The sequence below is a fragment of the Nostoc sp. DedQUE02 genome (genome assembly GCF_034531035.1).
Lineage (GTDB): Bacteria > Cyanobacteriota > Cyanobacteriia > Cyanobacteriales > Nostocaceae > Nostoc.
This window is the reverse complement of the sequence record NZ_JAVRBY020000057.1, coordinates 1-43,178: the sequence shown is the minus strand read 5'-3', so window position 1 is coordinate 43,178 and position 43,178 is coordinate 1. Positions and strand designations below refer to the sequence as shown.

The 43,178-nt window shown below is 41.9% G+C and carries 24 protein-coding genes and 2 pseudogenes; 21 read left to right on the top strand and 5 right to left on the bottom strand.

Features of this window, described 5'->3' with window-relative positions; translation table 11 throughout:
* The 4 genes and pseudogenes from RMX98_RS29155 to RMX98_RS29140 all read left to right on the top strand — a co-directional run.
* Nucleotides 1-333: pseudogene (locus tag RMX98_RS29155) on the top strand (NAD(P)-dependent oxidoreductase); the annotation flags it as partial.
* Between the two features lie 106 nt (nt 334-439).
* Nucleotides 440-1,753: a phthiocerol/phthiodiolone dimycocerosyl transferase family protein gene (locus RMX98_RS29150; protein WP_409881722.1), complete on the top strand. Its 1,314-nt coding sequence runs from the start codon at nt 440-442 to the stop codon at nt 1,751-1,753.
* A gap of 88 nt (nt 1,754-1,841) precedes the next feature.
* Nucleotides 1,842-2,249: a hypothetical protein gene (locus tag RMX98_RS29145; RefSeq protein WP_409881720.1), complete on the top strand. Its 408-nt coding sequence runs from the start codon at nt 1,842-1,844 to the stop codon at nt 2,247-2,249.
* Nucleotides 2,250-2,384: 135 nt separating this feature from the next.
* The gene (locus RMX98_RS29140; protein ID WP_409881719.1) at nt 2,385-3,440 is read left to right on the top strand and encodes a catalase family protein; all 1,056 of its coding nucleotides are present in this window, start codon (nt 2,385-2,387) and stop codon (nt 3,438-3,440) included.
* A 161-nt stretch (nt 3,441-3,601) separates the two neighbouring features.
* Here the strand turns inward: RMX98_RS29140 and RMX98_RS29135 are convergent, their stop codons facing one another.
* The gene (locus RMX98_RS29135) at nt 3,602-3,769 is read right to left on the bottom strand and encodes a hypothetical protein (protein WP_409881718.1); all 168 of its coding nucleotides are present in this window, start codon (nt 3,767-3,769) and stop codon (nt 3,602-3,604) included.
* A 36-nt stretch (nt 3,770-3,805) separates the two neighbouring features.
* Between RMX98_RS29135 and RMX98_RS29130 the strand changes: the two genes are divergently transcribed.
* From RMX98_RS29130 to RMX98_RS29060, 15 genes are all read left to right on the top strand, one after another.
* The gene (locus RMX98_RS29130) at nt 3,806-5,365 is read left to right on the top strand and encodes a GMC family oxidoreductase (protein ID WP_409881717.1); all 1,560 of its coding nucleotides are present in this window, start codon (nt 3,806-3,808) and stop codon (nt 5,363-5,365) included.
* 59 nt (nt 5,366-5,424) lie between these two features.
* The gene (locus tag RMX98_RS29125) at nt 5,425-6,249 is read left to right on the top strand and encodes an MIP/aquaporin family protein (RefSeq protein WP_409881716.1); all 825 of its coding nucleotides are present in this window, start codon (nt 5,425-5,427) and stop codon (nt 6,247-6,249) included.
* Nucleotides 6,250-6,350: 101 nt separating this feature from the next.
* Nucleotides 6,351-6,815, top strand: a complete 465-nt coding sequence (locus RMX98_RS29120) for a DUF1622 domain-containing protein (protein WP_409881714.1) — start codon at nt 6,351-6,353, stop codon at nt 6,813-6,815.
* Nucleotides 6,812-7,117 carry an alternative oxidase gene (locus RMX98_RS29115; protein ID WP_409881713.1) on the top strand — a complete coding sequence of 102 codons (306 nt, stop codon included), beginning with the start codon at nt 6,812-6,814 and terminating at the stop codon, nt 7,115-7,117. The genes RMX98_RS29120 and RMX98_RS29115 overlap by 4 nt, the downstream gene beginning before the upstream one ends.
* Before the next feature lie 380 nt (nt 7,118-7,497).
* A complete protein-coding gene (locus tag RMX98_RS29110; RefSeq protein ID WP_409881712.1) occupies nt 7,498-8,283 on the top strand; it encodes a DUF3102 domain-containing protein in 786 nt (261 codons plus the stop codon).
* Between the two features lie 1,034 nt (nt 8,284-9,317).
* Nucleotides 9,318-20,750, top strand: coding sequence for a non-ribosomal peptide synthetase/type I polyketide synthase (locus RMX98_RS29105; protein WP_322682120.1), 11,433 nt, complete (start codon nt 9,318-9,320; stop codon nt 20,748-20,750).
* A complete protein-coding gene (locus RMX98_RS29100; protein WP_322682119.1) occupies nt 20,737-24,042 on the top strand; it encodes an amino acid adenylation domain-containing protein in 3,306 nt (1,101 codons plus the stop codon). The genes RMX98_RS29105 and RMX98_RS29100 overlap by 14 nt, the downstream gene beginning before the upstream one ends.
* A gap of 63 nt (nt 24,043-24,105) precedes the next feature.
* Nucleotides 24,106-25,221, top strand: a complete 1,116-nt coding sequence (gene blsG / locus RMX98_RS29095) for an arginine 2,3-aminomutase (protein WP_322682118.1) — start codon at nt 24,106-24,108, stop codon at nt 25,219-25,221.
* Between the two features lie 270 nt (nt 25,222-25,491).
* Entirely contained in the window at nt 25,492-26,889 is a 1,398-nt protein-coding gene (locus RMX98_RS29090) for a KamA family radical SAM protein (RefSeq protein WP_322682117.1), read from the top strand.
* A 138-nt stretch (nt 26,890-27,027) separates the two neighbouring features.
* Nucleotides 27,028-32,235, top strand: coding sequence for a non-ribosomal peptide synthetase (locus tag RMX98_RS29085; protein ID WP_322682116.1), 5,208 nt, complete (start codon nt 27,028-27,030; stop codon nt 32,233-32,235).
* Between the two features lies 1 nt (nt 32,236).
* A complete protein-coding gene (locus RMX98_RS29080) occupies nt 32,237-33,550 on the top strand; it encodes an MFS transporter (RefSeq protein ID WP_322682115.1) in 1,314 nt (437 codons plus the stop codon).
* Nucleotides 33,551-33,571: 21 nt separating this feature from the next.
* On the top strand, nt 33,572-34,762 hold the full coding sequence (locus RMX98_RS29075) for an ABC exporter membrane fusion protein (protein WP_322682114.1): 1,191 nt from the start codon (nt 33,572-33,574) through the stop codon (nt 34,760-34,762).
* Between the two features lie 21 nt (nt 34,763-34,783).
* Entirely contained in the window at nt 34,784-35,956 is a 1,173-nt protein-coding gene (devC, locus tag RMX98_RS29070) for an ABC transporter permease DevC (RefSeq protein ID WP_322682113.1), read from the top strand.
* A 69-nt stretch (nt 35,957-36,025) separates the two neighbouring features.
* Nucleotides 36,026-36,700: a DevA family ABC transporter ATP-binding protein gene (locus RMX98_RS29065; protein ID WP_322682112.1), complete on the top strand. Its 675-nt coding sequence runs from the start codon at nt 36,026-36,028 to the stop codon at nt 36,698-36,700.
* Nucleotides 36,701-37,605: 905 nt separating this feature from the next.
* Nucleotides 37,606-39,567 (top strand): DUF4157 domain-containing protein, encoded by a 1,962-nt coding sequence (locus RMX98_RS29060; protein WP_322682111.1) that lies wholly within the window; start codon nt 37,606-37,608, stop codon nt 39,565-39,567.
* A gap of 109 nt (nt 39,568-39,676) precedes the next feature.
* On the opposite strand, the gene RMX98_RS29055 is transcribed toward RMX98_RS29060, so the two are convergent.
* Complete coding sequence (locus RMX98_RS29055) at nt 39,677-39,844, bottom strand: hypothetical protein (RefSeq protein WP_322682110.1); 168 nt, start codon at nt 39,842-39,844, stop codon at nt 39,677-39,679.
* Between the two features lie 247 nt (nt 39,845-40,091).
* Between RMX98_RS29055 and RMX98_RS29050 the strand changes: the two genes are divergently transcribed.
* Entirely contained in the window at nt 40,092-40,724 is a 633-nt protein-coding gene (locus RMX98_RS29050; protein ID WP_322682109.1) for a MarC family protein, read from the top strand.
* Nucleotides 40,725-41,016: 292 nt separating this feature from the next.
* Here the strand turns inward: RMX98_RS29050 and RMX98_RS29045 are convergent.
* From RMX98_RS29045 to RMX98_RS29035, 3 genes and pseudogenes are all read right to left on the bottom strand, one after another.
* Nucleotides 41,017-41,547: pseudogene (locus RMX98_RS29045) on the bottom strand (glycogen/starch/alpha-glucan phosphorylase); the annotation flags it as partial.
* 91 nt (nt 41,548-41,638) lie between these two features.
* A complete protein-coding gene (locus RMX98_RS29040; RefSeq protein WP_322682108.1) occupies nt 41,639-42,187 on the bottom strand; it encodes a hypothetical protein in 549 nt (182 codons plus the stop codon).
* A 97-nt stretch (nt 42,188-42,284) separates the two neighbouring features.
* Nucleotides 42,285-42,638 carry a hypothetical protein gene (locus RMX98_RS29035; RefSeq protein WP_322682107.1) on the bottom strand — a complete coding sequence of 118 codons (354 nt, stop codon included), beginning with the start codon at nt 42,636-42,638 and terminating at the stop codon, nt 42,285-42,287.
* A gap of 314 nt (nt 42,639-42,952) precedes the next feature.
* Here RMX98_RS29035 and RMX98_RS29030 point away from each other — a divergent pair, with 314 nt between their 5' ends.
* Nucleotides 42,953-43,111 (top strand): hypothetical protein, encoded by a 159-nt coding sequence (locus tag RMX98_RS29030; RefSeq protein ID WP_322682106.1) that lies wholly within the window; start codon nt 42,953-42,955, stop codon nt 43,109-43,111.
* Nucleotides 43,112-43,178 lie beyond the last annotated feature (67 nt).

Below are 43,178 nucleotides of genomic sequence, written 5' to 3'. Positions count from 1 at the left end.
AATGGCAAAGGTGTATGGTCGTGGTTACATGTTGAAGATGCAGCGATCGCCACAGTTGCAGCAGCAGAGCGAGGCAATCCTGGTATTTACCTGATTGCGGGCGATCGCCCCTTAGAAGTGCGCGAGTGGCTCCCGGCTTTTGCTCGTTGGCTCAATGCTCCACCGCCACCGCAGATATCGGTTGCAGATGCTCTGCAAATCGGTGGTGCAGATGCTGTCTACTACGGTACTCAGATGCGAGGCGCATCGAATGCCTTGGCAAAACGCGAATTAAATTTTCAGCCGCGACCTTTGGAATGGCTGGTGGGAAATGCTGTGCGAAGTGCAAGCTAACTCACAAATGATTTACGATCCTAAACTATGTCGCTGTCATAGAGTCGCTTCTAGCTCACAAAAATATCTGGATAAATATTCCGAATAGTAGTTAGAGATTAAATATATGCAATCTGTCGATGTCTATCGCCCTCTGGGAGCCGGAGAGCAAATTTTTTGGCTCCACGATCTAGCTCATCCTTTACATTTCGTCCTCACTGCCCAAATCAAAGGAAAATTCACGGTTGCTCAACTTCAGCAAGCACTTTACCTCGTACAGCAAAGGCATCCACTCCTGCGAGTTCGGATTGCTCTAGATGAATCAAACCACCCTTGGTTTGTCCAACACCCTGCTGACATTCCACTGCGGGTTGTGCAACGGCAATCCGAACAACACTGGCAGCGAGAAGTTGAGCAAGAAATCGCAACACCCTTTGTTTGGTCGCAAGCTCCGTTAGTGCGGGTTGTCTTGGTTTGCTCAAGCAATAATGTAGAATTATCAGAATTGATTGTGATATGTCATCACTCGATCGCAGATGGAATTTCTTTGACTTACTTAATTCGAGATATTTTGCAGGCGATTGCTACGCCCACTGCCTTTAAACAGTCTTTATTTGCTCCTCCGTCACTAGAGGACTTAATTATTGAGAAAGCTCCTGAAAGGGTTTCTTTGTTAAAGCCGCTCCCTAAGTTCATGAGCGATTCTTTCTTGCTTGAGCAACGTGCGAAGCAAAATAACCGTTCATTTGTCAGTTCTGGTTCCCTCTCACCCGAAACAACGCGGTTACTCATAGCTCGCTGTCGGCAAGAGCAGACGAGTGTTCATGCTGCGATTTGTGCCGCCTTTCTCTTAGCAGTCCGCCAGCAAAATCATTCACAACAGCCGCAGAACATCAATTGTTCATCACCAATTAATCTCAGACCCTACTTAACATCTGCAAACCAGGAAGATGTCAGTTTTTGTATAACTGCCGAACGGACATTTCACTTGTTAAGTTCTGATGCCAATTTCTGGGAAGTTGCCCGTTCTGTTAAACAGCAGCTCAAGCAAAGTATGACCTCTAACAAACTGTTTGAGAAGATTTGCCAACTTCAAGAATGGCTGTCTACCGATCCCAGTCCTGATGATGCTTTACAAGTTTTTAAAGACCAGTTGGACTATGATATAGCCGTTAGCAATCTCACGAGATTGACGATCGCGCAACAGTTTGGAGAGCTAGAACTTCAGGCAGTATATGGGCCTGTTGTCACAACAGGTGTGAAAAACGATCGCTTAGTTGGCGTGGCAACTTTGGGAGATCGACTATTCTTCACGCTCGTGTGTTCCGAACGGGTGATGCTGCGATCCCAGACGGAAACACTTCACAAGGAAGCTATACATTTACTGAATGAGGCGATCGCATCTAACTTTGTTGCATTCCATCGCCTGAAGTTTAGTTAAGCTAATCAGAATTGCATATTTGCGGTTGCGCTCCCACTGCCATCAATGAATGATATCTGTTGAAGTTTTCTACTCAGGAGAAATTAAGATGAAGATTGCTCAATATGGAACAGCGATCGCGGTTCTTCATGCGATCGCCAACGGAATGCATGGTTTAGCACATGTGGAAATCCCTGTTGGCTTATCTTTGCTTCAGAGTTCATTCGTGGTTATTGTAATTTTTCTGACTCCCATCATTGCAGCCTTTTTACTTTGGACGCAGTTCTACCGCCTTGGTAGCTGGCTATTGCTCTTTTCAATAGCAGGATCGCTCCTTTTTGGAATTTACAATCATTTGATCGTAATTAGTCCCGATCATCTTTCTCAAGTTTCTTGGCAAGGTTGGGGTCTGCTTTTCCAAATCACAGCCATCCTCATATTAATAGTAGATGGATTGGGATGTTGGATTGGTATACGGGCATTGAAAACAATCCAGCAACCAGAGGAGGTCTTATGAGTTAGTAACTATCATCATTCCCATAAATCGCAACACTTTGCATTTTTCTTTCTTTTGCCTTTTAACTTTTACCTTGTTTAGTAACCCTCATTCTCTCAGTCTTGAAACACTCACAATCAATAAGGAGAAAGAACCATGAGCCAATCTAATCTATCCACTGCTACCCAAGAAACGGCTACTGATACCATCCTGGACACTGCTGCCCAAGAAGCAGCTACCGATACCATCGTGGACATCGATCTCAAAGTTCAAGCCGAGAAAGGCCCAGACCTGCGAAAGGATCATCCTAAAGGTCACGGCTTGGTTTGGGGAGAGTTCAAAGTTGAGGACAATATTCCTGAATCGTTGAAGGTGGGTGTCTTTGCCCAGCCCAAGACTTACCCGATTTGGGTTAGACCCTCCAATGCTTCCCCAGCACACAAACGCGGTCAGCTAACATCGGATCTTGTACCCGATGTTCGGGCACTCGCCATCAAACTTCTACAGGTAGAGGGTGAAAAAGTGCTGGATGATGAGCAGGAAACCCAAGACTTTTTGCTGATTAATCATCCGGTGTTCTTTGTCCGCGATGCCCAAGGATTTGCCAATCTGACGAAGGCTGGCGTTGGTCAGGCAAATGAAGAAGAGTTGCGATCGCTACAACCCACGTTTGAAATTCTCAAAACGATTACCAGCAAACAAGTTGCAAATCCTCTGCTAATCCAGTATTGGAGTGCGACTCCCTTTCGGCTTGGCTCACTGGCGATCAAGTTTTCTGTCAAGCCTCATCAGCAAGATACACTAGGTGCAACCCCTACTTCAGATACTTACTTGCGTGAGGCAGTCGTCAAATACCTAACACAGGAGGGTAAGGATGCCGCCTTTAACTTCCTGGTGCAGCTTTATGTCAATGATGAGAAAACGCCGATTGAGAATCCGATGCAGGAGTGGAAAGAGGAAGACTCACCGTATATCAAACTGGCAACCATCAAAATTCCCGCTCAGAAATTTGACTTCGAGGAACGGAAGCGGTTGGATGAGGGATTATCATTCATGGCTTGGCACACCTTGCCCGAACACGAACCTCTGGGTAGCGTCAACTTAGCTCGCAAGAAGGTGTATCAGGAAATCGTTAAGGCTCGACGGAAGTACGCACAACACCGTATCCAAGAGCCACAAGCATACAGTTCAGTTTTAGACGATCCTCAATAACCATAACCATTGTAGGTTGGATTAAGCAAAGCGCAACCCAACAAGCCACGAAAATGTTGGGTTTCGTTCCTCAAACGCCACGTGCTTCAAGTCGGGGAACCCTTTCGGCAGTTCCTCTTGGGGGAAACCCCCAAGACCGGACTGCCGACGCTCCTACGTCGCTAACGCTGCGCTAACACCAACGCAGTGGCTCCCCAACCTACACATTTCAAAGTTTTTGGCACTAACCCAAGGGTATTGGGTTCTGTATGGGCAAGCACTGAAATCGATTCGACACTCAGAAGCGATTCCGGCAGATGGTGGCGTAGCACAGATTTGATGTGTTCCAAAAATCTATGACAGACAATAAAGCAGGAGAAAGAATCATGACTAACTATGATTACATTGTGATTGGTGCGGGTTCGGCAGGTTGCGTGGTTGCTAATCGTCTGACAGAAGACCCTGATACAAATGTGCTATTGCTAGAAGCGGGTAATCCCGATACGAAACCAGAGATTCACATCCCGTTAGACTGCACAACCCTACCGGGTACGGAGGTGGACTGGGGCTACTTCTCTGAGCCAGAACCGTATCTGGGCGATCGCAGAATCTTTTGTCCGCGTGGTAAAGTTCTGGGTGGCAGCAGTTCGATTAATTTCCTGGTGTATCTCCGGGGCAATGCTGCCGATTACGATCGCTGGCAAGAACTCGGAAATCCTGGTTGGAGTTATCAGGATGTCTTGCCTTATTTCAAGAAATCCGAACACTCCTCACGCGGATCTGATGCATATCACGGAGTTGACGGCGAGTTGAGCATCACTGATGTTGCTTCTCCTGCGCCCATCTCTCAACGCTTTGTAGACGCAGCCCTAGCACTCGGATATGACTACAACCCTGATTTCAACGGCAAGCAGCAGGAAGGAGCAGGCCCTATCCAGTTGACCGTCAAAGATGGCAAACGACACAGTGCTGCGGCTGCATTCTTAGTGCCGATTCTCGATCGCCCGAACTTAACGGTGCAAACAAGTGCGTTAGTAACACGTTTGTTGTTTGAGGGCACTCGCGCCGTTGGTGTGGAATATCTGCATGAGGGTATGTTTCATCAGGTTAGGGTCAACCAGGAAGTAATTTTAAGTGCAGGTTCGTTCGACTCGCCCAAGCTATTGATGCTTTCCGGCATTGGAGATAAAGCACAATTACAGGCAATGGGCATTCCAGTGGTCGCGGATTTGCCAGGTGTAGGTCAGAACCTACAAGACCACATTCTCATTCCAGTGCCCTACGAGGCAAATCAGGATTTACATACGGCAATCACCAGCAATGGCTGTGCTGAAGCTGGATTGTTTGTGCATAGCGAGATAAATCAGGGGATTGCACCAGATTTAGAATTAATCTTCGGCCCGATTATGTGGGCGCCTCCTGGCTATCTTAATTCTGGTGTCGGCTTTACGGGTCTGATCGCGTTGGTTCATCCTGAAAACATTGGTAGTGTCAGTTTGCGATCGTCCGATCCTAAAGATACCCCCGTGATTCGATTGAACTATCTACAAAGTCAATCCGATGTGCAGAAGTTTGTTGCTGGGATTAAACTAATGCGCCAATTGTTTCAAACTAGTGCTTTTGATGAATTTCGCGGTCGGGAAGTTGCTCCTGGCGCGGATGTGACTGAAGATACAGCCATTGAAGCTTACGTTCGAGAAAATTGCGGTACGGTGTTTCACCCGATCGGCACCTGCAAAATGGGTACTGATCCAATGGCGGTTGTAGACCCCGAACTACGGGTACATGGAATTGAAGGGTTGCGTGTCGTCGATGCATCGATTATGCCAACTCTCAACACAGGACATACGAACGCGCCCGCCATTATGATCGGTGAAAAAGCAACCGACTTAATTAAAGCAGCTCTTTGCGTTTCAAAGCAATCACAGAGAGCAATTGCCCAGTAACTCGCTCACCTTGGCGATCGCTTTATCGAAAACAAAATTGTTGACAAATCTTACTAACTATGCACTCAAGCATTCAGAATCATTGGCATTGGCGTGAATACTTTGCAGAATTCCTGGGAGCCACTTTCAATATTTTCATCGGCTTGAGTGCAATTGTCTTTAACTTTGGACACGGTTTGCCAATAGAACAGTTTGTGCCTGATTCAAGCATTCGGCGGTTGATTACGGGACTAATTTTTGCTGGAAGTGGAGCGATTGTAGCTGTTTCTCCAATCGGTAAACTGAGTGGTTCTCACATCAATCCTGCTGTCTCACTCGCATTTTGGATACATGGCAAAATGCACCTGAGAGATTTTGTTGGCTTTATGATTGGACAGTTTCTCGGAGCGATCGCTGCTGTGTTACTGCTCGTGACCCTGTGGGGAGATTATGCCAGAAGCGTTAGTAACGGCATGACGTTACCTGGATTGAATTATCCACTGTGGATTGTATTTTTATCAGAAATCACGATTACATTTTTGTTGGTGTTGACGATTTTTATCTTTGTCAGTCATCATCGGCTGATGCGCTGGACACCTTTGGTAGTTTGGCTGTTAATTGCCGGGATGGTGTGGCAAGAAGCTCCAATTTCGGGAACAAGTCTCAATCCGGCGCGGAGTTTTGCTCCGGCACTGGTAACAGGAAATTGGCATCATCAGTGGATTTATGGGATTGCTCCGCCAATGGGTGCGGCGATCGCGGTGGGGGCGTTTCGGCTGATTGCACTAGGCGAAAGGGATGTCCTAACGGGGAAGCTCTATCACGCTTTTGATTACCCCAGTATTTTCAAAAATGTCAAACTCCCTTATTTCCAGCATCACTCACACTCGAAAAAACGAGCCTAGATGGGTGTCGGCTTATACTAATTGTCTAGCTACTACCTTAGACTCTAGTAGTTCGCCAAGGAAACTTGGCTCTTTAAAGGGCAAGGGGTAAAGGGACTCATATGTTTACTCCTTTAACCTTTAACCTTTCCCCTTTTCCCAACCTCCACCTAACAATTTTGGGGTGGCAGACTACTAGTGCAGAACACACCTCTGGATTGACGCTTTTGGCAGAAGGATTATTGCAAGAATTTGCGATGTTTTTGAAAGTTTTTCTGGAAGGCATTGCAATTTTAACAGTTGCGATCGCTATCATTCTCACACTCCGAAAAATCTTGCGTTTTTGGAGACGCGATCGGGTTCTCCAAGAAACAATTCGTTTAGAACTTGGAGTGGTGTTAGCTTTAGCACTGGAATTTCTATTAGCTGCCGATATCGTCGGTACAGCTATTTCCCCCTCGTGGGATGCAGTGGCCAAACTTGCAGCGATTACTGGAATTCGTACCTTCCTCAACTTCTTTTTACAACGAGAAGTACGAGAATTACGAGAAACAGCCCGCCCTCTTGATAGCAACTGCAAACTTTGAGGAAAAATTCAGAACTCAGAATTCAGAATGAGGAATGCACTGTGAAAGTTTTGATTAGAGCGATAGTCAGTTTTTTCGTATTCGTTGTCGATGTCGTTTACGGAAATCGTTCCTACCCTCGGTTTTATGCACTGGAAACCATCGCCCGCGTTCCTTACTTTTCCTATCTATCGGTACTGCATCTTTACGAGACGCTGGGTTTTTGGCGCAGAACTGACTTATTGAAAGTTCACTTTGCTGAAACTTGGAACGAATTAGATCATCTATTGATTATGGAATCGTTGGGGGGCGTAGACGCGTAGCGGCTTGTCGTCAGACATCGCTATTGGATCGATCGCTTTATCGCTCAACAAGCAATTGTGATTGGTGCAAGCATGGGCGGACTGCTGGCAGCGAGGGTATTAGCAGATTATTACCAGCAGGTAATACCAGTTCCCGATTTATGAATGCCACAGTTAATTGATAACTGCATTAACCAAGTAATTATTTGTATAACAATCTTAACGCTAAAAAACATATACGAAAATTTGCTAAACTGTTGACTTTTGTAAAGGTTTTAGTAAATATTGCGTAAAGCTATTAGCTTGACACTGATTAACTAATACAGGTTTGCTTTAAACGTGAAATAACAGAATTAAAACACTGTTGAGTAAAAATACAAATATTGGTAGGACTGTACTGTATGGAAACTAGTAATATCGAGTCAGTAACTTTTCCTATAGAAGCCAAGGTAATATCTACCGAACCAGAAGTAACACTGAAGGCTGATTCAGTACTTAAAAGCAAATCAGACTTTAAGACTCAACAACAGAAACAAGAACGCCTAGCTGCTTTAGCACAAGACACACGATGTAGGCTTAAACGAAGTGCTATGGATATTTATTGCATCGGTCTTAACTTACTAGAAGCTCAAAATATTATAGAGCATGGCGAGTTTCTGCCTTGGTTACGACAAGAGTTTGGAATGGGTAAGACTTCAGCTTATGAGTTTATGAATATTGCTAAAGCATTTGAATCCAAATTTCCGATAATCGGAAATTTGATTAACAATATTACTCCTACTGCTCTCTGTAAGCTGGCAGCTCCTAGTACTTCGCAAGCAGCTAGAGATGAAGCAATAGATATTTTGGAGGCAGGAGAAGTAGTAGATGCAGATGTTGCTAAAAAACTCATCAACAAATACAAAACTCTTAAAAAAGCCAAAAAACAGCAACAAAAAGTATCTTCAACTAGCCAACAGAGCGATCTAAATAAAGTAGAGGTTAGTCAGATAGAACAAATCGCTAATGATTCTATACCACTTTTTTTTGCGCCTCAAAAAGATGAACTACAGAAATTGATAGTCGAGCGTGATACCTATAAAACTAAATTAGAAGTATTACAGATAACGAATGAGCAACTTCAGGCAGATATTACTAAACTTCGTTCTAAATTAAATTTATTACAAAATATTAATAAAACAAAGTAGTTTGATAAAACTTACCGTAACAGACTTAGTTTTAAAAATTATTTCATCGTTCGGTGATGCATTTTTTCTATACGTGTAAATTTTCATAACTGATTTAAGATTGCTATAACTTCGTTAACGCATTAACTAAGCGATCATAAGTTTGAAAGAAGAAAATGGACACAAATCCACATTAATACTACTCATGGCCAACTTTTCCCTTTAAGAGGATGTCTGAAAACTTTTTGGTGTTGTATTTGAGACTTGTAGATCCCCCTAAATCCCCCGATAAATTGGGGGACTTTGATTCCGGTTCCCCTCTTTTTAAGGGGAGCTAGGAAGGATCAAGTGAAATATTTAATACTTCTCAGACATCCTCTAAGCGGATTTCTCACAAGCGTTGTGTAGCTTGCCGCCGTAGGCATCCCTATTGCCAAAACCTTTATCTTGTATACAGGCATAAAGCTTGAGCAGTTTAGTTTTCCTTAATGTTATCTTTTGGACGTTTTTGCCAATTAAATTTGGACAAACTGTCCGAAATCTTTTTCAAGTCACACTTGCTCTCTACTGCTATTTTTTAGTTTGATTAAATTCACATCACTGCACCAATTTTTGATTTAAATATAGCTCGATTTTTAAACTTAAAAAGTCTTATTCTCTTCCTTATGGATGATTTTATAATCTACTTTTAGATAGTTTTTTTAATGTGATAAAAGCAAATATAGTCTTACTAAGAAAAGAAAGCACTTTTTTGCTTCGTCAGCATATAAGTATTAAGTAGTTTTCTTGAATAGTTCTTGGACTGTCATAAATTAAGTTGAGTATAATCAACAGTCCACCTGATTTAGTTATTAACAGCCATCTTAATTTCATTATTCAAATACGAATTTTGTTAAATTTTATTGATTTAGCTGATGAGTTTCTAGAATTAATTGAAACTTGAACATGAGAGCTTTCCAATCAAAATAGGGTTTTCTAGCTTTAAAAGTTATATTTATATAACTTTTAAAACAGCCTTTATAAAAAAGATTTGCCAGATTGTTGGAGATATTTAAATGATTAATAATCAGAATTCAACCTTTAATAGTTTTTATCCAGTTAATATTACTACTTTAGTAGATATTTTGTGTCACAGATCGCTACATCAGCCCGACCAAAAAGCTTTCATTTTTCTACAAGATGGAGAAATAGAATCAGACAGTTTGACATATAAACAGTTGGAGCAACAGGCACAAGCGATCGCCATCCAACTTCAAAGCCTAAATGCAACTGACTCCTGTGCTTTGCTAGTCTACCCACCTGGGTTGGAATTTATTGCTGCTTTTTTTGGATGTTTGTATGCACGAGTAGTGGCTGTTCCTGTTTATCCACCTAGACGGAATCAAAAAATATCTAGGCTACAAGCGATCATAGATGATTCTCAAGCGAAGATAATTCTCACAACAAAAGAACTATTAATCAACATAGAGAATCACTTTGCTGAACATGATCTAGCCTTGACAAGATTCAACTGCATAACAACAGATAATATTGCTACTAATCAGGTTAAAACTTGGTACAAACCAGCAATCAATAGTGAAACACTTGCTTTTCTCCAGTACACTTCTGGCTCTACAGGAATGCCAAAAGGGGTAATGGTAAGTCATAGGAATTTGTTACAAAATTCAGAATACATTAAGCAAGCTTTTGAATTAACACAAGACAGTGTTTCTGTCACTTGGCTACCCAGTTTTCACGATATGGGACTAATCGACGGAATTCTTCAACCTTTATATACGGGTTTTTTAGGTGTCTTAATGCCACCAACAGCTTTTGTACAACAACCTATTAGATGGTTAAAAGCGATTTCACACTATAAAGCAAACCATTCTGGTAGTCCTAATTTTGGCTACGAATTATGCGTAAAAAATACTACTCCAGAACAACAAAAAAATCTTGATTTAAGCAGATGGTGCAGTGCTTACAGTGGTGCAGAGCCAGTTCGTAAAGAAACTTTAGAGCGGTTTGCAGATACATTCCGTCCCTATGGTTTCAGTCTTAGCTCCTTTTATCCTTGTTACGGTATGGCTGAATCTACTCTGATGATTTCAGGTGGCACTGTCAAAAATGAGCCGATTTACTGCGCGGTTGAGGCAGACGCACTAGAACAGAATAGGGTAGTTAAGACTTCTTTTAACAAACAAAATACCAGACATTTAGTAGGATGTGGAGGTTCATGGTTAGATACAAAAATAGTAATTGCTGATCCTGAATCATTAACACAATGTCCTAGTAACCAAATAGGAGAAATTTGGGTATCAGGTTCGAGCGTCACTCAGGGTTATTGGAATCGACCTGAGCAAACACAACAAACATTTCAAGCTTATTTAGTAGATACTGGGGAAGGGCATTTTCTGCGGACAGGAGACTTAGGATTTTTGTTGGATGGTGAACTTTTTATCACAGGCCGATTGAAAGATTTAATTATTATTTTGGGACGTAATCATTATCCACAAGATATTGAACAAACTGTAGAACAGTGTCATCCAGCTTTGCGAGTAAATTGTGGGGCGGCATTTTCGGTAGATATCAATGGCGAAGAAAAGTTAGTAATTGCTCAAGAGATAGAGCGGACTTATCTGCGGAAGCTAAACGCTAGTGAAGTGATTGAGGCAATTCGTCAAGCAGTGGCACAGCAACACGATCTAGAAATTTATGCTGTGCTGTTACTTAAGACTGCCACCCTACCAAAAACTTCTAGTGGCAAGCTTCAACGCAGTGCTTGTCGGGCTGGATTTCTATCTGGAAGCCTAGATATAGTTGCAGATTGGTGTGCGAATCCTCAAAACAAAACAAAATTCCGAGATTTACAAACACAAGTAGAATCGCTATTGCAACAAGTACAAATAACGACACTGCCATTGAGTTTAGAAAGTAAAAATTCTCATCAAACAGCTATCCCAGAGAAATCTTTTAGTCAACAAGAGATTGCTGCTTGGTTAATTTCAAAAGTTGCCCAAGAACTGCAACTAGTTCCAGAAAATATAGATATTCGCCAACCGTTAGCTGATTATGGTTTGAGTTCTTTGAAAATTGTCAGGTTTTCTGGTGAATTACAGGAATTTATAGGACGACAGCTTTCTCCTGACATATTTTATGATTATCCCTCCATTGAAGCTCTATCCCAGTTTTTAGGAGCAAAAACTCCGATTGACCAGCGAGAAATACCAAATACTACCACTTTACGTCAAACACAAACTGAGGCGATCGCAATTATTGGTATTGGTTGCCGTTTTCCAGGAGCTAATGAACCAGAAAGTTTTTGGCAACTTCTACATGATGGGGTTGATGCTATCCAACAAGTACCTGCGTCACGTTGGAACATCGATGCCTTTTATCACCCTACGTCAACGTATCCTGGCAAGATGAACACTCGTTGGGGTGGTTTCCTTGAACAAGTGGATCGATTCGAGCCAGAATTTTTTGGAGTTTCTCCACGAGAAGCGGAGACAATGGATCCCCAACAACGACTTTTATTAGAAGTTAGCTGGGAAGCTTTAGAAAATGCTGGACAGATACCAGAGCAATTAGCAGGAAGTAAAACAGGGGTATTTATTGGCATCAGCAACTATGATTACTCACGGTTGTTGTCTGATCATGCTGCGAGTACGGATGCTTACTATGGTACTGGCAACGCTTTAAGTATCGCTGCTAACCGCTTGTCCTATCTGCTAGATTTGCAAGGGCCTAGCTGGGCCGTAGACACAGCCTGCTCTTCATCGTTAGTAGCAGTTCATCAAGCTTGCCAAAGTTTACGTCAAGAGGAATGCCAATTAGCCATAGCTGGCGGTGTAAATTTAATTTTGTCTCCCCAATTGACAATAACTTTCTCTCAAACACGAATGATGGCAGGTGATGGTCGCTGCAAAACATTTGATTCCAGTGCTGATGGTTATGTACGTGGTGAAGGTTGCGGAGTAGTAATTCTCAAGCGTCTTTCTGATGCGATCGCCAATGGAGACAATATCTTGGCATTGATCAAAGGCTCGGCCGTTAACCAAGATGGTCGCAGCAATGGACTTACAGCTCCTAATGGTCATGCACAGCAGGCAGTAATTTCTCAAGCTTTAGCAAACGCTAATGTCACACCAGCAGAGATTGATTATGTAGAAGCCCACGGCACCGGCACTTTATTGGGAGACACTATCGAACTCAATTCCCTTAAAGCAGTGCTGATACCAGGGCGATCGCCAGAGCAAAACTGTAGAATTGGCTCTGTTAAAACCAATATAGGTCATTTAGAAGCTGCTGCTGGCATTGCAGGTTTAATTAAAGTCGCGCTGTCGCTACATCATGGGGAAATTCCACCTCATTTGCATTTGCGAAACCTTAATCCGCATATTTCTTTAAAAGATATGCCGTTGTCCATCGCCACCGAACCTCAGCTGTGGCCTCGTGGTACGCAACGACGGCTAGCTGGTGTATCTTCATTCGGTTTCGGGGGTACCAATGCCCATGTAATATTGGAAGAAGCACCAGCATTGCCAGCTATCAAGACCGATATTGAGCGTCCAAAACACTTACTGACTCTCTCGGCCAAAAATCAGCAAGCTTTAAGAGAATTAGCACAAAATTACGCAGTTTATCTCAGTAACAATCCTGGCGCATCACTGGCAGATATTTGTTTTACTGCGAATACTGGGCGATCGCATTTTGACCATCGGCTAGCTACCATCGCCCAAACTAAAGAACAGTTACATCAAGCGCTAAGTGCTTTCACTGCCGAGGAGCAAACTGTTGACTTAAACAGCAAACATATAAATAGCAATAAGCAACCTAAAATTGTCTTCTTATTTACCGGTCAGGGTTCCCAATATATAGATATGGGAAGGCAACTTTATGAAACTCAGCCGACCTTCCGTGCTTGCCTTGATCGTTGCAACGAGATTTTACTTCCTTACCTAGAACAACCTCTACTTTCAGTCCTCTATCCTGAAAGTGCGTTAGCGAAGCTCACCGAAGATATCGCTTCCCCCCTAGATCAAACTGCCTATACCCAACCAGCTTTATTTGCTTTGGAATATGCCTTAGCAAAATTATGGCAGTCCTGGGGTATCGAACCAGCAGCAGTAATGGGTCATAGTATAGGCGAATATGTTGCTGCTTGCGTCGCTGGGGTGTTCAGTCTTGAAGATGGGCTGAAGTTGATTAGCGAACGGGCGCGCTTAATGCAAGCACTGCCGCCTTTAGGCGAGATGGTAGCCGTGTTTGGCACTGAAGCGGAAGTCACAGCAGCTATTCAATTTTATCCTCATGAAGTATCAATTGCTGCCATTAACGCTCCTGAGAATATCGTGATTTCTGGTATGTATGAGGCAGTTGAAGCAGTCATTTTCACCTTAGAATCACAAGGGATAGAAACTAGGCGGTTAAACGTTTCCCACGCCTTTCACTCCTCCTTAATGGAGCCAATGCTGGACGTATTTGAACAACAAGCCAGCCAAATTAAATTTCAGTCTCCACGCATACCAATAGTTTCCAATTTAACAGGTAAGTTTTTGTTGCCAGAAGATATTCCTGATGCCAACTATTGGCGACGCCACACTCGCAACCCAGTGAGATTTATGGCAGGGATAAATACCTTATTGGCACAAAGCTACGAAATATTTTTAGAAATTGGGCCAAAGCCCATTCTGTCAATTCTGAGCAAACGTTGTCAGCAGCAAGAAAATGCTGTTTGGCTACCATCTTTAGCTGCTGGAAAAAATGATTGGCAAATATTGCTGGAAAGTTTATCAACCCTATATCTGGAAGGAGTAAAGATTAATTGGTCAGGATTCGAGCAAGATTACTCACGCAGTCTGCTTTCGTTACCTACTTATCCCTTCCAAAGAAAACGTTATTGGTTTGAAGCACAAGACGTAATGAATACACAAATTACTACTAACGGATTTAAATCCCCAGTTGCTGTACCTGCCAAATCAGAGCAGAGGCAAACAACACTGCAAACATTACGCTCTCTTGTAGCGAAATTACTGAAATCAGAGCCATCAAACATCAATGTTCAAGCTCCTTTTTTAGAAATGGGTGCTGATTCTATTGTTCTAGTTGATGCTGTACGAACGATTGAAAATACTTATGGAATTAAGATTTCCATTCGCCAGTTATTTGAAGAATTGACAACGCTTGATGCACTGGCAAGGTATGTAGAAGAGAATACCAAATCCGAATCTGTGGCAGCAGAAGATGTACAGGAAGAATTGCGATCGCCAGAGACAAAAACACCACCTAAAACTGTGGTAGAAGAAATTATTCAGCAACAACTTTCTCTGATGTCTCAGCAATTGCAAGTTTTGCAAGGCGGTGGTTTGTCAGCAGCAAATTTTGTTCCCTCTAACAATGGACATTCAAAATCTGCATCCCAAACAACACCCATAATTTCCAAACAGGCGGCAAAAACAACGCCTGCATCAGCGCCAAGTAAATCATCTTCCCCCCTTCCTCCCTGGCGAGTTGCAGAGATTCGTGCCAGAGGGTTGAATCCCCAACAACAACGTCACTTGGAAGACCTGATCGATTGTTACACTAAACGCACTCCTACATCCAAGCAACTGGCACAAAGCTATCGTCCAGTTTTAGCAGATAACAGAGCTTCAGCTGGTTTTCGGTTCTCCACAAAGGAAATGCTCTATCCGATAGTTGGCGATCGCTCCAGTGGTTCTAGAATTTGGGATGTAGACGGCAACGAATACATAGACATCACTATGGGATTCGGCGTAAACCTTTTCGGACACCATCCCGACTTTATCGCCGCAGCATTAGAAGTACAAATCAAACAAGGCATCCAAATTGGCCCCCAAACTAGGCTAGCTGGAGAAGTGGCGCACTTAATCTGCGAACTTACAGGGTTGGAACGAGTCAATTTCAGTAACTCTGGTACTGAAGCTGTAATGACAGCATTGCGGCTCGCACGGACAGCCACCGGACGCACCAAAATTGCAATGTTTGCTGGTTCATATCACGGTCATTTTGATGGTGTTTTGGGCATAGCTCAGGCAGACGAGAATCCAAATGCCATACCCATTGCCCCAGGAATTACACCGAAAACGGTAGAAGATATCCTAATCCTAGAGTATGGCAATCCGCAATCTCTAGAAATTATCCAAGCCCATGCACAGGAATTAGCAGCTGTTTTAGTTGAGCCTGTGCAAAGCCGCAGACCAGATTTACAACCTCAAGAGTTTCTTCATCAACTCAGACGATTAACCCGCGAAACTGGAATCGTATTGATATTTGACGAAATGATTACTGGGTTTCGGATTCATCCTGGTGGAGCGCAAGCATGGTTTGGGATTGATGCAGATATTGCTACTTATGGCAAAATCGTCGGTGGCGGAATGCCCATTGGGGTAGTTGCAGGTAAAGCTGTCTACATGGATGGAATTGACGGCGGGATGTGGAACTATGGGGATGCGTCTTATCCTCAAGCAGACACAACATTTTTTGCAGGCACGTTCTGCAAACATCCTCTGGCGATGGCTACCGCCCGCGCTGTACTTACACACATCAAGCAATGCGGTGCGGTTGTGCAACAACAGTTGAATCAGCGAACAGATCAGTTAGCTAGAAAATTAAATGCTTACTTTGAAGCTGAAAATCTCCCCATTCGCATCATCAACTTTGGTTCATTGTTCCGGTTTTCCTTCTTAGAAAATGCAGATTTACTGTTTTATCACTTGATGAACAAGGGAATTTATATTTGGGAAGGACGCAACTGTTTCCTGTCTACAGCTCATACAGACGAAGATATTAATTACTTGATTCAGGCGGTCAAAGAAAGTGTTGAGGAACTAAGAAGTGGTAGTTTTTTCCCAGACAAACCTGCAAAATCATCCTCCAAGGTTAGCAATGACACTAAAGCTGTTAGCCAGGATGTAAAGATAGTTCCCCTAACCGAAGCACAAAAGCAACTCTGGATTTTGGCACAGATAGGTGAAGATAGCTCACTCGCCTACAATGTCACGTTGAGCGTGCAATTAAAAGGTGTATTCCACTTGGAAGTCATGCGTCAAGCGGTGCAAAAACTAGTTGACCGCCATGAGGCGCTGCGTACAACTATTAGCACCAAGGGTGATTTGCAACAGATATTGCCATCACTGAAAACAGACGTTTCTTTAATTGACTTCTCTAATTTTGATAAGAATGAGTTACGAATAGCTGAGTGGTTCCAAAATGAAAGTTTGACAGCTTTTGACCTCAGTAACGGCCCTCTATTCCGCGTTCATATTTTAAAGCTACAAGAGCAGCTACATCTTTTGGTAATGACGGCGCATCACATTATCGTTGATGGTTGGTCAATGGATGTAATTCTGAAAGACTTAGCTGTTTTTTATCGCAGTGAGGATTGCCAACTCCGATCACCTATGCAATTCCAAGAATATGTGAAGTGGCAAGAACAGCAGGTTCATAGTGAAGAAATGGCTGTTCATGAATCCTATTGGTTAGAGAAATTTGCTAGTTCTATTCCAGTTTTAGACTTACCAACTGACCGTCCTCGTCCTCCAGTTAAGACATATCAAGGTAATAGACAAACAATTCAGTTAGATGCCAATCTTTATCGCCAGATCAAGCAGTTGAGCATAAGTAAGGGATGTACTCTATTTATGACGCTGTTGGCTGCCTACACAGTTTTACTACATCGGCTGACAGGACATGACGACATTGTAGTTGGTATTCCTGTGGCTGGGCGATCGCTACAGGGTAGTGAAAGACTGGTTGGTTACTGTACTCACCTCTTACCTTTAAGAAGTGGCATTAATAAAGATGCAACATTCATTGAGCATTTAGTTAACTCTAGGAGTGTTTTATTATCTGCTTATGAGCATCAAGATTATCCCTTCGCCCTGTTAATAAACAAACTGAAAAGAGACCGAGATGCTAGTCAATTTTCTATCGTCAACACAACATTTAATTTAGATCGTCCTGCAACATTGACAAGTTTATTTGATCTAGAGCCTAGCTTGTTTGATCACCCAATTAGTTTTACTGGTTCCGATCTCAGCTTTGATGTAATTGAGACTAACGGCTGTTTAGAGGTGAGATGTGATTACAACTTGGATCTATTCAATGCCACTACAATTGAGCGTCTGCTAGCAAATTTCCAAACTCTGTTGACAAGTATTGTTATCAATCCAGAGCAGAGGATCTCAGAATTGCCATTGCTGTCATCTCTTGAGCGACACAAACTGCTAATAGAGTGGAATCAGACCCAAAAGCCCTATAGCCAAGACAAGCTCATCCATGAGTTATTTGAAGCCCAAGTGGAACTGACTCCAGAGGCGCTAGCAGTTGTCTTCGAGGAACAGCAACTTACTTATCAAGCTTTGAACGAACAAGCTAACCAAGTTGCTCAGATTTTAATTAGTAAGGGTATTGGGCTAGGATCTTACGTGCCAGTTTTGATGGACAGAAGCATTGGACTAGTTGTGGCAATGCTCGCTGTAATGAAAACTGGGGCTGCTTTCTCACCATTGGATATTAATTGGCCAATAGAAAGACTCAAACAAACACTGGAAGATTTGAATTGTCAAGTTGTTTTAGTCAACGAGACGACACCTTACCAAGAAGAAGCATTGGCTTGGCCTTGTCTATTTGTGAATGGACTAGCATCGCATAAATCCACACCCAATCCCAATATTCGCATTGACCCTAGTAATCCCATCTATGTCATCTACACATCTGGTTCAACAGGTAAACCAAAAGGTGCTGTTGTGCCTCATCGGGGAATTATTAATCGCTTCTTGTGGATGAATGACTTTTTTGGTTGTGAATCAGCGATCGCAGCTTTGCAAACCACCCATCATACTTACGATAGTGCAGTTTGGCAGTTGTTCTGGCCGTTAATTAACGGTGGAAAAACCGTTCTTCCCTCCCCGAATATGGGAATCACAGCAGATAATTTAACTGCATTAATCGAAAAACATGGAGTCACAATTACAGACTTTGTTCCTTCCGTATTCAATACCTTGCTTCCACAACTTGTTGCTGAAAATCAAGTGCGACAAAAATTAAGTTCTTTGCGGACTGTGATTCTTGGTGGCGAAGAAATTACGCCAGAAACCACCCACACTTTTCGCCAGCATTTTCCTACAGTACAGGTGGTGAATTTATATGGCCCCACAGAAGCCTCCATTGGCTGCATTTGCTACCAAGTTACAGGTAAAGAAGGTAACAAAATTCCTATCGGCAAAGCGATCGCTAATGTCCATGTTCTCATCCTTGATGCTCAAAGAAATCTCGTACCCATTGGCGTACCAGGCGAAATTTACCTCTCAGGAATTTGTCTAGGGCTAGGATATCTCAACGATGAGTTAAAAACCCAAGCAGTTTTTGTGGACAATCCATTTCCAGAAATTGCCTATGACAAGCTCTATAAAACTGGGGATTTAGCTCGTTATTTACCTGATGGCAACATTGAATTTTTGGGACGGATAGATCATCAAATCAAAATTCGTGGGTTCCGCATCGAGCTAGGAGAAATTGAGGTGACGCTGATACAACATCCTGGGGTGCAGGAAACTGTCGTCACCGCTCAACAAGACCACCTGGGCAACAAACGCCTTGTCGCCTATGTCGTGCCAACTCAACAAATCACCTCTAGCAATGAACTACGCGCCTATCTGAAAACCAAACTGCCGGAGTACATGGTGCCGTCTGTCTTTGTCATGCTGGAAGCTATTCCCTTAATGGCCAGTGGTAAGGTGAACCGTCAGGCTTTGCCAATCCCCAATTTTTCCCAAAGAGAACTAGAAACCAGTGTTGTTCTGCCTCGCAATTCCATTGAAAATACATTAGTCAATCTTTGGAAAGAAGTTTTGGAAGTGGAACAAGTCGGCATCCATGATAACTTTTTTGAGTTAGGCGGAGATTCCATTCTCAGCATTCAAATTGTTGCCAGAGCCAATCAACTAGGTTTGCATTTGACTCCCAAACAGGTGTTTCAGCAACAGACCATAGCTGAGTTAGCTACTGTAGTCAGTACAAGTACCGCTATTCAAGCCGAACAAGGTTTAGTTACTGGTTCTGTACCCCTGACACCCATTCAACACAGATTCTTTGAGCAGAATCTATCTGAAGCACACTACTACAATCAATCGGTTCTCCTGGAGGTATTACCAAACATCCAGACAGATATACTCAAGCAAGTTGTGCAGCAATTGCTGATACATCACGATGGACTACGCTTGCGGTATACGGTTTCAGAGTCAGGCTGGCAGCAAATCAATACTCTCCTTAACCAGACAATACCTTTCACTGTTATAGATTTATCAGCAGTCGCAGCAGACCAACAGTTCTCAGTTCTTGAATCTACTGCAAACGTTCTCCAAGCTAGTTTGAACTTATCAAAAGGCCCAATTATTCAGGTAGCTCTGTTTCATTTTGGCATTAACAAACCAAGCCGATTGTTAATAGTGATTCATCATTTAGCCGTAGATGCAGTTTCATGGCGGATTTTATTAGAGGATTTTGCTAGAGCTTACCAACAACTCAGTCGAGGAGAAGCGGTTCAACTACCACCGAAAACAACAGCCTTCAGAGATTGGGCTAAACAATTAGTGGAGTATGGGCAATCTGAAGCTTTGGCTACTGAGTTAGATTACTGGCTGGAAGAATCTCGTTTGAATATTGCACCCTTGCCAGTAGACTATTCATCTGACAAACAGTCCAATACAGTTGGTTCAATAGATCAAGTTGCAATTGCTTTGAGTGTGGAACAGACCCAAGCTTTATTGCAAGAAGTACCCCAAGCTTACAACACGCAAATTAATGATATACTTTTGACTGCACTGTTGCAGAGCTTCGCCCAATGGACTGGTAAACGTTCTTTACTAGTCGATTTAGAAGGTCATGGACGGGAAGAACTATTTGAGAATGTTGATTTGTCTCGCACAGTCGGGTGGTTTACGACTCTATTTCCCGTTCTTCTAGAACTTGAAACAAGCGATCGCCCTGGAGAAACTTTAAAGTTAGTTAAAGAACAACTACGTCGTCTGCCAAATCGGGGCATCGGCTACGGAATTCTACGATACTTGAGCCAAGATGTAGTTACCCGCTCAAAACTCAAGTATTTTCCCCAAGCAGAAATCAGTTTTAACTATCTTGGACAGTTAGACCGGGGACTGTGGGAATCTCCACTGTTGGGGTTTGCTAAAGAAGCTAGTGGAGCAACTAATAGCCTCCTTGCCAAACGCGCTCATCTATTGGAAGTAGACGGCTTCATCACTTCAGAACGGCTGCAAGTGAATTGGACGTATAGCCAAAATATCCATAAACGAGAAACAGTTGAGCGTCTATCACAGGGATTTAAGACAGCTTTAGTATCTTTGATTACTCACTGCCAGTCTTCACAAACAAAGGGATACACTCCCTCTGATTTTGCCGGAGCCAGAATAGACCAAAAACAGCTCGATGCTTTCCTTGGAAAAATTAGACAAAATGGTAAAAGATAATTCCGTGGACGAGATTATAGATATATACGAGTTATCACCCATGCAGCAGGGTATGCTTTTTCACACCCTGTATGCTCCTAACTCAGGTGTTTACTTTGAGCAACTAATCTGTACCCTTGATGGCGATCTCCAGGTTTTGGCATTCCAGCAAGCTTGGGAGCAGGTTGTAGCTAGGCATCCGGTTTTACGGACTTCTTTTCACTGGGATGAGTTGGATAAACCTTTACAAGTTGTGCATAGCAAGGTGGATGTGCCTTGGGAACAGCAAAATTGGCTGGGGTTAACCTCAGAGGAGCAAGAAAAGCGATTAGAAGCTTTTTTAGAAAGCGATCGCCAGCTCGGTTTCGATCTCAAGCAAGCACCACTGATGCGCTTTACCTTGATTCAAGTTGCAAAAACTACTTGGCAATTCATCTGGAGCAATCATCACTTACTTCTCGATGGCTGGTGTCTGTCGATTATCTTTAAAGAAGTTTTTGCTTTCTATGAAGCCTTTAGCCAAGGTAAAGACATCTATTTAGATATCACTTCGCGTCCTTATCGAGATTATATTGCTTGGTTACAGGAAAAAAATCTTAATGAAGCCGAAACTTTCTGGCAACAAAGTCTGCGGGGGTTTAGTGTACCTACTCCTTTATTTGGCACCAAGTCCTCTAAGGGAATCTCTAGTGAGGAGCAAAAATATGATCAGCAGCACCTCTGGGTTTCAGAAACTTTGTCAAGCGCACTACAAACTCTTGCTCGCCAATATCATCTAACGATCGCTACTCTCATACAGGGAGTTTGGGCGCTGTTGTTAAGTTATTACAGTGGTGAATCGGATGTGATTTTTGGGGTTACGGTTTCTGGGCGTCCAGCAACCTTACCAGGAGTTGAGTCAATGGTCGGGCTATTCATCAATACCCTACCAGCGCGAGTGCAAGTTGCAAAGGATCTCTCCTTATTGGCATGGCTACAGCAACTACAGGCTCAACAGGTAGAGCGCGAGCAGTACTCTTATACCCCACTCATCGATATTCAAGGATGGAGTGATGTACCACGAGGCATGACTTTATTTGAGAGTATTGTTGTAGTTGAAAACTACCCGCTCAAAGTTGGTTTACAAGAGCGGTTTGGTGGTTTAAGCATTGAAAATGTTCGCAGTTTTGAACGTACAAACTATCCTCTGACTCTAGAAGCAATGCCAGGTGAGAAGTTATTCTTGGGCATTGACTACGACAGCAAACGCTTTGATGCCGCCACAATTGACAGAATACTTGTGCATTTCCAGACTTTATTGGAAAACATTGTTAATCATCCAGAACAACGGATTTCAGATTTATCCCCACTGACGGTTGCTGAACGACACGAGTTGCTGGTAGAATGGAATAATACTCAAAAAAAATATTCTCAAGATAAATGTATTCACGAGCTGTTTGAAGCTCAAGTAGAGCGAACACCGGATGCAGTGGCGGTGGTCTTTGAGGAGCAGCAGCTAACCTATCGAGAATTGAATGCCCAAGCAAATCAACTAGCACATCACTTGCAAGCCTTGGGAGTAAGACCAGAAGTTTTAGTGGGCATTTGTATAGAGCGATCGCCCTTGATGCTGGTGGGGTTGCTGGGTATTCTCAAAGCTGGCGGCGCTTATTTACCTTTAGATCCAGCTTATCCCGAAGAGCGGTTGGCTTTCATGCTCAAGGATAGTCAGGTGGCGCTGCTTTTGACGCATAAGCCACTAGTGAAGAGTCTTTTTCAGCATCAGGTGCAAGTGATCTGTCTGGATAGCGACTGGGAAACAATTGCCACAGAGAGTGTAGAAAAGCCTCCTAGCGTGGTGACACCGGAAAACTTAGCCTATGTGATATACACATCTGGGTCTACAGGAAAACCAAAAGGTGTAATGATTGAACACAAATCTTTAGTGAATTACACCCAGACCACAAATGTTAAATATGCATTTCAGCCATGCGATCGCATCTTGCAGTTTTCCTCAATTAGTTGGGATACGAGTGCAGAAGATATATATCCTTGTCTGAGCGCAGGGGCAACGCTTGTATTGCGTACACCTTCGATGCTCGATTCTGTCTCGACGTTTTTGCAAAAGTGCCAAGATTGGTCGCTAACTGTAGTAAATCTACCAACGGCATACTGGCATGAATTGACAGCACACCTTGCTTTGACTAAAGCATCAGTCTTTCCTAAATCTTTACGTTTAGTAATTATTGGTGGAGAAGGGGTGCTTCAAGAGCGGTTAATCATATGGCACAAATATGTAAGCCCAAACGTGCGGTTGGTGAATACTTACGGTTCAACAGAAACGACAGCAGTAACAACAACATACGAGTTATCGCCATCAGCCCAAGTGGATACGGCATCACAAGAGGTAGCAATTGGACGCCCTATTCATAATGTCCAAGCCTATGTCCTAAATCAATACCTACAGCCATTACCTATCGGGGTTCCGGGTGAACTGCACATCAGTGGTGCTGGTCTTGCTAGAAGCTACCTGAACCATTCAGACTTGACTAGTGAAAAATTTATACCCAATCCCTTTAGCCATGATTCAGGAAGCCGTCTCTACAAAACTGGAGATTTAGTTCGTTATCGACTTGACGGCAACATTGAATTTATCGGTCGGATTGATCATCAGGTAAAAATTCGTGGCTTCCGCATCGAACTAGAAGAAATTGAAGCCATACTAGCCCAACACCCAGAGGTGCGCGAGTCTGCGGTGGTTGTTTGCGAAGACAAACTAGGTAATAAGCGTCTTATTGCCTATGTAGTTCCCAACCAAGAAAAATTTAGCACCATTGAGGTTCGCCATTTTATTAAACAGAAACTACCTGATTACATGTTGCCAGCAGCTTTTGTGATGCTAGAGGTTTTGCCCTTGACACCCAGTGGCAAAATAGATCGCAAGGCTCTACTTATACCAGAGGTACTCGAAAACAATTTAGAACAAGAGTATATTATGCCTCGAACTCCTGAGGAAGAAGTTTTAGCTCAAATATGGGCGGAGGTTCTTGGTCTTGAGCGTGTAGGAATTTATGATAACTTCTTTGAACTGGGTGGTCACTCTCTGTTAGCAACACAATTAATATCTCGCCTCCAGCAAACCTTCGGAGTAAATCTCCCGATCCGCAGCTTGTTTGAAACTCCTAATGTTAATGGCTTAGTAAAAGCTTTGATCGAGCATGAAACTGAACCGGGAAAGGTGGCAACCACAGCTCGTTTGCGACAAAAACTTAATCAGATGTCCGATGAGGAAATCCAAGTTATGCTCCAGACAACATTAAGGTCAACAATTTAGTATGAGTATTTTGCTCGGATTAGCAATTAGTAAAAGTTAAGTCTACAAAATGAGGACAAAAACATGGAATTAAAGCAAAAAAAACATCAGCTTCTTTGGGATGATTGGCGTTCACAGCTACAACATCGCATTACAACTGTTGAGGAACTCCGAGAATGGATAAATGTCAGCGAAGATGAAGAGCAAGCGATCAAAGCGTGTGTCGGGAAATATCGCTGGAGCATTACCCCCTACTATGCATCATTAATGGATAAGAATGATCCAAAGTGCCCCATTCGGCAGCAAGCAGTACCACAAATGCAGGAATTCGCACCTTATTTGAATGCATCTCCCGATCCTGTAGGCGACACATATTACCGTAAAACTAATCGAGTTGTACACAAGTATCCAGATCGAGTGATCATGCTGGTGACAGAGGTCTGTGCAGTGTACTGTCGTCACTGTACGCGCAAGTATCATACTACAGATTTGCAAGGTACTTACTTTGAGAAAAGCGAAGCAGTCTCGTGGGAAGAAGACTTTAATTATATTGCCAGCCATCCAGAGATCCGCGATGTACTACTCACAGGAGGCGATCCGTTGACCTATGGGGACAGCAAACTGGAATTAATTATCTCTCGTTTACGAAAGATTCCCCATGTGGAGATTATTCGTATTGGCAGCCGCTATCCAGTTTTGTTGCCTCAGCGCATCACACCAGAATTCTGTCAGATGCTCGACAAGTACCATCCTATTTGGTTAAATACCCACTTTAACCATCCTAACGAAATTAGCCTAGAGGCTGCACAAGCTTGCGATCGCCTATTAAGGCACGGTGTTGTAGTACAGAATCAAACTGTTCTCTTGAAAGGTATTAATGATGATCTAGAAACGATGCGATCGCTACTCAATAATCTACTTAAAATTCGCGTCCGTCCTTATTATCTCTATCACTGTGATAATGTCACTGGTGTCTCTCACTTTGTCACCAGCATAGAAAAGGGGCGTGAGATTATGCAGGGCTTATTGGGACATATGACCGGATTCGCAGTTCCCCAGTATATCATTACAACCTCTCTAGGTAAGATTCCTCTGTGGCAAGAGCAATTTCATCAAGACCAAAATGGATTCTGGATTGAAAACTATAAAGGAGAGACGATAAAAATGACAGGGCTACCAGATTCAAACAGCAAAGTTTAGAGATTAGGGAAACGGAGAATTTGTCCTTGATATTTCTCCACTCCAGCTGAATTTGGTAGGTACATATGACTCTGAAATCATTCTGTAAAAATAGAAATTATTTGAGAATTTTAAGCGCTATGTGCTGATTAGATCATAGGATTATGCAGCAACCAAGCGCACACATCGATTAGTAGTCCCAGTCCTAAAAGCCTTAAAATCCAACGGCAAAGTAAAACCGCAAGGCTTTACTTATACCGGAACTACTCCAAATTTAGACAAGGTAATTGCATGACTTCTAAAGTGTTAATAAATTCAACCGAAGCTAAACTTCCAGTTTTGGAAAAAGTCAAACCAGTAGGAGATATTTATTCACCTAAATACAGCCAAATTCAAGAAGACGAGTTTTGGCGTAAAATTCCTAAGTTTGAGAAAATTTCCTCCAAAGATTTTCTCAACTATAAATGGCAGAAAATTAATTCGGTATACACTGAAAATAAATTAATTAACATTATTAAAGGCATTGTTCCTGATGATTTCATTGAAGCTGCTTGTCAGGGATTTTCTCAAGTGCCAATGGCTGTGCGAATAACTCCCTATTTACTCAGCTTGATTGATTGGAATGACCCTTGGAACGACCCGATCCGTAAACAATTTATTCCGGTGAACAACCAGTTGATGGAAAACCATCCCATGCTGAGCTTTGACTCGCTGCATGAACTTGGAAATGCTCCTGTACCTGGTCTTGTTCACCGCTATCCTCAAAAAGCACTGTTTTTGCCACTCGATACTTGCCCAACTTACTGCCGTTTTTGTACCCGTAGCTATGCTGTCGGTAACGACACCAACATGGTGAAGAAAGCTAATCTAGCTATAGATCCCCAACGTTGGGAAGCGGTATTCAACTACATCGAGTCTTGTCCAGAACTTGAGGACATTGTTATTAGTGGTGGCGATACCTACAACCTATCTGCTAAACACATAAAAACCATTGGTTTTCGGCTGCTTCAGATACCTCACATCCGACGCATTCGCTTTGCAACCAAGGGACTTGCAGTGATGCCAATGAAAATTTTAACTGATGAGAAGTGGTTAGATGCCATAACCTCTGTACTGTCTTTAGGAAATAAACTCTACAAAGAAGTCGCTTTACATACACATTTCAATCATGCCAACGAAATCACGGATATAACTTTGCGTGCAATGAAGCTGTTGTTCGAGCGTGGTTTAATTGTACGCAATCAGACAGTACTTCTACGTGGTGTCAACGATACAGTTGAACAGATGCAACTTCTTGTCAAACGATTAAGTTATATTAATATTCAACCTTACTATGTTTATCAACACGACTTGGTTCAAGGCGTGGAAGACCTTCGCACTTCGGTTCAAACAGCGATCAACATTGAAAAAAATGTGCGTGGTGTAATTGCAGGCTTCAAAACTCCAACATTTGTCCTAGATACCCCAGGTGGCGGTGGCAAACGCTGCATTCATTCCTACGAATATTACAATCGTGAGACGGGCGTGAGCGTGTACACAGCTCCTGCTGTGAAGCCTGGAAAGTATTTCTTGTATTTCGATCCGCTGCACAGTCTGGGCGAAGGCATTCAAAAAGACTGGAAAAACCCCCAGCAACGGCAAAAAATCTGCGAGGAAGCACTCAACAAAGCTAAAACTGCCTACAGTTAATCGGGATCAGAGACTAGTTATTGCAGAACTGAACTCATCAACCCAAGACTCAACAAAATAAAAAAATTTCACATTTTCCTCTGCCTAGAGTTAGGCAATCTTAATTAACTCGTTACGAAAAAATGAAGTTGAAATTATATGGATAAGCAAATTGACATTGATAATAAAGCACTCTTGGCGGACAAACAAGCTATCCTCAACCTTCTACTAGAACAAGAAGGTTACACTGCTCTCCAAACCAGATTAATCACCCCTATTGCTAAAACAAGTAGTTTATCGCTGTCTTTTGCCCAGCAAAGACTGTGGTTTTTAGACCAATTAGAGCGGGAGAGTGCCACCTACAATATGCATTCTGCCGTGCGCCTAATTGGTCATTTAGACTTAGTTGCATTGGATATGGCTGTGCAAGAAATCGTTCGTCGTCACGAAGTCTTACGCACCGCCTTTAAGATAGTTAATGGAGAACCAACCCAAGCGATCGCTTCCTGCCTCAAAATCAGTATGCCAGTAGTAGACTTGCAAAATTTAGCAATATTAGATCAGTCTACCCAAGTGCAACGTTTAGCGTTCAAGGAAGCACAGCAACCATTTGACCTAACCAAAGCTCCCTTGCTGCGGGTTATTATAGTGCGTTTAGCACAACAATCCCATGTGCTGCTGCTGACAATCCACCACATTGTCTCTGATGGTTGGTCAACACAGATTTTTATCAGGGAGATGGCTGCACTGTATGAAGCTTTCTCAAGGGGAATGCCCTCCCCTTTACCAGAATTACCTATCCAATATGCCGATTTTGCCCACTGGCAACGGCAATGGCTAAAAGGGGAAGTCTTAAAAACTCAGTTAGCTTACTGGAAGCAACAGCTAGCAGGGATTCCTGCCTTATTAGAACTGCCGAGCGATCGCCCCCGTCCACCAGTGCAGACATTCACTGGCCGCACTGAGCGAATTCCCCTAAATGCCGATCTGACTCACAAACTGAGGCTTTTAAGCCAGCAGTCAGGAGCAACCCTGTTTATGGTGCTGCTGACGGCTTTCGTGATTTTACTCTCACGCTATAGCTCTCAGGAAGATATTGTCGTTGGCTCTCCCATTGCGAATCGTAACCGTAGTGAAATCGAATCATTAATTGGCTTTTTTGTCAATACTCTGGTGCTGCGTACCAAACTCCAGGGTAATCCCAGCTTTTTAGAGTTACTCAACCAAGTACGGCAAACGGCTTTAGACGCTTATGCTCATCAAGATACGCCCTTTGAACAGTTAGTAGAAGAACTGCAACCAGAGCGGAATCTGAGCTATTCTCCTTTGTTTCAGGTGGGGTTTACTCTCCAGAACGCAGCCACAGAAACCTTGGAACTACCAGGTCTAACCTTAACTGCTTTAGAAATTGAAAATACCACAGCCAAGTATGATTTGACCTTGTTCGTTGAAGAGATGGAGAATGAACTTATAGGGGCATGGGAATATAACAGCGATTTGTTCGATCTGGCAACAATTACCCAGATGGCACAGCATTTCGAGAACTTGTTAGAGGGCGTTGTAGCTAATCCCCAGGAAAAAATTACACAATTACCTCTTTTGAGTGCATCTGAACAAAATCAGCTGTTGGTGGAGTGGAATAACACTCAAGTTGAGTATGATTACGACAAATGTATTCACCAGTTGTTTGCATATCAAGTGGAACTTACCCCAGATGTAGTAGCAGTGGTGTTTCAAAAGCAACAACTAACCTATCGGCAACTGAACAGCCGCGCTAATCAGCTGGCACATCATTTACAAACGCTAGGAGTCAAACCAGGTGTACTGGTGGGTGTTTGTGTGGAGCGTTCTCCAGAGATGATCGTTGGACTTTTGGGTATTCTCAAAGCTGGCGGTGCTTATGTACCCTTAGACTCAGCTTATCCCCAAGAGCGTTTAGCCTATATGTTGTCAGATTCACAGGTCAAGGTGTTGTTGACTACAGAGAAGTTAGCAGCAAAGCTACCTGAATATGAGGCACATATCGTTTACTTAGATGCAAACTGGAAAATCATTTCTCAAGAAAGTCAGGAAAATCCAGTTAGTGAAGTTAAGCCTGAGAACTTAGCATATGTAATCTACACCTCAGGCTCTACAGGAAAACCCAAAGGAGTCTTAATTGCTCATCGCGGATTGTGCAATTTAGCACAGGTAAAGATTCGGGTCTTAAATGTGCAGTTAAACAGTCGTGTTCTGCAATTTGCTTCTTTTAGCTTTGATGCCTCAGTCTGGGAAATTTTTATCACCCTCTGTTCTGGAGCCAGCCTTGTTTTAGCAACACCGGAAGAGCTGCTGCCAGGGACAGCTTTAATTAAACTCTTACATGACCAAGCGATTACTCATGTAACGCTACCTCCGTCAGCATTAGCTGTTCTACCCCCAAGTGAACTACCAGCTTTACAAAATATAATCGTTGCAGGTGAAGCCTGTAGCCTAGATTTAGCAGTGCAATGGTCTAATAACCGCCGTTTCTTTAACGCCTACGGGCCAAGCGAATCAACTGTCTGTGCAACCATAGCCGAATATATTAAAGATAGCAGTCAACTGCCCATCGGTCGCCCCATTGCTAATACCCAAGTTTATATCCTAGACCAGTATCTCCAACCCGTTCCCGTTGGTGTAGCTGGAGAACTGCACATTGGTGGTGTTGGTCTTGCTCTCGGCTACCTGAATCGTCCAGAGGTGACACAAGAGAAATTTATTCCGAATCCGTTTAGCAAGCAACCAGGAAGTCGTCTTTATAAAACAGGCGATCGCGCACGCTATCTTCCAGATGGTAACATTGAGTTTCTCGGTCGTAGTGATCATCAAGTTAAGATTCGCGGCTATCGCATTGAACTAGGAGAAATTGAAACTGCGCTCTCCCAATTAAGAGAAGTCCAAGAAGCAGTAGTTATAGCACGAGAAGATCAACCGAACAACAAAAGCCTAGTCGCATACGTTGTACCACAACAGGAAAATCTCAATTCATTACACCAGCCAGAAAAATCAGCAAATGGTCAAGTAGAACTATGGCCTTCCGTAGCAGAATTCTATGTATATGACGAATTATTGTATTACGCTATGACCAACGACCATCGGCGCAATGATAGTTATAAAGTGGCTATTAATCAGTTGGTCAAAGATAAAATAGTCGTAGAAATTGGCACTGGTAAAGATGCAATTTTGTCTAGATTTTGTGCGGAAGCAGGGGCTAAAAAAATCTACGCAATTGAAAGAAATCAGGAAACTTGTCAACAGGCGAGAGCTTGCATCGCCAACTTAGGTTTGACAGACAAAATCACAATCATTCATGGAGATGCCACTTTAGTGAATCTACCAGAACTTGCTGATGTCTGCGTCTCAGAAATTGTCGGAGCAATTGGCGGGTCTGAAGGAGCAGCAGTTATTATCAATAACGCTAGAAGATTTCTTAAGCCTGATGGTTTGATGATTCCCGAAAGAAGCATTACTAAAATTGCTGCGGTGACTCTTCCCGATGAAATCTTAGAAAATCCTCAATTTACTACAACTTCGGCACATTACACTCAAAAAATATTTGAGCAAGTCGGATATCCATTTGATTTAAGGGTATGTATTAAAAAATTCCCTCAGGTAAATCTTCTGTCCAATGTGGATATTTTTGAAGACTTAAATTTCAATGAATTTGTTCACCCGGAATTTAACCATGAGGTTAAATTTGATATCCAGAAAAATGGGTGCTTGGATGGCTTTTTAGTTTGGCTGAATTTGCACACTATTGCAGGAGAAGAAATAGATATTTTGCAGCATGAGCATTGCTGGCTTCCTGTTTATTTTCCAGTATTTGAGCCAGGAATTGAAGTGTCGTGTGGAGATGTTATTGAAGCAATTTGTTCTAGAAAGCTTTGCGATAATAATCTCAACCCAGATTATTCAATCAAAGGTCATTTACTCAAAAAAAATGGAGAAATTATTAACTTTGAACATGTCTCCTACCACTATAAAAACAGTTTTCAGCAAACACCTTTTTATCAACGATTATTTGCTAACTTCTCAAGTGGAGAAAACAATCGCTCGGATAATTTCGTTCCCTTTTTAAGGGACAATCTCAGGGAACTCTTGCCCAACTACATGATACCCTCCAACTTCGTTGTACTAGAAAGTCTACCACTAACACCAAACGGCAAGATAGACCGCCGCGCTTTACCAGCGCCGGAGAACTCTCATGTTACTAGAAAACATAGCCTTGTCCTACCGCGTTACGTTCTAGAAATGCAACTTGCTAACATCTGGGAAGAAGTTTTAGGTATTCATCCTGTGGGAGTTCAGGACAACTTCTTTGAAATCGGCGGTCATTCCCTTTTAGCTGTCCACCTAATGGCTCAGATTCAAGAGCAACTAGGAAAAAATCTCCCCTTAGCTACACTCTTGCATAATCCGACAGTTGAACAGATGGCTAGCATTATTAGTCAGAAAGCAGATACCTCACTTTGGTCTCCCTTGGTAGCAGTTCAACCGCATGGCTCAAAACGACCGTTTTTCTGTGTACCTGGAAGTGCCACAGATGTAATCGAATTTTATCATCTGGCTGGTCATTTAGACCCCGAACAACCATTCTATGGTTTACAACCACGAGGTCTTGATGGTGAACTCGAACCTCACACGCGAATTGAAGAAATGGCCAGCTGTTACATCAAGGCGATAAAGACAGTTCAGCCGCAAGGGCCTTACCTTTTGGGTGGTCATTCCTTTGGAAGTTTCGTAGCCTTTGAAATGGCTCAACAATTACAAAAGCAAGGGCATGAGGTAGGCTTGGTTGCTATCTTAGACACAATGTCTCCAGTTCATAGCTTGCAAAAGCCGATAGATGATTGGGATGATACCCAGAATTTGAACCTTTTTGCTCGGTTAATGGAACGCTTTTTTGACAAAAAAGTTGAGTTATCACAGGATATTCTTTCTACTTTAGATCCCGACGGACAATTAAACTATTTTGGGGAACGATTGAAAGCAGCTAATCTTTTACCACCACAGATCGGAACAAAACAACTGCAAGGTTTTTTGAAAGTGACCAAAGCTGTCAGCCAAGCTTACGATGTTTATCAGCCATACAACGATCGCCAGACTAAAATTACTTTTTTCCGAGCTAGCGAAGATAATCCTGAAGATTTTCAAAGTGTAGCTGAGTTTTCTGAGATTTTGAAAGATCCCGCCTGGGGATGGAACGAATTTTCTGCTGAACCTGTGGAAGTTTATTTTGTTCCAGGTGATCATGTGACAATGATGACCGAACCTCATGTCCAGATTCTAGCCGATCGCTTGCAAGTCTGCATTGACCGGGCACAGGTAAATAGTGGAGTCAAATAAAATGACTCATCACTCTACACGGGGAATGCAAACTTTTACCTTTATCTGGTCAGGACAGGTAGTTTCTCTCATCGGTTCGGGACTGACGCACTTTGGTTTAGGAATCTGGGTATATCAGAATACTAAATCTGTGACTCTGTATGCCCTAATTCTTTTGTGTGGAACTTTACCGTCGAGCTTAATTTCTCCAGTGGCCGGCGTTTTTGTAGATCGTTGTTCCCGTCGTTGGGTAATGATTTTGAGTGATTTTGGTGCTGGTCTTAGCACTTTAGCGATCGCCTCATTACTTTTTGTTGGTAAGCTTGAAGTCTGGCACATTTGCTTGGCTTCAGCTGCCAGTTCTAGTTTCAGTGCTTTCCAAGTGCCAGCTTTCACTGCTGCGACTACCTTATTGGTTCCCAAAAAATACCTTGACCGTGCAAGCGGAATGATTCAGTTGGGGCAAGGAATTTCTCAGTTGATATCACCAGTGTTGGGCGGTGTATTAATCGGAATTATTCAGTTACAAGGTATTGTGGCGATCGATGTTGTGACATTTTTCTTAGGCACAATACCTTTATTGTTTGTTAAATTCCCTGAACCAAAAACTATTAACGCTAGTGATACTGAGGCACTCAAGAAAGATTCACTATTACAAGAAATAATTTTTGGCTGGCAATACATCACAGCTAGACCTGGGCTTTTAGGGCTGTTAATGTTGTTTGCTACTAACAATTTTTTAATGGGATCTGTTGGAGTATTAGTTACTCCATTAGTCTTGTCTTTTACATCATCTGCTGTCCTCGGTATGATTTTGTCTGTTAGCGGCGTTGGTATGCTCATAGGCAGTTTAATAATCAGCACTCGTGGCGGACCAAAGCGGCTTATCTATAGCGTTCTCGGTTTTCAAATGCTGGGTGGATTGAGCATTCTGATTGCTGGTTTACGCACTTCTGTTGAGTTGATTACTCTTGCAGCTTTTTTAACCTTCTTAGGCTGGCCAATTATCAATGCTTGCGCTCAAGTTCTCTTTCAAAAGAAAGTTGCGCTTGATATGCAAGGAAGATTTTTTGCCATACGTCAAATGGTTACAGATACATCTTTTCCATTGTCTTATATTGTCGCTGGGCCGTTAGCTGACAAAGTATTTGAACCTTTAATGTCCTCCAACGGACTGTTAGCTGGAAGCATCGGACAAATTATTGGCGTTGGGCCAGGTCGTGGCATTGGTCTAATGTTTATCACTATAGGAGTGCTGGCTATTGTTTTAAGTATTGCAGCTTATCAGTATCCCCGGTTACGACTGGTAGAGCATGAATTGCCAGATACAATCTAACAACTTTACGAGCATGAGAACATGAAACTTAAAGACAAATTAAATATTAATTTATTAATGCCTTTAGTTTTGGTAGGTATTGGTGTTGCTATTGCTTTACAAATTTACATTTTTCTGAATTACCGAGATGTAAAGCAAAGCCAAAAATTAATTACAGTAAATCCTACTTCTAAGCCTCATGTTAGTGAAAATGTTATAGCTTTAGGACGTGTACAACCCAAAAATAAAATTATCAGTCTATCTGGTTCTTCGTCTCTTCAATATGTGCGGGTATCTCAAATATTTGTCAAAGAAGGAGACAAGGTTAAGCGTGGACAGGTAATTGCTATTCTAGACAGTTTGACTAAATTACAAGCAGCATTACAACAAACCAAGTTAAAAGCCCAAGTTTCTCAAGCAGAACTCAACAAAGTAAAAAGTGGTGATGCCAAAAAAGCAGAAATTACTGCCCAGCAAGCACAAATTGCCAACTTAAAAGCCCAGTTTCAGGGGCAAATCGCTACCCAAAAAGCAAAGATTGCTCGTTTAAATGCAGAATTTAAAAATGCTCAAACAGAGTATTTACGCTATAAAAATCTATATGATGCAGGTGCGATCGCGGCTTCAGAAATTGATACTAAACGTTTAAATGTAGCAACTTATCAAGAGCAAATCAATGAAGAAACATCTACTCTCAACCAAATTTTATCAACATTTCCTAAGCAGATTTCAGAGGGCGAAGCTAACCTAGAAAAGCTCAAAGAAGTTCGTCCAGAAGATGTGCAAGTCTCTCAATTAGAATTTGCTCAAGCAAAAGCAGCAGTTTTGGAAGCAGAGGCAGACCTTGAATTAGCTTATGTAAAATCTCCTATTGATGGCACAGTTTTAAAAATTCATACTTATGCTGGAGAAGGCATTAGTAATAATGGCATCGTTGATTTAGCTCAAACTAAAGATATGTATGTCATGGCTGAAGTTTATGAAACTGAAATTGGTAAAATAAAACTAGGGCAAAAAGCTACTATTTCTAGTAGTTCATTAACTAAAAAATTATATGGAATAGTTGAACAAATTGGTTTTCAAGTTGGACAAAAGCAAGTATTTAATGGGGATAAAACTCTAGATGTTGATGCTAGAGTCGTTCAAGTTAAAATTCGTCTCAATCCATTAGATAGTGAACAGGCTGCTAAATTGATTAATTTGCAAGTCGAAACAAAAATTAAGATTAATTAAATAAATGGCTTTAATTTACCTATGATTCCCAAAATTCCTATAGCTTGGTTACAAATAACATATCAAAAATCTCGCTTGTTAGTTACTGTTTTAGGTGTAACATTTGCAGTTTTATTAATGTTTATTCAACTAGCTTTCCGGGATGGATTGTTTGAAAACTCTGTTACCATGCATAAAGCTATTCAGGCAGATTTAGTTTTACTTCATGCCGATACTAACTACTTTTTTGGCATTAAAGAATTTCCTCGTAATTATTTATATAGAGTTTTAGAAATTAATGGTGTAGCATCAGCTAGCCCTTTTTACTTTGCTGATGCAAATTTTAAAAATACTGAAAATTTTGTCACAGAAACTATAAGTGTTTGTGCCTTTAGACCCGATGAACCAGTTTTAAATTTATCAGAAGTGAATCAATTGCTCAAGGTTTTACAACAACCAAATGCTGTTTTATTTGATAAATTATCAAGTGGTGAATATGGCTCTGTTGCTTCAGACTTTAAAAGTAAAGGTGTGATTAGTACTGAATTATCAAATAAAAAAATAAACATTGTTGGTTTATTTTCACTAGGAGGAGGAGTAATGTCTCAAGATGGGTTAGTGGTTACTAGTGATTTAAACTACTCTACAATCCTCAATATGCCTTTAGAAAAAGTTGCCATTGGAGTTATAAAACTTGAGCAAGGTACTAAACCGGAAGAGATAATTAAACAATTTTCTCAAAAGTTCACTGAAAGTGATAATGTTATTCCTGTGAAATTGATAACTTTAAATAAATTTATGGAGCTTGAAAAACAACATTGGGCAGAATCAACACCAATTGGATTTATTTTCAATTTAGGTACAGTCATAGGTCTAGTTTTTGGTGGAGTTATTGTGTATCAAATTTTATATTCACAAATTGCTGATAGTTTATATATATATGCAACTTTTAAGGCAATTGGATACTCAAAATTATATTTAGTAAGTATTATTATCCAACAAGCTGTTCTGATGTCCTTGATGGGCTATATCCCCGGATTTGTTTTATGTATGTTTTTATATAAATTTGTACAAGATGCAACTCGTTTGCCAATGTTTATGACTTTTAGTCGAGCCTTAATAGTTTTGTTACTTACAATTACTATGTGTTCTCTTGCTGGCTTACTTGCTATGAAAAAACTACAGTCTGCCGATCCAGCAGATTTGTTTCGCTAAATAGTTAAGTTATCAAATATTTAAACTTTTTCTATATTAATAACCTGTCTAAAATATTTAAATAAAATTATGCAACCAGTTATTTCTATTCAGAATCTCAATCACTATTTCGGTAAAGGCTTATTACGTAAGCAAGTTTTATTTAATATTAATTTGACAATTAAACTAGGTGAAATTGTGATTTTAACAGGGCCTTCTGGTTCAGGAAAAACAACTTTATTAACTTTGATTGCTGGTTTACGAGGAATTCAAAGTGGAAGTGCTAGGGTTTTAGATTGTGAACTGTACAAAGCAAGCGATCACCAACTTTTACAATTACGTCGTCAAATTGGCTATATTTTCCAGAAGCATAATTTAGTTCCATTTTTAACTGCTTCACAGAACGTTCAGATGTCTCTTAATTTGTGTCCTACTTTTTCAAAGCGGCAACTTTGCCGGAGAGCAGAGTCAATATTAGAGCTAGTTAACTTAAAGCATCGTGTAGATTACTATCCTGAACATCTTTCTGAAGGACAAAAACAAAGAGTGGCAATTGCTCGTGCTTTAGTAACTCAACCGAAGATAGTTCTTGCCGATGAGCCTACCGCATCTCTAGATAAAAATAGTGGTCGTGATGTTGTTAAACTTATGCAAGAACTTGCAAAAAAACAAGATTGTTCAATTTTGTTAGTTACACATGATGACCGTATCCTTGATATTGCAGATCGCCTTGTTCACATGGAAGATGGTTATTTGCTTAACTAACTAATTTATCAATCCCAATAGACATCTCCGAAAACTATCAAAGCCGTTAACGAATCAGAGGTTTAAGACGTTTAGGCATCACCGTGCCAAAACGGGAAAATTGTACGCTAAGTCTAAAAGCGTTGCCCAGCAAGCATCTTAGCCGCTTGTTTTTATAAGCATCCGTGATATCGTGTCCGGTTAAAGACTTATCATTTAGGCCGCAGGGGGCAGGGGGAAAGGGGCTTTTGCGCTTTTTGCACAGATGCGGGAATTATAACTAATTAGGCGGACATGATATGAGTAGCTGTTTACCCTCAGTTGATTGGTGCAGAGTATGCAATCAGATTTTGTTGCTTCTGCACGTAATCTTGATGCTGCTCCTCTAATTCCTAAATCTTGGAGTTTAGCTGTTGTATCTGCCGCAATGCTTGTGTCAGGGACGATTCTTTATATCGAGAGTGATTATCTAAAGTTAATGTCATTTTCTTGCTCCTCTAAATTTAGATGGTTCATTCTCAGCTAAAAGTCTGTAAACAATATGGTTGATGAATTGAGGTGATTGCTGATTCATAGAGCGATTGTTAGATTCCTATCGCACTCACTCTATATTTTAAAGGCAGCATATTCAGATCAAAGTTGTTAAGGACTGTTACGAAAATAGAAAGATTGCATAAAAGCTGGAGGAAATCTCGAAATCTGGTTGTTGGACAAAAATCAAATAACTGAATCGTCTGTTTTTAAAGAATGTAAAAACAGTTATAAAATCCTATTAGGACAGAATTTTGTGGCTGTTGTGATCCAATAGTTGGTTTTTGGCATTTTGTAACCATAAGTACCTAGATATTAGCAACACAATATTTAAGATTTTCCTGACATCTCTCATTGATGTCAGGTTGACGTAAATCATTGAACTTGTATAAACAATGCATAAAACAAAATCTTCAAAGACTGACTCATCTACCTATTCCAATTCTTCAGCACTCAACTCAAACCCTCAATTAGCGCATAGATCATTTGGTAGCGAAATCCAAAAAGCATCAATTGCATCTAAAACACCGACTGATATAGAGAATGAAGGCTTTGCAGAACAACAGATGGAAGCAACTGGACTTTCCATACAAGCGAAGTACGGCACGATTACGCCCGAAGGACAGGAGCGGCTAACTGTCTTGCAAGCCAAGATGGACGGATTATTGAATTCTCGACTTGAACACGCAAGCCGATTTGGTTATAATATTGCCAATATTCCACTTCATAGACCAGATACATCAACGCCAATTCAAACAAAACTCACAGTTAACCAGCCAGGAGATGTTTATGAGCAAGAAGCTGATAACGTCGCACAGCAGGTAATGCAAAGAATGGGGCAACCTATAAATCGCCAGTCTATTCAACGAGAAGCATTGCCAGAGGATGAGGAAGAATTGCAAATGAAATCTCTGGACAATAGCACACTGCAGCGAAAAACATTACCAGAGGATGAGGAAGAATTGCAGATGAAATCGATGGTGCAGCGTCAGGGTGAGGCTGGGATGGCTGCTGCGCCAGATTTGGAAGCGTCCATTAACCAAGGACGGGGGGGAGGAGTGGCGATCGCAGACAATATCCGCGAACCGATGGAGGTGGCGTTTGGCGCAGATTTCAGTGGAGTGAAGGTTCACACGGATGGTCAGTCTGACCAGTTGAATCGGTCAATTCAGGCGCGTGCTTTCACGACGGGACAGGATGTATTCTTTCGTTCGGGTGAATATAATCTAGGGAGTCGGGGCGGTCAGGAATTGTTGGCGCATGAGTTGACCCATGTTGTGCAGCAAACAAGTGCAACTTTACAACGTCAGGCGATCCAACGATTAATGGCTACAGATATTTGGCAGCAAAGTACACAATCTAAAATCTTCAACAGAGGTAACAACAATCCTGAACTCATCCAAATTGATAACCTACTAAACACTTATCACGAATTAACAGATGCGAACGACCCCAATGTTGAGCAACGATTACAAGTGTTGACTAACATAGAAACTACTGTTTACGGATGGTATAATCGGCGCTTCAATCGCAATAAACCATCCAAGAGTAAACGATTAACCGCCATGTATGACTTGTTAGATGATATTGCTCAAGAACATGAAACATTAGTAACAGGAATTGCAAATAATAATATGCGATTACCTATTCCTAATGTAAATAATAATGCTGTTATTCCAAATAGCCCGGAAGACGCTCAGTTACAGCAATTGTGGCAGAGCATTGTTAATGAAACTGGTAATATTAACTTCAGCACACAAGATGCACGCCAACAGGAAGATTATCCTGATTTCAAGCAGAAAATGTTACCCATCTTTGCACGGCTATTGCGTACATCAACAGGTCGACAACTCCTAACGCAGATTTCAACAACACAACCAACAGGTTTATCTAATGAAGATCAGGCAGCTGGCAGAGGAAACGTTACCGTTCGACCTGTAGGCCAGCAAGAAAAAACCAGAGGAAGAATTGCCGCTGCTGGTGTGAAAAAATATGAAGCTTACCGCCAAGGAAATATTCGTCCAAATGGGGGTATAGGTATTGGGTCATATTTAACTGCTTCGGCTTATGACAGTGAAACTGACGTAACAAGAAGAGGAAATGCAGGAATAGATACAAACACAAATCCACTTCTTTCCCCAATGTTTGTTATTTTAGCGCATGAAATGATTCACGTCCTTCACAATTTGAGGGGTCAAAATCGCAATCAGACATCCTTGGAGCATTGGGGCAATGAAGAAGAAAAAGTAACTATTTCTGGAGAAGATCGAAATAATAATGTAGTAGATCCTATCAATGAACAAGCAATTAGGAATGAATATGGACTAAACCAACCACGATATGGTCATGATGAATGAAGCTGTAGACAAAGTTTGAGCAACTTCTAATTACAGTTGCCCAAACCCTGTTTACAACGAGTTAAAACGCTATCTCATTTGCAACCCAGCTTTCGATATTCTTAGGGTGTTACCCTTTTGCCCATGTGGATATAATCGTGACAAGCGATCGCATCTTGCGAGGCAGAGCATTATCGCCCGTTTTTTCTCCAACTTCAGAAAATCGCGTTGCTCCCGCGCTTGAGCGATCGCCTCCGGCGGGCGCTTGAGCCATCGCCACATCTGCAATCACCTCCACATTTTCTCAGCCGAGCGGTAGATAGTTGTAACTCTTAGCCCCACGCCCGCAGTTCCGGGATAGTCATGTGTTCGGTAGTAGATTTGGCTGGGGTAAGAGTACTGTCATTGGTAGTACCCAATTGCTATATCTGTAGTTGCTTCAATGGTTCTTCGAGTTTTTCATCAAGCAGTAAAGTAGGTACAACTTTATCCCGGCTGTCTGCTAAACTCTGCTTTTAGGGAACCAAGATATCCAAATATTGATAATGTCGTTAATTTCAAATACATTAGCAACTTTCGTGGCTCTTTTTCCAATCGCCAATCCAATAGGTGCAGTTCCGGTTTTCTACAGTTTAACAGCTAGCGAAACATCATCACAGCGTCATCAGCAGGCAATACAAACTGCCACGAATGTAGTTTTAGTTTTAGCTGTGTTTTTAGTAGCTGGCAGATGGATACTAGAATTTTTTGGGATTTCACTTCAGGTGCTACGGCTAGCAGGTGGATTACTTGTTGCTCATACAGCGTGGGAAATGGTAACGGTTCGTCAACGCCTAACTCCATCAGAAAATGATGAGGCTATGGACAAAGAAGATATTTCTTTTACACCAATGGCAGTACCATTAATCAGTGGGCCTGGAGCAATTGGGGTGGTAACGAGTTTATCTGTTAGCTTTAATCATTGGGTAGAGTATCTAGAATCTTTAGCAGGGATTGTTTTAATCGGAATTAGCCTTTACCTGTGCCTAGTCTTAGGAGAACCACTGATTAATAGGTTAGGAAAAAACGGTGTGGGAGCCTTAAATAGAGTTTTTGGTTTTTTCATCTTAGCAATTGGTGTGCGGTTTATTGCTGATGGCTCTATTTCATTATTGAAGTCGGCATTTCCTGTCAAGTAAAATAACCTTTGATTTATAGCAAGTTATATCGTGTCCGGTTAAATACTTATCATTAAGACTGCAAGGGGGCTATTAGCTGGGAGCAGGGGGAGAAAGGGTTTTCAGTTTTTTGCACAGATGCGGAAATTATAACTAATCAGCCGGACATGATATTACAGGGCAAACGCATCTAAATTACTCTTGATCGCAACCAAGCTTAAGAACCAAGGAAAAAATCAGCATTTCTCCTTTGGTATTAGTTTCCAAATGTTTAATATTTAATATAGTTGCAATTCCAGGTATGCTCTTTTCTACGTGCTTTTATTTGAGCAATTTCTGGAGCAGTTAAGCCAAATTCAAAAAAGTTCTCTGCACCAACGCGATCGCGAATTTCAGTATTTGCTCCATCTTGTGTATCAATGGTCAACGCTCCGTTGATTGCGAACTTCATATTACTTGTGCCAGAAGCTTCTTTACCAGCAGTGGAAATTTGCTCAGAAATGTCAGCAGCAGGATAAATTCGCTGTGCTAAAGAAACATCATAGTTGGGTAAAAAGACTACTTTCAGCTTGTTACCTACATCAGGGTCATGATTAATCACATTAGCAACGGAATTTATCAGCTTGATGATTAACTTTGCTCTGAAGTAACCTGGTGCTGCCTTGCCGCCAAAGATTACAGTTCGCGGTACTATATCGAGGTGGGGATTTTGTTTGATGCGATTATAGAGAGTAATTACATAAAGTATATTCAAATGTTGGCGTTTATACTCATGTAATCGCTTAACTTGAATATCAAACAGAGAATCAGGATTGACCTCAACACTAGTTGTTTGCACAATATATTCCAATACAGTTCAGTTAAGCTTTTTTCTCTCCCCCTGCTCCCGAAGCCTCCCCTGCTCAAGAACAGCCTGCCTTAACAGATAAATTTGCTTAACCCAAGCGTATTGGGCGATAGGTTTCATACAAAGTATCTTTGAGTCCATCCGTGGCAGACCACTCGACAACTTCGTATTCTAGCACTACTAAGTCGTCTGGAAGAAAGGAAACTGTTTCTGGTTGATCTACTACAGTACGCTTTGGCAGCTTAACGACCTTCGCCACCGCAGCCTCCGCTTTAGCAGTTGAATGCTGCCGCAGAGATCGCTGTGGTAATTGCTCAATCAATGGCAGCAGTTCAGGTAGATCCAGCGTTTGTGGAATACAGGGGATATCGCGGGGATTATCAGCCGGAACCTTGTCAATGATAGTAATTCGGGTTTCCATTGTTGTCCCATGCAATGCATAAGCTTTCCCGATGACCCCCACTGAAAGCACAACTTGCGCTTCCGAGTGCCACTTAACAAAAGTTTCTCGCCAAGCGGGATTATCAGCAGAGAACCAGTTAGCTGTGATTGTCACCAGCCGCCCACCGTCGCATAACCTTTGTAATGCCGAGTTAATATGCCGAGGTGTTGCGTCAGGGTTGCGATCGCTTTTCACAACTGTCTGTCTCTGATAGAGTTTGTCTAATCACCGATGGAGAAATCACTGTTTCTATGTTGAATTTTGTGTTGCTCAACCCAACCTACACATACATCTAAAGCACTATTAAGGCTTGCCACGCTACTACTGGTGTGTCAAGACTAAAATAGTGCAATTCAGCATCAGTAAATCCACCATGCTCTGCACGCTTCTTAGTAGCATTACCAAAGAAATAGCCAGTTTTGAGTGGAACAATAATGTCAGGGGTGCGTTCGTTTGTCCTTGGATCTCCCAATCCGGCATTGAGAATGCTCTGACCATACAATACTTTCCCCTGAGCAGCAGCATCCTCAGTTGAAAATAAAGTATTTCCTGTGGGATCGCTTACTTTATCAGCAGCAGTATCAAATGAGTAATTTTTGGATTTCAGCAAGGCTACTGCTTTTCGGACATCAGATGGATTTTTCAAGAAGATCAGTGATGAAGTATCCTGACCTCGCTCAGAAGCAACCTGGATGCCGTTTCTTACTAAAAGAGCGGCAACAGCAGTCAGGTTTCCATCGCCACCAGCAGCAGAGGGAGCAGCCCAAGTCGGTGGCAGCAGTAATTTGAGTTAAATCAGCAGATGGAGTTTAGACCAAATGGCAGGCTGTCAAAGAAAAAATAGAGGGTGTGCTTGAACAACTGGGGGATTGATTGCGATCGCATACACTCATCTAATCTGAAATTTTAATTTCATACCACTTTTCCCCAAAAACTCGGCGTTGCAGAATAGAAATATGAATGAGAGAGATTGACAAAATTGCTCGTTGGTTTTGGTGTGGTATCCTCGGCGAATTGTACGGCGGGGCAGTTGAAACCCGTATAGCTTTGGACATTCAGGAACTTATAGACTGGATTGAGGGTAGCAAGGAAGAACCTTCGACTGTTAGCGGGACTTAGACAAAAATTAGGCCCAAATGTAGCCCAAACTAGCTTTATAAGCAGCAAATACGTCACGATTAAGAGT

Coding starts and splice junctions, on each gene's coding strand:
- RMX98_RS29150 (WP_409881722.1), top strand. CDS start 440: ATGCAATCTGTCGATGTCTATCGCCCTCTGGGAGCCGGAGAGCAAATT.
- RMX98_RS29145 (WP_409881720.1), top strand. CDS start 1,842: ATGAAGATTGCTCAATATGGAACAGCGATCGCGGTTCTTCATGCGATC.
- RMX98_RS29140 (WP_409881719.1), top strand. CDS start 2,385: ATGAGCCAATCTAATCTATCCACTGCTACCCAAGAAACGGCTACTGAT.
- RMX98_RS29130 (WP_409881717.1), top strand. CDS start 3,806: ATGACTAACTATGATTACATTGTGATTGGTGCGGGTTCGGCAGGTTGC.
- RMX98_RS29125 (WP_409881716.1), top strand. CDS start 5,425: ATGCACTCAAGCATTCAGAATCATTGGCATTGGCGTGAATACTTTGCA.
- RMX98_RS29120 (WP_409881714.1), top strand. CDS start 6,351: ATGTTTACTCCTTTAACCTTTAACCTTTCCCCTTTTCCCAACCTCCAC.
- RMX98_RS29110 (WP_409881712.1), top strand. CDS start 7,498: ATGGAAACTAGTAATATCGAGTCAGTAACTTTTCCTATAGAAGCCAAG.
- RMX98_RS29105 (WP_322682120.1), top strand. CDS start 9,318: ATGATTAATAATCAGAATTCAACCTTTAATAGTTTTTATCCAGTTAAT.
- RMX98_RS29100 (WP_322682119.1), top strand. CDS start 20,737: ATGGTAAAAGATAATTCCGTGGACGAGATTATAGATATATACGAGTTA.
- blsG (WP_322682118.1), top strand. CDS start 24,106: ATGGAATTAAAGCAAAAAAAACATCAGCTTCTTTGGGATGATTGGCGT.
- RMX98_RS29090 (WP_322682117.1), top strand. CDS start 25,492: ATGACTTCTAAAGTGTTAATAAATTCAACCGAAGCTAAACTTCCAGTT.
- RMX98_RS29085 (WP_322682116.1), top strand. CDS start 27,028: ATGGATAAGCAAATTGACATTGATAATAAAGCACTCTTGGCGGACAAA.
- RMX98_RS29080 (WP_322682115.1), top strand. CDS start 32,237: ATGACTCATCACTCTACACGGGGAATGCAAACTTTTACCTTTATCTGG.
- RMX98_RS29075 (WP_322682114.1), top strand. CDS start 33,572: ATGAAACTTAAAGACAAATTAAATATTAATTTATTAATGCCTTTAGTT.
- devC (WP_322682113.1), top strand. CDS start 34,784: ATGATTCCCAAAATTCCTATAGCTTGGTTACAAATAACATATCAAAAA.
- RMX98_RS29065 (WP_322682112.1), top strand. CDS start 36,026: ATGCAACCAGTTATTTCTATTCAGAATCTCAATCACTATTTCGGTAAA.
- RMX98_RS29060 (WP_322682111.1), top strand. CDS start 37,606: ATGCATAAAACAAAATCTTCAAAGACTGACTCATCTACCTATTCCAAT.
- RMX98_RS29050 (WP_322682109.1), top strand. CDS start 40,092: ATGTCGTTAATTTCAAATACATTAGCAACTTTCGTGGCTCTTTTTCCA.
- RMX98_RS29030 (WP_322682106.1), top strand. CDS start 42,953: ATGAGAGAGATTGACAAAATTGCTCGTTGGTTTTGGTGTGGTATCCTC.